Below are 57,671 nucleotides of genomic sequence, written 5' to 3' on the forward strand. Positions count from 1 at the left end.
CCAGTGCAACGTCCAAAGAAAGAGAACCTGTAGAGATAGTCTCAACATCCATTGAGCGGTTCTCGCCCAGTTTCATGATAGAGCCTTTACCGAACTGTTTTTCAATTTGTCCTAAAACGGCATTCAGTGCTTTCTCTTTGTTCGCATCAATCTTCATTCCGATATCCTCTTCGCGCATAATCTAAGTCACGGCAACAATGCCGATATAAACTGGTGACGACTCCGGTATTTGAGCCAAGGAAAACTTTATCCTGCTCAAAAAGGCGTCTCAATATGAAAGCTAGTATACTGTACAATCATACAGTATCAAGTACTGATCATGATTATTTTCTTCTCTACATGTTCACTCAATTTAAAGCACTTGTTACAGAAGAAAAATTCAATCTGACTATTTATTTTTTAAAGACGCAACTGACTCGAAAAATTGCTAATATTGGCATCATATTTTTAAGGCAGCTCCGATGGAGCATCTTGCCTGTTCAATACCTCATAGAAAAAACGAGCTGTAGATGAATCCAATCGACACCCAAAGTTTAGAAAAACACACCCCTATGATGCGTCAGTACCTGACGCTCAAGGCCGAAAACCCTGACATGCTACTTTTTTATCGTATGGGTGACTTCTACGAGCTTTTCTACGACGATGCCAAGAGGGCATCCGAACTTTTAGGTATTTCACTCACCGCTCGCGGTAAGAGTGGAGGTGATCCTATTCCCATGGCAGGGCTTCCCTATCATGCCGTGGAAGGTTATCTCGCCAAACTGGTGCAACTTAGGGTCTCTGTTGCTATCTGTGAGCAGATCGGCGATCCAGCCACCTCCAAGGGACCTGTTGAGCGAAAAGTTGTTCGTCTCGTCACACCGGGAACTTTGACCGATGAGGCCTTATTGCAGGAGAGACAAGATAACCTGCTTGCCGCGGTATACCATGGGAAGGTAGGCTTTGGTTATGCCACCTTAGATCTCAGCTCCGGCCGCTTCGTTGTCAGTGAACTTGACACTAAAGATGCATTAGAAGCTGAGCTACAACGCACTAATCCAGCAGAGCTTCTCTATAGCGAAGATTTCAGTGAGATGTCTCTTATCAAAGGATTCAATGGCAAGCGCAGGCGTCCTGAATGGGAGTTTGATTTTGACACTTCACGTAAGTTGCTCTTAGATCAGTTTAAGACTAAAGATCTTCGTGGCTTCGGTCTCGAAAACGTTCGTTTGTCACTCCAAGCTGCCGGCTGTCTGATGCAGTACGTCAAAGATACTCAAAGGACCGCTCTGCCCCACATCAACTCTATCGTGCTATTTAATCAAGATGACAGCATCGTCCTCGATGCAGCCACAAGAAGAAACTTAGAGCTGACAATCAACCTACAAGGTGGGCGAGAAAATACCTTATCGGCAATCTTGGATAATACGACAACCCCCATGGGCAGTCGTATGTTACAGCGATGGATCCACGAGCCATTGAGAGATCGACAACAGGTTGAATCTCGCCTAGGAGCTCTCGATGAGTTACTCAATAGTGGACTATTTGATACGTTAACACCTCACCTAAAAGGCCTGGGGGATATTGAACGAATCACTGCTAGGCTGGCACTTAGGAGCGCAAGACCAAGGGATTTTTCACGTCTGAAGCAGGCACTATCCATATTACCAGACATCCAAGCGTTACTTGCTGATTGCCAATCACCCCATCTTATCCGCTTAGCAAAAGTCATCGGTGAATTCCCCGATGAACTTGCGCTACTCGACAGGGCTATAGTAGACAATCCGCCTATGCTGATCCGCGATGGTGGAGTCCTGAAAGATGGCTACAACGAAGAGCTAGATCAATGGCGAGCCTTGAGCAAAGGGGCAACAGATTACCTCACTGAATTAGAAACTCGTGAGAAACAAGCTACTGGTATATCGACACTGAAAGTCGGCTATAACCGCGTACATGGCTATTACATCGAAGTAAGCCGTAGAGAGTCCGATCTTGTTCCTCTGAGTTACCAGCGCAGACAAACCCTTAAGAATACTGAACGATATATCATCGCAGAACTTAAGGAGCACGAAGAAAAAGTACTTTCAAGTCAAGGCAAGGCTCTGGCACTGGAAAAACAGCTCTGGGAGCAGTTATTCGATCTTATCTTGCCGAGACTCCATGAGTTACAATTATTCGCTCAGGGAGCGGCAGAGCTAGATGTCATCAGTAATTTTGCCGAGCGCGCCGAGACACTAAATTATCAATGCCCAACACTCACCGATGCTGCTGGTATCCATATTGAGTCCGGTAGACATCCCGTGGTCGAACAGGTCAGTCAAAGCCCTTTTATTGCGAATCCCGTGACCCTGAATTCAACGCGTAAAATGCTGATTGTGACAGGTCCGAATATGGGGGGTAAATCGACCTATATGAGACAAGTAGCTTTAATTACACTGATGGCACATATTGGCTCTTACGTCCCCGCTCAAAGCGCTGTAATAGGCCCGATAGATAGAATATTTACCCGTATCGGTGCATCTGATGATTTAGCATCTGGCCGCTCGACCTTTATGGTTGAGATGACAGAAACTGCCAATATTCTCCATAATGCCACCACTCAAAGCTTAGTTTTAATGGATGAAATTGGTCGCGGAACATCAACCTATGATGGCCTTTCATTAGCGTGGTCAGCAGCTGAGTATTTGGCAGAAAAAATTCAGGCTATGACACTATTTGCCACTCATTACTTTGAGTTAACCCAGCTACCGGAACTTATCGCCAATGTCGAGAATGTACACTTAGATGCTATCGAGCACGGTGACAACATTGTCTTCATGCATGCAGTGCAAGAAGGGGCTGCAAGCAAAAGTTATGGCCTACAAGTCGCCGCTCTAGCTGGGGTTCCCGCTAAAGTGATTGCAGCAGCCAAACATAAGTTACATCACTTAGAGAGCCGAGATAGCAGTCAAACAAGCAAGTTGCCGACTCAGCAAAGCATGGCTTTTCCTGATCCAACAGTGTCGCAAGTAGAAGATGCTTTGATGAGTATTAATCCAGATGAACTTAGCCCTAAACAGGCCTTAGAGATACTGTATAGGCTGAAGCAGCTAGCTTAGACAATGCCATGGCGTTCAGGGAAGGAGGTTTGCCAGGATTGTGCAGTACAGAGTGACATAGCTCTTTACAACAGAGGCCAGACACAAGGTCTATTTCTTGTCATCCCTGACAAATAGACATAAGTGTTCCAGACACAAAAAGCGCACTAAAAAGTGCGCTTTTTTTGTAGTAATACTGAAATGTGATACCTATACCAGTCGGTATAAGAAAGTGGTATTTAATACTGCTAACTAAGACTAAACTCAGAAAAAATCTATCACGAATACATCAAATCTTTAAAGAATGCTTCCTACTTCAAAGCCATAACCCTAAAAATGGGGCTCCCAAAAAAGAAAATAATCTTAAATATGTGGGCGCCTATTTATCACTAAATATGAATATACTTATAGTTAAGCTTTAAAAATTGCTTCAACTGATAGTCCTTGGGCGCCGAGTAGATCTTTAAGACGCTTCAGAGCTTCTACTTGAATTTGACGAACACGTTCACGAGTTAAACCTATCTCTCTACCTACATTTTCAAGTGTCGATGGTTCGTATCCCAACAATCCAAAACGGCGCGCTAACACCTCTCTTTGTTTTGTATTGAGTTCATCTAACCATTTGACTACTGACTTTGACATATCTTCATCTTGGACCTTGTAATCAGGACCGACATTGTCATCATCAGCAAGCACATCGAGTAATGCTTTATCGTTATCTCCACCGAGTGGAGTATCAACTGAGGTAATTCTTTCGTTAAGCTTCAGCATACGGCTGACATCGGAGCTGGGTAGATCGAGTTTGTCAGCAATCTCTTCTGCCGTAGGCTCATGATCTAACTTATGTGCAAGCTCTCTTGCAGTCCGAAGGTAAACGTTAAGTTCTTTAACAACATGGATAGGTAAACGAATCGTTCTTGTCTGATTCATGATGGCGCGTTCTATGGTCTGTCTAATCCACCAAGTCGCATAAGTTGAGAAACGAAAACCTCGTTCAGGATCAAACTTTTCTACGGCTCGGATCAGGCCTAAGTTACCCTCTTCTATGAGGTCTAATAAGGCTAAGCCACGATTGTTATAACGACGGGCAATCTTAACAACAAGTCTTAGATTACTTTCAATCATGCGGTTACGTGATTTACCACAGCCTTTTAGCGCTTTACGTGAAAAATACACCTCTTCTTCCGCACTCAATAGAGGGGAAAAACCAATCTCGCCTAAATACAACTGAGTTGCATCCAGGTTTTTCTGTAAATCATCCTGAACTTGCTGCTCAAGTTCGGTTTCTTGTAATTTATTTCCTTTTAGAGTTTCAGCTTCAGATTCATTCTTTGATAAATCCACTAACGGCTCCGCAACAGCGGTACTTTTTCTACGACCCATAAAATGATCTCCCAAAATTTCAAATTTAAATTACTGCACTTTACTATCCTCCAAATGCCAAAACGGCTCCTAAACCATTATTGTTTAGGTAAATATTTAAGTGGGTCAACAGACTTCCCGTGGTAACGGATCTCAAAATGTAACATGACCCTATCGGTACCCGTATTACCCATTTTTGCTAGTGTTTGTCCAACTGAGACAAACTGTTTTTCTTTGACTAAGATTTTATCTGCATGGGCATAAGCACTTAAGAAATCATCGCTATGCTTAACAATAACCAAATTTCCATAGCCCCTTAGAGCACTACCAGCGTATACAACTCGCCCATCAGCTGCGGACTTAATTATGCTACCCCGATTACCAGCAATCTTAATACCTTTGCTTCCTTTCTCTTTAGCAGAGAAACGTCCGATCAATTTTCCTTTCACTGGCCAGAACCAACGGCTTACCTTAGTCGGTAATTGTTCCTTTAAGCTGTGGACAGGCTTGTTAATAACTTGTTGACCAGTGGTTACAGAATACGCAGACTCTTTAGCTTGATCAAGTGGTTTATTTTTAGACGCTACAGAGGAAGATCTAACCACTGATTTATGCTCAACCTTTTGTTTATTCGAAGCTTTACCCTTTGTAGATACAACTTTAGAAGGAGTCTTTGTTGCGGTTATAGCCGTTCGGCTATTTGTAACACTAGGTGTCAAACTTAGGTTTAATCGCTGCCCTGGATAGATGGTGTAGGGTTCTTTGAGCTTGTTTTTCTTAGCTAAATTCACAAAATCATTGTTAGATGCCCAAGCGATTGAATAAAGTGTATCCCCTTTCTTAACGCGATAAGAATCAGTTTTTAATGCCCCTTTATTATAAGCAGCCATCACGGGAGTCGTGACATTGACCACAGGAGCAGGCCGGTTAGATTGGAAACTACATCCAATAAAACAAACACATACGAGTAATAGAAGTAAATGTTTGCACTTCATCCCATTAACCAAGAAAAACTCCTAAAAATGACCAAGAATAAAATATGACTAAAAATCATAATAATTCAGATAATGATTTTAAAGCCCAAGTAATGGCTTAATTTAAGCGAGTTCACCATTAATAAGAGGGACAAAACGAACCATCTCTACTACTTCTGAACTATAAGTGTCTCCTTGGCGTACTACTTTTAGTAGCTGCTGTGACTCCTCTCCAACAGGAATAACCAACACACCCTTGTCAGCTAATTGAGTCACTAATGCTTCTGGCACACTACTGGCTGCAGCTGTAACCATAATGGCGTCAAATGGCCCTTTATTTGGCCACCCTTTCCAACCATCACCATATTTGAAGGATATATTATGCAGATCTAATCGCTTTAGTCTTTGTCGAGCTTGTATTTGTAAACTTTTTATACGTTCAACTGTACACAGCTCGGGGACAAGTTGTGCCAGTATTGCAGCTTGATAACCTGAACCAGTACCAATCTCTAACACTTTTGATGGCTTATGAGCCAGGAGTAGTTCAGTCATTCTAGCGACAATATAGGGCTGAGATATTGTTTGTCCTTGGCCTATTGGTAAAGCAGTATTCTCGTAGGCTTTATGACCTAATGCAGCATCAAGAAATGACTCTCTAGGCGTGCTAGCAACGGCTTGAAGCACCGCTTCACTCTTTATCCCTGACTCATGTAGACTTCTGGCTAAATTTAACGCTAGTGTCGTCGCTACGCCATTCATATGTTATCAATCCATTCTTGCAGTGGTTTAATTCGTTCAAATGCAGTCAAATCTACGGTTAACGGTGTCACTGAAATATAACCATTGGTGACTGCATGAAAGTCAGTTCCAGCTGATGCATCTTGCTCATCGCCAGGAGGACCTAACCAATAAATATCTCTACCAGCAGGATCGTGTGCCTTAATCATCCCAGCAGCTCTGTGTCTGGCACCTAAGCGTGTGACTTTAATGCCTTGAATCTTATCAATGGGTAAATCTGGAACATTGATATTCAAGATCTGATCTTGTGCTATCGGCTTTTTAAGCAGCCCCGCAATGATCTTGCAAGCAAAATGCGCTGCGGTATCATAATGCTGCAGTTTAGAGCCCACTAATGAAACGGCCACGGCAGGCAGACCAAGAAAACGCCCTTCCATTGCTGCTGCAACCGTACCTGAATACAGGGTGTCATCGCCTAAATTGGCGCCAGCATTAATACCCGCAACAACCATATCAGGCTCATCGGGATAGAGTTCACGTATCGCAAGATGAACACTGTCTGTTGGTGTGCCACTTACAGCAACAAAACCATTACTTAACGTATTAATTCGTAAAGGGTTAGTCAAGGTTAAAGAGTTACTCGCGCCAGAGCAGTTACGATCTGGCCCCACAGTCATAACCTGGTAAGACTCAGATAGCGCATCCGATAACACCTTAATTCCTTCCGCGGTTACACCATCATCATTACTTACAAGGATCTTAATCATTACTAACCTACTCTTTGACTTATACTCTAATTGATTGACACAAACTTATGATCTTTGGGCTAAAACTAGTTTTGCTCTTGTTCACGCCTCTCTTGCTGCCGCTGGCGAAACTCGCGGTCTTTAACATCCTCATAATCGAACAATTCACGCAGCACAGATGTTGCAAAGCTTCCTGAGGGTAGCGCAAACTTTAACACGATGACATCTTCGCCTTCTTGTTGATAAGTAAGATGCTGTGGTTCAAGCAGCAAAGGACGACGTTCTTGATCAAGCCCTGCATGTTCTAGCCCATCACGATCAAGTTCAAACTCTGAAAGTGCTAAATTCTCAAAATCGGCAGCTTCACCTTGAGGTAATATGCTGCCTCTGCCCCACATAGGTGCAGAGAGTTGAATATCTTTTTCATCCAGACGCTTAAGCAGCTCTGCATCCCATTTTTCAGCGACAAAATAGCTGCGACTTCCAGCTAATAAAACACTGTCACCGTCCAACTTTGCTAGCCCATGTTTTGCTAATCTAGCAGAAGTGACGTAATTAAATAGATAAGAGCGGACAGCAGATAGGTACATACTGCGTTTCTTTCTATCTTTCACCTTACGACCAGTAAACATCTGTCTGCCAAAGATTAAATTCTTACCATCATGACCAAATCTTTGCTCACCAAAGTAGTTAGGTACTCCAGTCTCCTTGATGAGAGCTAACCGAGCCAATACATCATCCATATCGGTAAGATTTCGTAACGTGAGCGTAAATCGGTTACCCGCTAAGGCACCAATTCTTAGTTTTTTACCGTGACGATGACTAGATAATACCGTTAGCTCTTCATTGTTTAAACTGGACCATTCTGGCGTTTCTTTTCCCGGAATACGTACACCAAACCACTGCTCGGTAATGGCATTTTTATCTTTTTGGCCAGCATAAGTCACCTCTTTAGGATGAACATGAGCAAAACCAGACAATATCTTAGCGACATCAGCGGTGTTCAGCCCCTCTTTGCGGATATGCAGCAGATGATGCTCCCCCTCTCCAGTGGGGCCGAAGGGTAATATCTCCTGAACAATAAAGTCACTATTGTTTGTACGAAGATCAGCCTTTGAAGCTGGCTTACCGTGTAAATAATGAAGTTCTATCATGGTCTGTCTTAATCTCTTTAGATCTAGCAAATTAGGTGTAAACGATACTGTTACTTATAAAGCTTGTTTGGCTACAAGCACTACAGCTTCGACGGCAATGCCCTCTTTTCGGCCTGTAAAGCCAAGCTTTTCGGTCGTTGTGGCTTTAACATTGATATCATCAATGCTGGTATTTAAATCTTGACTGAGCACGGTACGAATCGCTTGTATATGAGGCGCCATTTTAGGCGCTTGAGCAATAATGGTGACATCGAGATTACCCAGTTCGAACCCTTTAGCCTGGATCAATGCATAACAATGGCGAAGCAATTGACGGCTATCTGCTCCTTTAAATGCTTCATCGGTATCGGGAAAATGCTTACCAATGTCCCCAAGAGCCAGTGAGCCTAAAATAGCATCAGAGATTGCATGCAAGACAACATCCCCATCAGAGTGCGCTATCAAACCACACTCATAAGGAACTTGCACACCACCGAGTAGCAGTGGCTTATCGCCACCAAACTTATGCACATCAAAACCATGGCCAATACGTATATTCATTTTTGTTCCAAAGAAGTCATTTATGTCATAGCCTAATTCACTAATATTGGGCTAGAGCTCTTGCAGGAAATATCTCACAGACTATATATTAACTTGGCTAGCCTTTCGTCCGTTGACTTAAAAATAACGCCGCAAGTTGCAAGTCATCAGGGTGAGTGATCTTAATATTATCCGCTCGTCCAGTCACAAGGCCAGGTGAAAAGCCTGCCCATTCCATTGCTGAGGCTTCGTCGGTAATATTAGCCTTAGCAGCAAGCGCGTTTGCCAAGTTTTCTTTTAGTGCTTTTACAGGAAAAAACTGCGGCGTTAAAGCGTGCCATAACAATTCTCGACACACTGTTTCTGTGATCACTCCCTGAGAGTCACTTCGTTTCATGGTATCTCGTACGGGGGCTGCCAGTATAGCGCCTTGAGGAAACAATTGTCTTGAATCTATGAGTTTATCGATATCATTATGGGTTAAACATGGACGAGCGGCATCGTGCACCATGACCCAATATTCATCATCTAAATGCTCGAGACAAGACTGAACAGAGTCAGCACGTTCTTTACCGCCTATAACGGATTTAAGCTTAGGATGACTAGATTGCGGCAAAGAGGTAAATAGGTCGTCTTGTGGATGAAGCGCAACGATAACACGCTCAATTTTGGGGTGAGATAACAGCAGTTTTAACGTCAAAGATAGAATAGTATCTTCACCCAACTTCAAATACTGTTTAGGAATGTCTGCGCCCATCCGGCTACCAATACCTGCAGCGGGAACGATAGCAACAATCTGATCTTGGGGAGTGTTCATTTATTACGCTTCTACTCATGGCGTTGAGCAGCCTTTAATTTGCAGGTTTTAGACGTTCACCAACGACACGAAAAAATGTTTCATCTTTTTTTATCATACCTAGCTCGTTACGGGCACGCTCTTCAAGCGCCTCTGTACCACTACTAAGATCGATAATCTCTTCTCGCAACACTTGATTTCGTGCAACCAATTTGGCATTACCCTCTTGCTGAAGTGCTATTTGCTCACGAAGCAGCACGGATCCAGGAAGACTGTTAACACCAAACCATAACTGGTATTGAAGTAGGCCTAATAAGGCAATCAACACAAATAGAAAACGTTTCATGGTGATATCTATTATTGTTCGACATGACTGCGATGATAATACAACAAAAAAGGCCACCCAGTGGTGACCTTTTCATTCTAACGGCATAATTAACCTTGCTTGCTTAAAGTTTAGAGATTCAATCTCTCACTCAAAGCAAAGCTAAAGTTATACCAGACCTTTAATTTCGCTACGACCACGGTAAGGCGCTTTCTCGCCTAGCTGCTCTTCGATACGAAGAAGCTGGTTGTACTTAGCTATACGATCTGAACGACTCAGAGAGCCTGTTTTAATCTGACCAGCACAAGTCGCAACAGCGAGATCGGCGATAGTCGAATCTTCAGTCTCACCACTACGGTGTGAGATAACCACGGTGTAACCGGCTTCTTTTGCCATACGGATAGCCGCAAGCGTCTCTGTAAGCGTACCGATCTGGTTAAACTTGATCAGAATAGAGTTACCGATGTTGTTATCGATACCGCGCTTAAGGATCTTAGTGTTTGTCACAAACAAATCATCGCCAACTAACTGGATCTTATCACCTAAAATCTGAGTCTGATAAGCCCAACCATCCCAATCTGACTCGTCTAAGCCATCTTCGATTGATGCGATAGGGTATTGTTCAGTCAGCTCTTTAAGGAAGTCAGAGAAACCATTAGCACTGAACACTTTGCCTTCACCAGCAAGATCATATTTGCCATCTTTGTAGAACTCTGAAGCCGCACAATCTAGTGCAAGCGTCACATCTTCACCTAGCTTGTAGCCAGCTTTCTCGACAGCAACCTTGATCACAGCCAGAGCATCAGCATTTGAAGCCAAATCTGGTGCGAAACCACCTTCATCACCTACAGCTGTATTGAGGCCCTTATCCTGAAGTACTTTCTTCAAGTTATGGAAGATCTCAGCGCCCATACGTAGCGCTTCACGGAAGTTCTTAGCGCCAACAGGCTGAACCATGAATTCCTGAATGTCGACGTTGTTATCAGCATGCTCACCGCCATTGATGATATTCATCATAGGTACAGGCATAGTGTATTGGCCCGAAGTACCATTTAAGTCAGCGATATGTGCATATAAAGGTACACCTTTAAATGCTGCAGCGGCTTTGGCCGCGGCTAAAGATACAGCTAAAATAGCGTTTGCGCCTAGCTTATCCTTGTTCTCAGTACCATCAACATCGATCATGATCTGATCAAGTTCACTTTGAGCCGTCGCGTCTTTACCCAGTAAAGCATCACGAATTGGACCATTGATGTTAGCAACAGCTTTCAATACGCCTTTACCCATGTAGCGGCTTTTGTCACCATCACGAAGCTCTAACGCTTCACGGCTACCCGTAGAAGCACCTGATGGCGCTGCAGCCATGCCATGAAATCCACCTTCTAAGTGAACTTCTGCTTCTACAGTTGGGTTGCCACGAGAATCCATGATTTCGCGACCAATGACGTTAATAATTTTAGCCATAATTTCCTCGGTTTAAGTTTAAAAATTAAAAATAAAGTAAAACTGAAATAGGTTCATCTAAATTTACATTAACCAAAAACAAAAAAGCCGCCCCCAAGATGTGGAAGCGGCTTTTGTATCTGGTTTAGCCCAAATCGCGTTTCTGATACACGGCGGCTGCAGCGACAAAACCTACAAATAATGGCTGTCCATCACGAGGTGTCGAAGTAAATTCAGGGTGGAATTGACCGGCAACAAACCATGGATGATTTGGTAGCTCGATCATTTCAACAAGCTGGCGGTCTGATGATAGACCACTAAACATTAGGCCAGCTTTTTCTAAACGTTCTTTATAATTGTTGTTCACTTCAAAGCGGTGGCGATGACGCTCGACACAAGAGTTACCCTTGTATGCTTCTGCCGCTTTACTGCCTTCTTCAAGATGACAAAGCTGAGCCCCAAGGCGCATAGTGCCACCAAGATCTGACGTTTCATGACGTTGTTCAACTCCGCCATCTTCGTTAAGCCACTCAGTGATCAAACCAACAACAGGATGTGGAGATTCTTTATTAAATTCTGTTGAATGTGCGCCTTCAAGACCGGCAACATTACGAGCAAACTCAATCAAAGCGACTTGCATACCTAGGCAAATGCCGAAATATGGTATGTTGTTTTCACGAGCATATTTAGCCGCAAGGATTTTACCTTCAACACCACGCTCGCCAAATCCGCCAGGAACTAAAATTCCATCAAGGCCATGAAGCTCTTCTTCACCTTTAGCTTCAACTGTTTGCGAATCAATGTACTTAATATTAACCGATACGCGGTTAAACAGACCCGCATGCTTCAATGCTTCGTTGACTGATTTATAGGCGTCAGGCAGTTCAATGTACTTACCCACCATACCGATAGTCACTTCACCAATAGGGTTAGCTTCTTGGTAGATCACTTGTTCCCACTCATGCAGATCGGCTTCTTTACACTCGATGCCGAAACGCTTGACCACAATCGCATCTAAGCTTTGAGCCTTAAGTAGCGCCGGGATCTTGTAGATGCTATCGACATCTTTGAGTGAGATAACTGCACGTTCTTCAACATTACAGAAGAGTGATATTTTCGCTCTTTCATTAGCTGGAAGCACACGATCGCCACGACAGATAAGAATATCCGGAGCGATACCGATAGAGCGTAGCTCTTTCACTGAATGCTGTGTAGGCTTAGTCTTGACTTCACCTGCAGCGCCTAAGAAAGGCACTAGAGTAAGGTGCATAAACAGGGTACGATCACGACCTAGTTCTACGCCTAACTGACGAATAGATTCTAAAAATGGTAATGATTCGATATCACCAACCGTGCCGCCAATCTCGACGATAGCGACATCATGACCTTCACCACCTGCAAGCACTCTGTCTTTGATGGCATTAGTGATGTGAGGAATGACCTGAATGGTCGCGCCTAAATAGTCACCACGACGCTCTTTACGAAGGACTTCTTCATAGATACGGCCTGTGGTGAAGTTATTACGACGGTTCATCTTGGTACGAATGAAGCGCTCATAATGACCTAAATCAAGATCAGTCTCTGCTCCGTCCTCGGTAACAAAAACTTCTCCGTGCTGAGTCGGGCTCATGGTGCCAGGATCCACGTTAATATATGGATCTAGCTTCATAATGGTTACGTTTAGGCCTCTAGCCTCTAAAATTGCCGCTAACGATGCTGCCGCAATGCCTTTACCTAGTGATGAAACCACGCCACCAGTTACGAAGATATACCTTGTTGTCATTATGAACCTGAGAAAATGAGTTGGATAATATGTGCTTGTAAGAAAGCACTAGGACGGGGCGCAATTATAGCAAACCCCTAAGCCTTCGACAAACAAGTTAAGCGATAATTTTTATCTATTTGAGCTCTCTTGACTCTTGACTTGATTCCAGTAACTATCCAGTTCGGTTAAAGTGTGCTCTTCCATAGCCTTATCACTCTGATTTGCTAGTGTTTCTACACTTCGAAATCTTCGCTCAAACTTTTTATTTGCCTGACGTAATGCTTGTTCAGGTTCAACACCAAGATGACGAGCAAGATTCGTTACAGCGAATAGTAGGTCGCCCATCTCATCCAATATTCGTTCTGAGTCCGGTTTATCCTGTTTGACTTCATATAATACTTCATCTATTTCTTCATGGATTTTAGCTACAACAGGATCAAGCTCGGCCCAATCAAAACCCACTCTCGCCACACGCTTTTGAATTTTAACTGACCGGCTCAGAGCTGGCAAAGCTAAGGGAATATTATCTAATACCGAATAAAGCGACTTCGCATTACGCTCCTTAGCTTTAATGGTTTCCCAACTTTCTTTGACTTGCTCTGCACTGGCCTCTTTAAGTGCACCAAACACATGAGGATGCCTTGAGGTTAGCTTATTGCAGATTTTCTCAACCACATCGGCAAAATCAAACAGACCTTGCTCCTTTCCAAGCTGGCAATAAAACACCACTTGAAATAACAGGTCTCCCAGCTCATCAGGCAGTTCCTCGAGCGCCATTCGCTCTATGGTATCGGCAACTTCATAGGCTTCTTCTAAGGTAAATGGAACAAGTGTACTGAATGACTGTTCCAGATCCCAAGGGCAACCAGATTGTGGGTCCCTGAGCTTAGTCATAACATCTAGTAGAGGCTCTATTTCATTCGTTTTCATCATAATACCAATCTCATTAAAACAAAAAGGCAGCCTACGCCGCCTTTCTTTATATGTGGTTTAACTTAGCTTGAACTTACAATCTTCTTGCTTCACTGACACCGTCTACCTGATTAATCTTAGTCAGCACTTTAGACAGGCCATCTAAATTGTATAACTCAAGTTCAAGTTCTATTGCTGCTGTTTGTGTTTTCACATCAGATGATGAACTCATCGCCATCACGTGAGTTTTCTCTGCGGCGAGAACAGAAGTGAGATCCCTTAGCAACCCCGAACGATCACTGGCGATGATACGGAGTCGGATCTTATAGCCACCAGAATAATTCTGCCCCCAAACCACATCGACAGTGCGCTCTGGATGAGCCCGCATTAACTCTTTGACTTGATCACAATCTGCTCGATGAACTGAGATCCCACGGCCCTTAGTGATAAAACCAAATATCTCATCGCCGGGTACTGGCTGGCAACAACGAGCTATATGGCTCATCAAATTACCTACACCACTGACCTCTACCTGCCCTTTACCTTTGCGCCCGACCTTACTCTGACCCTTTTTAACTAGGTCTTCGACCGCTTCTTCATCGGAGAACTCATGTTTACGCATTTGGCTCTGAACATGGTTAACCACTTGGTTGAGCCTGACATCCCCGCCACCAATTCCGGCAAGTAGGTCATCCATGCTCACCATGTTAAACCGTTCGACCGCAGTTTGTGCATCTTTGAGCTTAAGGCCTGCTCGAGACAGCTCAGTTTCTAGCATCTCTCTTCCGGCAACGATGTTCTTATCTCTATCTTGTTGCTTAAACCAATGTTGGATCTTAGAACGCGCACGAGAGGAACGAATATAGCCTAAATGTGGATTGAGCCAGTCTCGTTTAGGGTTAGGATGTTTAGAAGTAATAATCTCTATGCGCTGGCCTGTTTCAACTTGATAAGTAAAAGGCACAATACGACCATCGACTTTAGCACCGATACATTTATGTCCGACATGGGAATGAATGTAATAGGCAAAATCCAGCACTGTAGATCCTAATGGCAGGTCAACCACTTCACCGTTAGGCGTGAAGACATAGACTCTGTCTTCAAAGACTTGACTGCGCACCTCTTCGACCAAGTTGCCACTTTCAGCGACATCTTCCTGCCACTGCAAGATCTTACGCAGCCAGTTAATTTTATCTTCATAACCGCTCTGCTTACTACCGCCACTGGAACCCTCTTTATATTTCCAGTGGGCAGCCACTCCGAGCTCTGCATCTTCATGCATCTGTTCGGTGCGAATTTGAATTTCAACCGTTTTGCCTTCAGGACCCACAACTATAGTATGGATTGACTGGTAACCATTGGGTTTGGGATTAGCCACATAATCATCAAATTCACGGGGAATATGATGCCAAAGTGTATGCACCACACCCAAGGCACCATAACAGTCTTGTAATCTATCAGTCACGATACGAACGGCGCGAACATCGAAAAGCTCATCGAACTTAAGGTCCTTGCCTTTCATCTTCTTCCAGATGCTATAGATATGCTTAGGCCGACCATAGACTTTGGCTCTGATTTGGTCTTTATCTAAACGTTCTTGCAACTGCTTAACAAAATTATCAATAAAGGTTTCACGGTCTAACCGCTTACCATCTAACTGTTTGGCAATATCTTTGTAGGTTTCTGGATGAAGGTATCGGAATGAAATATCTTCCAGTTCCCATTTTAGTTGACCTATACCTAGCCTGTTAGCTAACGGAGCATAGATATCTGCGATTTCTCTGGCAAGCAGCACCCGAGTCTCTTCATCAGCGTTTTTAACTTCTCTGAGCAAACAAATACGCTCGGCAAGCTTGATCACGACAGCGCGTACATCTTCGACCATCGCGAGCAACATACGGCGTATATTATCAATCTGCGGCTCTGCGGCGCGGGATTGCTCATTAATTTTTAAAGCGCCAATAGCATTCATGGTTTCTACGCTACGAACTAGCGTAGCTAATCCGCTGCCGAACGTTTCCTCTAAAGACTCTTTAGTAAAAACGCCGGCCTCGTAGGCCACAAAGATAACTGACGCCTGCAGCGTTTCGATATCCATATTCAAAGGCGCAAGAATTTCGATTAACTCTCTGGCTCTTTGAGAAAGGATGGGATCAGTTTTGGAGTGCAGGGACATTAAATCTTCAACTTGACGGATCAGCTCAAGTAAGCTTTGAGCTTCGTCAGTATCGCTAATATAACGATTAACCCACTCCTCCAGCTGAAAATCCGGATCACTAAAATGTGCTTCTCGAACTGATACCATCTCAATAACATCCTTTATTGTTAAATCTTAGAGTACGCTTGGGACGTTAATCCCTTGGCTGAATGACCTATCTTCAGCATTCCTATTGTATTGTCAATTAACAAACGCTGACTCGATAGTTAATTAGCTACATTTTCTACAATTATTTCAATTCAAACAAGGCCATTGCTTCGATATGATGAGTTTGAGGAAACATATCAATCAAGCCTAGCCTAGCTAATTTATAACCATGCTTTAATAAGGGCTCACTATCTCGGGCTAAACTCGCCGGGTTACACGACACATAAACAATAGATTTAGGCTTCATTTTCTTAAGCCACTGCAGACTTTCATAAGCACCCGCTCTGGCAGGATCCAACAGTATTTTATCTACTTTACCTAACCAAGGTTCTTTAGACAGGTCAGCACTTAAATCGGTATGATAAAATGAGACATTATCCAAGTGATTCAATTCAGCATTGAGTCTGGCCTGCTGTACCATCTCAGGCACCCCTTCAACGCCGATCACCTCACCACCTTTTCTTGCCAGCGGTAGACTAAAATTACCAACACCACAGAATAGGTCCAGCACTCGCTCATCGGGTTCGACAGCCAGCCAATCAACAGCTTGATTAACCATAGCCTGATTAATATCACCATTAACTTGAATGAAGTTACCTGGAGTAAAGTTGAGTTTCACTTCGTCGTTAAGCAGATAATGTGGCAAGGCCTCTGCACCTATGGTTAGTGCTTTAGGCTCTTTATCGATTAGCGTTAATTCTGATTCATTACCTTGTACGATTAATTTAATCTGCTGACTCGCAGTAAATGCTTGTAGCTTTTCAATATCATTCGCAGACATAGGCTTAGTCGTTCTAATGATGCAGTAATTGCCATTATCAACTTGGATCAATTCAACATGGCCCAAGGCTTTTTTGCTTTCAAGCTGATTAAGTAGTGCAGATAAAGGAGAGATCAAATCAGATAAGGACGCCGCGAGTACTGGGCAGTGCTTAATGGCTACCACTTGCTTGCTCGATAGAGCCCTAAAACCCAATGTGGTTTGTTTAGTCCCTTTATCATAGTAAGTCGCTAGCCGAGCACGTCGGCGATAATCCCACTCATCACCAATCAGTGCAGGCGCAAGACTATCTGCTTTAACTTGGCTAAGCTTAGCCATCAAATCGACCAACGCAGCTTCTTTATGCTCACGCTGCTTGTCGCTGGTCAGATGCTGAAGATCACAGCCACCACACTGACCATAATGAGCACATTTAGGCGTCACACGCTGAGGTGATGTCTGCTCGACTTCAAGTAACTTGGCACGAGCATAACGCTTTTTCTGTTCTATCAGCTGCACCTTCACCTTTTCACCAGGCAGTGCTCCCGGGATAAATACAACTTTCCCCTCATGCTGTGATATGCCAGCCCCTAAGTGATCGAGCTGAGTAACCTCTAAGCTTATTTTAGCTGATATTTTCTTAGAACTATTTGGTTTTGCTTTAAAAAACTGTGCCATTGTGGCCTCTAAATCAATAATATTACTGGCCAAGACCGCCCACTTTTGGCAGTCTAGTGCAACGTTTGTCAAAAACTGGTAGATTATCTAACTCAATGAATAATGCCGATAACATGACCAAATACAGTCTCCGCTCATGGGTACTTGTACTTGCGTTAGCACCTACTATTCTCGTTGGTGTTCTACTGGGCAGCTATTTTACCATAAATCGTTTCTACGAACTCGAACAAACTCTCATAGAACAAGGCAGCAATATTATTGAGCCTTTAGCCATTGCGACGGCAATTGGCCTCGAGAGGGATGACTTCGAAAGCACCAAAAAACTGATCACTGCCACTCAACTAAACAAGGCATCACTGGTACAGTTTATTGCCATTTTTGATACGAACAATCGTGTAGTCGTCACCTCTCATCACTATAAAAATCATGAAATGATGCGTTATGACCAGCCATTTACCAGCTTACTCAATACTCAACTTGAACAAGTCGGCGACAGTATCATTCTACGTACTCCCATTTTTTCATCGGATAATGAACTGCACCTAAGTCCAATTGACGACACCGAGTCTGAACGTTTAGTTGCGACTAAACTTGGATATATTGCAGTATTAATTAATAAAGAAAATGCTCTGCTTGAACAGCACCGAGCCGCTGTCGCCGCATTTATTATCGTGTTAATTGGGGTCCAGCTAAATCTGCTATTTACCTTTAGATTGGTTAAAAATGTCACCCAACCCATTACAGATATGGTACGAGTCGTGGCAAAAATTCGCGAAGGGAAACTCGACACCCGTGTCGACGGCAGCCTGATTGGCGAGCTTGACCTGCTTAAACGTGGTATCAATGCGATGGCGGGGTCTTTATCTGAATACCATGAAGAGATGCAGCAAAACATCGATCAAGCCACCTCTGATTTACGTGAAACATTAGAACAAATCGAAATCCAAAACGTCGAACTCGATCTTGCTAAAAAACGTGCACTTGAAGCGAGTCGAATCAAATCTGAATTTCTGGCAAATATGTCTCATGAACTGAGAACACCACTCAATGGTGTCATAGGATTTGCTAAACAGCTTTTAAAAACGCCGCTGCATTCGAGCCAGCAAGATTACATCAACACCATAGAAAAAAGTGCAACTAACCTACTCGGTATCATCAACGACATTCTGGATTTTTCTAAACTGGAAGCCGGTAAGATGATATTGGAAAATATGCCATTCGCTCTACGGGAAACCTTAGACGATACCATCACCTTACTCTCTAACAGTGCACGAGAAAAAGATATTGAACTCGTCATCGATGTGGATCAATCCATACCCGAAGACTTATCCGGCGATGCCATGCGTTTTAGTCAAATCATCACTAACCTGGTTGGTAATGCCATTAAGTTCACCGATATTGGCAGTGTGCATCTCAAACTACAGCTTACCGAATCCAGCAATGATAAAATTAATTTACGCTGCGAAGTGATAGATACCGGCATAGGCATAGACGAGGATCAGCAAGAGATGCTTTTTCAAGCTTTTGGTCAGGCCGATTCATCGATCTCGAGGCGCTTTGGCGGAACAGGCCTAGGTCTGATTATTACTAAGCGGTTAATCAATAGAATGGGAGGACAGATTGGTTGTAACTCAAAACCAAACATCGGCTCAACATTTTGGTTCACTTTGCCGCTAAATAACAGTCAATATCCTATAGGACAAATACAAGCTATTGATAAATTAGAAAATAAAAGTGTGTTACTCCTTGAACCTAGAGAGTTATCTAACAATACATTAGAGCGTCAAGTCAGACATTGGGGCATGCAGCTCACCAACATAAGATCAACGGAACAACTTGAAAGTTGTTTGAATCAAGATGATGATTTTTTTGACTACGCCTTAATCAGCAATAAGGGGCTAGGTAAAGATAAAGATATTTCCTCTCAGTTAGAGCAAATAAAAGCGAGATGTCACTACTTAATCTTTATTTGTGGGGATATGGAGCAGGAGCTACACAGTATTTTACCGTTTGTCGATAAAGTCATGTCGGCACCTATCGGCGAAAAAGTGCTCGCCCAGACACTGATAGATCCGCAGCCGAATTCCGAAAATTATCTGTTACTTGATGAATATGTTGCCGCAGAAGCTATTTCCAGAGAAGCATTAAGCGTGCTCGCTGTCGATGATAATCCTGCTAACCTAAAACTTATTGACACCTTACTTAAAGAACTTGTCAGCCATGTGTCCGTTGTTAATAGTGGTCAGGGGGCGATTAAACTGGCTCAAGAGCTAAGTTTCGATCTGATATTTATGGATATTCAGATGCCAGGCACCGATGGGATTAGTGCCACCAAACAGATACGTCAAAATTCACTCAATCGAAATACGCCCATTATTGCTGTAACGGCCCATGCGATTGCAGAAGAAAGAGAGCGCATTGAGCAAAGCGGGATGGATGGCTATTTACCTAAGCCTATCGATGAAGCTTCATTAAAAAATGTGATTAGCCGCTGGAAGACAAGACCTCGATTTACCCATTTCGATCAGTTCACCCTCAATTGGGATTTATGCTTAACTCAAGCCAATAATAAGCGTGACTTAGCACTCGACATGCTGAAAATGTTGCTAAACTCCCTTCCAGAGACCATTGAGTCGATTCAAGGCGCATTAGACCGATTTGATGAAAAACAGATGCTCGCCAGTGTTCATAAATTACATGGCGCATCTTGTTATTGCGGCGTGCCTACAACTCAAAAATTGTGTCAACAAATTGAATTATCGCTTAAGCAAGGCAGTGGTATCTCTGAAGTAGAACCTGAAATACTAGAGTTACTTGATGAGCTAACTAAGGTAGAATCTGCAGCAAATCAAGTGATATCACAGTTATCAATGGATATATTAGATGACAAATAAACCCGGCTTCTTTAAGCGCGTAAAAGCATTAGACTTTCAACAGAAGAAAGTATTCGCCATCGCCCTATGTCAGCGCATGCTGCCTAACTATCAACTTTTTTCAGAAGTTTGTGAATTTGGTGATCCTCAAGTGTTAGACACGGCCCTGAGTCTACTATGGCAATCTGTCTACGATAACAAACTCAAACTCAATATTGATATCTATCTGGAAAGACTAGAGTCAAATACGCCTGATCCTGCCAATTTTGATGTTTACGGCGTCTATCCTGCTATGGATGCTTCAACTGCATTAATTGCATTATTGAGTGCAATTCAAAGCAAGGTTGAGGAAGATATCGTCAATATAAGTAAACTGTCCTCCAGTACAGTAGCTAACTATATAGAAGCAATTTCAGATGTCGAACTTGACGACGAGGCTTTCGATGACTACATCTTCAACCATGAAGTAATGACTGAAGAAAAGGAATTGCAAAACACTTTACTGCAACTGATTGAAGATAATCCTAAATTAAATGCAGATTTCATCAAATCTTTGCGCAAAGAGATAATTCAAGCAGGCGTATCGAACATAGGTATCGGACTGCCTGAGGGCTAACGCTATCAATGAGAAAATTGATTTACCAAGGATATATTCTATATACCAGTTCCATTGAATAAGTGATCATTCAGCGGGAATTAAAAACGCTGTTGGCAAGTAAGGGGATTGAAGCTAATAGTTATTCTATATCGAGAGCCACTTACGCAGCAAAAAGTGTTTTTAAACCCGCACTACGTGAGCTCCTCAGGACTTTTACTCCTGCGTTGCATTATCTTAAAAGGGAATAACCATTTCTACAACAACGCGCCTTGAATTTAAAGCCCTGAGAAAGCTCTGAATAGATCATACATTTAATGGAATTGGTATAGATCAGAGGGCCTAACAGACTCTTGGAAGCTCACTATTGGTGAGCAGACTAGAGTGGGCTCTCTGTTTGAATTAAGACGACAAATCAATTTTTTTCAAGAACTAGGTGTCCTGCCTCCAATTAAAGGATACCTAGTCAAAAATGCCACACGCTCAAATGCCAACTCAGTAAAGCCCCCTCTCGCCAAAGCCAAACGCCTGCAAGCCACAACAATGAAAATGAAGAAAACCAATAAAACAGTGACAAAAAAACGCGTTTCATCAAAAAAATAGTGAACTGACTTATCTATTTACACGCTTACCTTATAGCCATTCGTAATCATTCAAAACTATGTTACTTTTGATTCACAGTCATGGAAATAAAGGTGTTCACTTAAATCGAGTACTTTGCTGTGACCATTGTCTGAGAACTTTTCTTTAATCACAGTACCAATTTCATTAGGAAGGCTATTGATGTCAGCTATCTTAACCCCATTATTTGCCGTACTTGGGATCATGCTGTTAGGGTCATTCACTCAAAAAGTAAGAATTTTATCCTCAGATACAGAGCAAGTCTTAAACCAATATGTTTATTACATTGCCTTCCCCGCTATTATGCTTATAGTCTTGGCTGAAACACCTATAGAAGGGATCATGCAATGGGGCTTTATTGCAGGCTATAGCTTAGCGATGGTTTTCACCTATTTACTGGTTGTGCTAGTTTCTTTTTGCACGAATAAAGGACGAACAGATATAGCCGCTCTGCGGGCGTTGAACACAACATTTGGGAATTGTGCATTTATCGGTATGCCATTACTGACGATTTTGTTCCCTGATAATCCAAATGCATTAACCGCTGCAGCAATCGCAACACTTTTATCTGTGATAGTTTTTGCTTTCGTACTGGTCACCATAGAGCTTTATCACGGCAAGAAACAAGCTTCTCCGTTAATGATTGTGTCCCAATCATTGATACAGAATCCAATCGTTATTGGCAGTTGCATAGGCGTTGCTCTGTCAGCCCTTAATATCGAAGTCAATGAATCTATATCTATCATGCTTCGCCAAATTGGTATGACATCGAGTCCATGTGCGCTGTTTGCTATTGGAATGGTGCTTGTTAAAGCAAGCGGTACTCAAGATGAGCAGCCTCTTGGGGTGAATAAAGCAAAAAAACAAGACTCCAACACACCATCACGGCTTAACCATATTACTGAGCTATCTTGGATAAATCTGTGTAAACTCATTATTCAGCCATTATTTGCTTACCTTTTCTTATCTGCATTTGGAGTCGGTGAAGAAAACCTTATTATCGGAGTGATTTTAGCTGCCTTACCCACAGCCGCAAGTGTGTTCTTACTCGCCCAACGATATAAAATTAAATCGGCCATCAGTGCTCACGCTATAATGTTAGGCACGATACTAAGTATTTTAACCTTACCTGCGATTGATTATTTACTCCGGCTTTGATCACTTTTTGACGTAAAATAATGCTTACTAGTGACTTCAACATTTTATTGAACATAAATAACACAAAGCTTTACTGTATATAAAATCAGTATATACTGTTTAAAAACACAGTACATTGGAGGGTGTCATTATGCTTTGCCAACTAAGCATCAATAATTTCGCGATCGTTCGTTTTCTAGAGTTAGATTTTAAGCCTGGCATGACGAGTATCACAGGTGAAACCGGTGCTGGTAAATCAATTGCTATTGACGCTCTGGGTCTTTGTTTGGGCAATAGAGCCGATGCCAGTACTGTGAGACCCGGCGCCACTAAAGCCGAAGTCAGCGCTAGATTTTCATTAAATGATATTCCAATCGCTAAACGCTGGCTTGAAGATAACGATCTTGATCTAGAAAGTGAATGTATACTGAGACGTACAATAGGCAGTGACGGCCGCTCTAGAGCATACATCAATGGCAATCCGGTTCCCTTGAGTCAAGCTAAAAACCTTGGACAGCTTCTTATTGGTATTCATGGACAACATGCTCATCACGCCATGCTTAAAAGCGAACATCAACTTACTCTTCTAGACAGTTATGCCAACCATAAGATGATTCTTGACTCAGTAGCCACTGGGTATCAACGTTGTAAATTGATAGAAAAAGAACTTAAAGCTCTACAATTGTCGCAACATGAGCGTATTGCACGTAAACAATTACTCCAGTACCAAGTCGAAGAGCTAGATGAGTTTAGCCTCACTCCCGGAGAATTTGAAGAAATAGAAGCTGAGCACAAGAAACTCGCCAATGGCACAGCCTTAGTTGAAGCCTGCAAAAATGAGCTGTTTATTTTGCAAGATAACGATGAAGGCAGCGTTGAGTCATTAATCAATGCAGGGATAACTCAAGCACAAGAGCTTGAAAGCTATGATCCACAACTCAAAAATGTAGTGAGTATGCTCAACGAAGCACTCATTCAAGTTCAAGAAAGTAGTAGCGAGCTAGAAAGTTACCTGACGGGTCTAGAGCTTGACCCTCAGCACTTTGCCTACCTTGAACAGCGATTGACTAAAACCATGCAACTGGCACGTAAACACCATGTCAACGCATCCGAGTTGGCGACTCACCACCATAAATTGAAGCAAGAGCTCCTATCCCTAGACTCCGATGAAGAAGCACTCGACGACCTTAGGCAGCAAGTTGAAGCCAGTAGAGAAAGTTACCTGGTTCATGCCAAGAAGCTCAGTCAAAGCCGGATCCGCTATGCTAAAGAGTTAGATAGGCAAGTAACTCAATCGATTCACGAACTGAGCATGCCAAAAGGCAAGTTTACAATTTCAGTGGATTTTAACCCAGAGCTCAGCTCTCCTAATGGTTGTGATTGCATCGAGTTTCTAGTCACCACTAACCCAGGCCAGCCATTGCAGCCACTCTCTAAAGTTGCCTCCGGTGGTGAACTCTCGCGTATTGGTTTAGGCATACAGGTGATAACAGCCAAAAAAGTGTCGACGCCAACCCTGATCTTCGATGAAGTTGATGTAGGTATATCAGGACCAACTGCAGCAGTCGTCGGCCGCATGCTGAGAAAGCTCGGAGAGTCCACTCAAGTGTTATGCGTCACTCACTTACCGCAAGTGGCAGGCAACGGGCATCAACACATGTTCGTCAATAAAAAGACTAAATCAGGCAAGACGGAGACCTCAATGATGTCACTAAATAAAGATCAAAGAGTTGAAGAGCTTGCTCGTCTACTTGGCGGTGACAAAATAACCAATAACACTCTGGCCAACGCAAAGGAACTATTAAGAATTTAGTATTCCTCGAACAGCTAAATTGGATATAGATTAACCCTTGGTCTATATTTTCCTTAATGTCATTAAGCAAATGACATTAAGCAAGTTAACGATACCGATTAGCATGGAACAGTAATAAGGCAAGGGATATGAATTATCTGGATACATGGAAGTACGTGATTAACACATGGCTCAAGCTTAAACCTTCACTCCTGCAGCTATTTATCTGCTCCTTATTTATACTCCCCGTCCCCAGCCATGCTGAAGGAACCTATTTCGGCTATGCGACTGTCACTACAGACCATAGAGCCTATGGTGTTTCCCTCACTCAGACTGATCCCGCTGTACAAGTGTTAGCAGGGTATGATGTTGGTAATGGCTTTTACTTAGGCACTTTTATTTCAACATTTAATTTTATCGACGATGATAGCCCTTACGAGGCAGGAGAGAACTTAGAAACCGATGTTTATTTGGGTTATCGCCATATCTTCAATAAAGATATCTACTTGTCAGTCACCTTGTATCAGTATCTCATTCAAGGTACAAATAAAGGCATAGAATTGGACTTTACCGAGCTCATGTTCGACCTCCACAGCCCTTATGGTAAGTTGACTTTCAGCCATACATTAAATGATATTTTAGGTGACTTAAGTGTCGACAACGCTTATCGAATTGAATATAACAAGTCACAAGCCCTATGGGAGTCAGGACTTAGTCTTGATATGCAGCTAGGTTGGTGGGATACCAAAGACGCATTGGGTGATGATTATATATATTACAATTTAGGCCTAAGTTATCCCCTAGGCCCAGTAACCGCCTGCGTGACCTACAATGGTACGGACAACGCAGGCCAAGACCTGTTTGGTCATATCGCCGATCCTACCTTTTTCGCAAAAGCCACCTGGGCTTTCTAAGCAAAATAGTAAGCTAATAGCTGAAGACAGATAAGCGAGAATATTCCAGCAAGCACGTCGTCTATCATGATGCCGAAACCACCTTTGACTTTGGCATCTAACCAACGGATCGGCCAAGGTTTAATGATATCGAAGAAACGAAATAGTGCAAAACCGACTAGCAGCCACATCCAACCTACTGGAGCGGCAATCATAGTAATGAATAACCCTGCAAATTCATCCCATACGATCGCGCCATGATCATGGACGCCCATGTCTTTCGCGGCCTTATCACAGATGTAGAAACCAGCAAATACACTTAATAAAGTGAGTGCGATATACCAAGGAAGACTCAATGGTGCCATCAGTAAATAGAGAGGGATAGCTGCAAGTGTACCGAATGTTCCAGGCGCTTTAGCCGCTAAGCCAGAGCCAAAACCAAGTGCTAGAAAATGGATAGGGTTCTTTAGCGAAAGAGAGTTTAATGCTTTATCTTTAGAAAAAATATTCATCAGGAGAAGTGCTCAAAACCTATGTTAGTTAAATTAAATCGCTCTCCATTGCGTATTAACCTCAATTCATTACCGGACGTCACTTGCCCAATCTGAGTAAACGCAACACCCGTATGGGCCATTGCCGTTTCTAAAGCCCCTTTTTGCGCTTCTGAAACAGTAAACAACAACTCATAATCTTCACCACCAGATAAAGCATAGCTAAAGGCTTCAGTTTCAGACAATGAATCAGTTAAGGCTGGTGAGCGTGGTAAAAGATCGACATCTATCACAGCACCTACACCAGACTGTTTAAGCACATGCTTAATATCTGATGCTAAACCATCCGAGAGATCGATAGCACTCGATGCTAGATGTCGCAATGCCTGCCCAGCTAGCACTCGCGGACTTGGGTAGTAATGACGATTAATTAAATACTCGTTATATTCAGTATCCACTTGTCTCTTACCACGAATAACATCCAAACCAAGGGCTGAATCCCCCAATGTGCCCGTCACATAGAGCCAGTCACCATTTTTAGCACCTGCACGGGTTAATGCCGTCCCAGTAGGAACTTGCCCATTTATGGTAATGCTAATTGAACGCGGCCCGCGCGTGGTGTCTCCACCAATAAGCGACACACCATAGTACTCTGCAGCGTCAAACAAACCGGTACTGAATGCTTTTAACCAGTCTTCGTCGACATCAGGCAAGGTTAACGCTAATGTCATCCATGCAGGTTCGGCCCCCATAGATGCAAGATCAGACAGGTTCACCGCTAATGATTTATAGCCTAAGGCTTGTGGTGGTATATCTGGATAGAAATGGACATTCTCAACGAGCGTGTCACAAGAGATGGCTATAGACTTATTTGCAGCCGGTTGAACCAAGGCACAGTCATCACCGATACCCAACTCAACATCACGACGTGATTGAGCTCGGCTATTGAAGAAATGTTCGATTAATTGAAATTCTTTCACTAAATGGTTTACCCGGATCTAAATTAAGATAAATACACTGGGTGTGCTCAATGATGAATCGCATTTTCAAAGCAAAAAAAATGGCATCCTAAGATGCCGTTTTCTGTATTACTTACGACCGACAATCTTGTCGAGAATACCATTGACAAACTTATGGCCATCTTCTGCGCCATAAGTCTTAGCAAGCTCAATGGCTTCATTGATAGCCACTTTATAGGGCACATCTTTTCGGAAAGTCAGCTCATAAGTAGCAAGTCTTAACACCGCTTTCTCAATAGGAGACACTTCGTCAAATGGACGCTCTATATGTGGAATAATCAGCTCATCAAGTTGAGCTGATTTAGTTGCTGTACCTGTGAGTAACTCACGAAAGTACGCAACATCGATACCATCGATTTTTTGCTCTGTAAGAAATTCATGCTCCACATCGGCAACATTATTTCCGCTTAACTGCCAAGAGTATATGGCTTGAACGGCTAAACGGCGGGCCTTGCGGCGCTCTGAAGGTTTCATCTTTGTTCCTAATCTTGCAAATGCTGTTCTAGTTCTTGCAGGACGTTAACTGTTTCAAGCAGACCAAGTGCAGCTTCGCCGCCCTTATTACCTGCTTTAGTCCCAGAGCGTTCAATAGCTTGCTCTATGGTATCTGTCGTTAACACACCAAATGCAACAGGAATATCAAACTCAAGGGCAATTTGAGAAAGTCCTTTATTACATTCACCTGCAACAAAATCAAAGTGTGGTGTTCCACCACGAATCACTGCACCCAATGCAATAATCCCGTCAAACTTACCACTAGCAGCAACACGACGTGCTGCTATTGGAAGCTCAACCGCTCCAGGTACACGTACAACTGTGATGTTATCATCAGCGACTTGACCGAAACGTTTAAGTGTATCAACCGCACCGTTTAGCAAGCTTTCAACAACAAAACTGTTGAAGCGTGAAACTACGATAGCAATCTTGGCGTTTTTCGACTCGATATTACCTTGAACTATGTTCATTTATCTTACCTAAATTAGCTGATTTTACCGGCACGGGCTCGGAAGAGGCGGTATGATATCACAGCCCCTAACGTTGATCCCCATGCAAATAACAAGAATTTGTTTGTTTTAAATAATGATTTATCTATTCGGCTATATAATCAGTGACTTCCAATCCAAAACCGGAAAGTGAATGATAACGCTTTGGCGAACTAAGTAAACGCATCTTAGTCACTCCGACATCGGCTAAGATCTGTGAACCTACGCCCACCTGACGAGATGTACCTTGCCACTTTGCCGTTGTTGGTGCTTGACCACTATCTTCTAACTCAAATGCTTTCACTTTTGCAAGAATATCACTGCTATGCTCTTGGTTACCGAGTAAGACTAAGACACCGCCTTCATCGGCAATTCGCTGCATCGCCTTTTCTAATGGCCAACTGCGCTTCTGATCACGTTCTGAATGTAACAAATCATTGAATGTATTTTGCAGATGTACCCGTACCAGCACATCTTCTTTCACTTCACCATTAATCAATACAAAATGAAGCTGATTATCGATAGTATCCCTAAAGGTCAACATATCGAAGGTACCAAAACGCGTGGGTAGTTTACATTGTGCTTCACGAACAACATTGGTCTCTTTGGTATTGCGATACTCGATAAGATCGGCAATAGTACCCATCTTAAGACCATGTTTCTCTGCGAAAATTTCAAGATCTGGACGACGAGCCATGGTGCCATCATCATTGAGGATCTCAACAATCACAGATGATGCTTCAAAACCTGCAAGTCTGGCTAAATCACAACCCGCTTCAGTATGACCTGCACGTATTAACACCCCACCTTCCTGAGCCATCAGAGGAAATATATGGCCAGGTTGTACGATATCACTTGGCTTGGCACCTTTAGCGACCGCAGCTTTAACTGTTACAGCTCTATCTTGCGCAGAGATCCCGGTTGTAACACCTTCAGCCGCCTCAATAGAAACCGTAAAGTTAGTTGAAAACTGAGCGTTATTGTTAGTCACCATCAAAGGTAGGCTCAGCTGCTCACAGCGCTGCTTTGTCAATGTCTGACAGATCAGGCCGCGACCAAAAGTCGCCATAAAGTTAACGGCTTCTGGCGTGACCATGTCTGCTGCCATGATCAAATCACCTTCATTTTCACGATCTTCATCGTCCATCAAGATAACCATTTTACCGAGACGAATATCTTCGATGATCTCTTCTATACTGTGTAACGACATTGTAAGGCCTTAAATTTTATTGTTTCGAGTATCTGACTCTGGTGAAATATCTCCTGAGTCGATAATTGATTAATTATTTATTGATTTAATCTTCTATTTACAAATATTGCCAGTCACTAACGTAAAAAACCTGAGCGAGCTAACAGATCCATGGTCACATTAGACTCTGGCTGTGACGGTTCTTTATTTGAATAGGTCATTAAGCGTTCTAGATGACGCGCAATAAGATCCACTTCAATATTCACTTTGTCACCGGCTTTGAGGCTCTCTAATGTCGTTTCACCCGCAGTATGCGGCACAATGGTTAAGCGGAAGCGATTATCTTGTACATCATTCACAGTCAAGCTAACACCATCTATGGTAATTGAGCCTTTATGAGCAATATATTTAGCGAGTTCTACTGGTGCAGTTAACCAAAACTCGATAGCTTTGCCACGAAACTGCCTGTCAACAACACTTGCGACACCATCAACATGGCCACTAACCATGTGACCACCAAGACGTGTTGTCGGTGTTACTGCCTTTTCAAGATTCACTTTAGTCCCCACTTGATAGTGAGCAAAACCAGTTAACCCGACAGTTTCGGCTGAAATATCTGCCACATAACCATCACAAAGACATTCTACAACCGTTAAGCAAACACCATTTGTTGCAATACTGTCACCAAGACGAACATCTGACAGGTCTAATTTGTGACTGGCAACAGTGAGACGAATATCATCACCGAGTCGCTGGATTTTTCTCAGGGTACCGACAGATTCTATGATCCCAGTAAACATGGATTATGACCTTATTTTTAACGTCAAGCGGGTGTCATCACCCAACTTACGTTCATCAATTAATTCAATAGACGGAATCGCCGCCATAGTCGAATAATCAGGCAAGCTGATCAAATTCCGCCCTGCAGAACCTAATATCTTCATTGCCTGATAGAGTATCATTTCATCGGCGTACTTTTCTGTGATCACGCTTCCAGCCAGCGTAGCTCCTGCTTCAATAAGTACAGCATTACAGCTCTGGCCTAAATACGCAAAAAGTTCTGCTAGCGCCACTCTTCCGTTAGCGTCTGAATCTAAGCGGATATGTGAAACATACTCAGGCCATAGATCTTGCTCAGCAAGTGAGTAATCAAGACAAGATACTAATAAGATTGGGCTCTCAATAGAAAAAAGTTTGGCTGTAGACGTCAATCTAGCCTTACTGTCCAGAATAACCCGCAGTGGTTGATGCAATTCATCACAGCCTAACTCATCGGCTAGATAACCCAGTTCGTCATGGCGAACATTGAGTGAGGGATCGTCGATTAACACCGTTTCAACCCCTGTCACTAAGGCACAATGTCGCGCACGTAGACGTTGTACATCTCGGCGAGATTCAGGACCTGTGATCCATTTTGACACACCATTACTCAGGGCTGTTTTACCATCTAAGCTTGCGGCCATTTTAACCGTCACCCAAGGCAGTGAGCTTTGCATGCGCTTCATAAAGCCTGGGTTAATCTGACTCGCTTCCTCTTTGAGTAAGCCAACGTCCACTTGTATGCCCGCTTCGCGGAGCATTTTTATTCCGCGACCAGAAACCTGTGGATTGGGATCTTCTACCGCAACGACAACCCGAGTTATGCCATGCTTAATTAATGCTTCCGCACAAGGAGGCGTGCGGCCATAGTGACTACAGGGCTCAAGAGTCACATAGGCTGTTGTATTGCTAAGTTTGTCAGTACCACCAACATGCTCAACCGCCATGGCTAATGCATGTACCTCGGCGTGTGGACCACCGGCTTTAATGTGAAAGCCTTCGCCGATGATTTTATCATCACGAGTAACAACACAACCAACGCAAGGGTTAGGACGAGTGGTATATAAACCTTTACGTGCAAGCTTAATTGCACGGCTCATACATTCAGTATCTTTTATCGACCACATAGCTTGACTGACCAAATATGATTAAAACTAATTTCAATAAAAATGCCTAGCTTAATTACTTTTGCAATTTAGCTATCGCATCACCAAATTCAGACACATCTTCGAATGCACGGTACACAGAGGCGAAACGGATATAGGCCACTTTATCTAAATTAATGAGATGATCCATCATTAGATTACCGATCATCTCCGACTTGATTTCTCGTTCACCCGTGCCTCTAAGGGTAGACTTAATTTTAGTCAGGGCCTGCTCAATTTGATCCATGGAAACCGGGCGTTTCTCTACCGCTCTGAGCATGCCACCTCTAAGCTTTTCTTCATCAAATGGCTGACGACTACCGTCTTGCTTAACCACTCTTGGCATGACCAGTTCAGCCCCTTCGAAGGTGGTAAACCGTTCATGACACTCGGCGCATTCTCGACGACGCCTAACCTGATGGCCATCTGCCACCAAACGTGAATCGATCACTTTAGTATCTGTTGCGCTGCAAAATGGGCAATGCATCGAGCCTCCAAGGAGTAAAAAGAAGGGAAATAAGATTAGCGAGTATACATTAGTATATATACTCTATTCGCTAATCAGAAATAAAAATGGCCGCTAAGTAGCGGCCATTGAAGTTTACCTGAATTAACCTTAAAGGTTAACCATAAGCTTATCCGTAAACTGGAAACTTAGCACATAGCTCAAGCACTTGTTTCTTAACGCGCTCGATAGTGCCTTTGTTACTGATATCGTCCAGTACATCACACATCCAGTTTGTCAGTTCTACAGACTGTTCCTCTTTGAAACCACGACGTGTGATAGCAGGAGAGCCGATACGTAGGCCTGAAGTCACAAATGGTGAGCGTGGGTCGTTAGGTACTGAGTTTTTGTTCACTGTGATGTTAGCAAGACCAAGGGCTGCATCAGCATCTTTACCCGTCATATCTTTGCTAATTAGATCAAGCAAAAATAGATGGTTATCGGTACCACCAGAAACAACATCGTAGCCGCGCTCGATGAATGTTTTAGCCATAACCTTAGCATTAACAACAACTTGCTCTTGGTATGTTTTGAATTCCGGCTCTAGAGCTTCTTTAAATGCAACCGCTTTAGCAGCGATAACGTGCATTAAAGGACCACCTTGACCGCCAGGAAATACTGCAGAATTCAGCTTTTTGTAGATAGCTTCGTCATCGATAGCAGACAAAATAAGACCACCACGAGGGCCCGCTAATGTCTTATGAGTGGTTGTCGTAACAACGTGCGCATGTGGAAGTGGGTTCGGGTAGATACCCGCTGCCACAAGACCGGCAACGTGTGCCATATCAACAAACAGATATGCGCCAACTTTATCAGCGATTTCACGGAACTTGCCCCAATCGATGATGCCAGAATATGCACTGAAACCTGCAATGACCATCTTTGGCTTATGCTCAACAGCAAGACGTTCAACTTCAGCGTAATCAATCTTACCTGTTGTCTCGTCGATACCGTATTGAACAGCGTTATATAGCTTACCTGAGAAGCTGACATGTGAACCGTGAGTCAGGTGTCCACCATGTGCCAAGCTCATACCAAGTACAGTATCGCCGCCTTGAAGTAGCGCCATGAACACCGCAGCGTTTGCTTGTGAACCAGAGTGTGGCTGCACGTTCGCATATGTCGCACCAAATAATTCTTTAGCACGAGAAATCGCAAGTTCTTCTGCGATATCTACATGCTCACAGCCACCGTAGTAACGCTTACCAGGGTAACCTTCAGCATACTTATTCGTTAGCTGAGAACCTTGAGCTTCAAGTACACGTGGACTAGTGTAGTTTTCTGAAGCAATAAGTTCGATATGCTCTTCTTGGCGGCGAGTTTCATCTTCAATCGCTTGAAACAGTTGTGGATCGAAGTCCGCAATATTCATATCTTTTTTCAGCATTAGTGACTCCAGCTGTTATTTCTTATAGGTAGGGTTGCGCGGTATTCTACTCTGCTATTGATCACAATCCCAGCATTTACAGCATGAAATTACTTGCTTTTTACCATGAGGATTATTCATACATTAGCGAAGAAACCCACTTGATTGTCTAAGTTTGCGTGTTTTTATCGGGTTGGTTGACGACAACTCAATATATGACGCTTTGCAGATGGCTAAAAAATCACGATAAGACAAGGAAGTTTCTTGATAAATCAGTCTCTAGTCCCAGTCATTATCAGGTGATACTTCACAAGTAAATTCAGACTATTGAATCCTAATACACAAACATAGCATCAGGGCTTAAATGAGTTAGACCTAACTTGCTAATAACCGATTTAAGTTCGCTTAGCTTTCGCGTAGAATTACGCCATTGTTTAGTCACTCAGTGAATTTTCCATGGCTCAATTCGTATACAGCATGCTTAGAGTCGGCAAGATTGTCCCGCCGAAAAAGCAAATTCTTAAAGATATCTCCCTCAGTTTCTTCCCTGGTGCAAAAATTGGTGTTTTAGGCCTAAATGGCTCGGGTAAATCGACCCTACTGCGCATCATGGCCGGCATCGACACCGAGATTGAGGGTGAAGCACGTCCGATGCAAGATCTGAAAATTGGTTACCTGCCACAGGAACCAAAACTTGATGAATCTCAAACGGTACGTGAAGCGGTAGAAGAAGCCGTATCTGAAGCAAAAAATGCATTAACTCGTCTAGATGAAGTTTATGCCCTGTACGCTGAGCCAGATGCTGACTTTGATGCCTTGGCAAAAGAACAAGGCCAACTGGAAGCCATTATCGCTTCACAAGATGCCCATAATCTGGATAACATCTTAGAGAGGGCAGCAAATGCGCTACGCCTTCCTGACTGGGATACTAAAATTGAAGTGCTATCCGGTGGTGAACGCCGCCGTGTGGCTATCTGTCGTCTTCTGTTAGAAAAGCCTGACATGCTACTGCTTGATGAGCCAACCAACCACTTGGATGCAGAATCTGTAGCCTGGCTTGAGCGGTTCTTACAGGATTATGCAGGCACCGTTGTGGCCATCACCCACGATCGATACTTCCTCGATAACGCCGCGGGTTGGATTTTAGAACTTGACCGTGGTGAAGGCATCCCATGGGAGGGTAACTACTCCTCTTGGCTTGAGCAAAAAGATGCTCGTCTCACCCAAGAGTCAGCGACCCAAAGCGCACGTCAAAAAACCATTCAAAAAGAGCTTGAGTGGGTGCGCCAAGGTGCTAAGGGACGCCAGTCTAAAGGCAAAGCGCGAATGGCACGTTTCGAGGAGCTTAATACCAACGATTACCAAAAACGTAACGAGACCAATGAGCTGTTCATTCCACCTGGACCACGTTTAGGCGACAAGGTCATCGAAGTGAAAAACCTGACCAAGTCCTATGGCGACCGAGTACTCATAGATAACCTGAGTTTCTCTGTGCCCAAAGGGGCCATAGTCGGCATTATCGGTGCCAACGGTGCCGGTAAATCGACCCTATTTAAAATGATCTCTGGCGAAGAGCAACCAGATAGCGGCACAGTCGAAATTGGTGAGAGTGTGCAACTGGCGTCGGTAGACCAGTTCCGTGACTCCATGGATGATAAAAAAACCGTATGGCAAGAGATCTCCGGCGGCCAAGATATCATGCGCATCAACAACACAGAGATCCCGAGTCGCGCCTATGTAGGCCGTTTCAACTTCCGCGGCGGCGATCAGCAAAAGATCATCGGTACCCTATCTGGTGGTGAACGTAACCGAGTTCATTTGGCGAAGCTTATCCAGTCTGGCGGCAACGTCTTGCTACTCGATGAGCCCACCAACGATCTCGATGTAGAGACCCTTCGTGCACTGGAGGAGGCTATCCTCGAGTTCCCAGGTTGTGCCATGGTCATCTCTCACGACCGCTGGTTCCTCGATCGCGTCGCCACCCATATCTTAGATTATCGCGACGAAGGTCAGGTGAACTTCTACGAAGGTAACTACACCGAATACTCGACTTGGCTGAAAGAAACCATGGGGACTGACGTGGTTGAGCCCCATCGTCTTAAGTATAAGCGTATGAGCTAATAGCTGTAAGCGCTAAGTAAAGAGTCCTAAAGCCCGCTAATTGATTTGGTCAATTTAGCGGGCTTTTTAGTATATAGCACACCCACTTAGAGCTGTACTGGATGAAGCATATACACCACTTTATCACGCTATAAACTGTTCAATTACAAAGCAGTTATCTCGTTTTTATCTCTATTCTATATCTCTTCTCACTTCATCCATAGATGCAATGTTAAAGATGATGCTACCATGTTGCCGAGCAGTAAAAATGAGAAGGGATACGATGTTAATCAAGAATCCACCGCGACTAAAAGTGAGCTTCAATTGAAAAAAACCTTAAACATAATAGCCCTGACTCTACTGCTTGGCTGTCATACACTCTCTGTATCAGCAAGTGAGCCTCTATCTGAATCACTAAATGAAATAAAACGAGATATCATCTTCGATGGTCCTTACCTGTTCAATCAAGCTGAAAATGAAACGACACAACAAGCATATTGGGTATGTGCCAACGAGTTATTAGCCACCCCCGTTCATGACAGCCAACTGAGTCGACCAAACCACTGTGGTAAGTTACCTGAGCCCACACTCAACCCAAAAGCTAAAGAGATTGCTGCTAACACTTATACTGGTGTCAGCAAAATCGTCGCTCTCAGTGATGTCCATGGCCAATTTGATGTGTTAATCACCCTGCTTAAAAACCAGAATATTATCGATGAGCACAATAATTGGGCCTTCGATAACGGTCATATGGTCATGACAGGTGATATGTTCGATCGTGGCCATCAGGTCAACGAAGTGCTCTGGTTTATGTACAAGCTAGATAAACAAGCCCAAGATGCCGGCGGCAAGCTTCACCTGTTAATGGGCAACCATGAACAGATGGTGATGCGTGGTGACTTACGTTATGTCAATGAGCGCTATAAAACTGCCGAGAAATTACTAGAACGCAGCTACGATGAGCTTTATGACGATAGCAGCGAGATTGGTCAATGGCTGCGCAGCAAGCACACCATAGTTAAAATCAACACAAGTCTGTTTCTCCATGGCGGGATCAGTGCTGAATGGGTCGACAGAGAGCTGACTCTCGATAAAGCCAATCAAGTTTACCGCGCTAATATTGATAAGAGTAAGCCTGAGCTGAAGAGTGATGAGCTGCTCAACTTTCTGTTTTTGGGCAACGGTCCGACTTGGTTCAGAGGCTATTTCGAAGATGATTATAACGAGAGTGAAATCGACAGGGTTTTAGCTTATTTCGATGTCAAACATATCGTTGTCGGCCACACCTCACAAACTCAGGTTTTAGGCCTGTTTAACAACAAGGTCTTAGCGGTCGACTCCAGCATCAAGAATGGCAAATCCGGCGAGCTGTTGTTAATTATCCCAAATGAAGGCAAAAACACATTAACCCGTGGCCTATACGATGGGAGCCGCGTGGCTCTATAGTCAATTTAATCCAATGAGATTGTAAAATGCAGGCTCATACTCTCCAGCCCAGAGTTAAAGATGAAGTAATATTGAAGCCTGCATTTTCTTAGTCATCTTAGCCACCACCAGCTGAAATGAATTATCTATCATGCGCTCAATCTCACCTGATGGGATTGAGCCATCGAGAATAATAGTATTCCACAGCGCCTTGTTCATGTGATAACCAGGGATCACCGAAGGAAAAATATCCCGTAAAATAGCGGCTTCATCAGGGTCACACTTGAGGTTCATCCACCAATGCTTATTACCCTCCTCATCCCCTTTTCCCATCTTACCTATCGCCAAGGTTGCGAACATTTTGTTCTTCACCTTGAACACATAGACATCGGCGCCAAAAGGAAAGTCTACTAACGTATGAGGTTTAGTTAATAAGTACTGTTTAGCCGTTTCAAATTCCATCTAAAACTCTCCCTAATTTATTGAAGCTGTTTAACTCGCATTGCAGCAACCGAAACCCACAATAGGTATTCAATGCACACTATTTTCAATGAATTTGTTTCACTATATTCATGCTTCGGTTGGCAATATGCTAGCTAACTCCAAGAGCAATATAGAGTAAAACATATTGAAAAAGATACTCATGACCCAACTACAACTTTCAGATACCGAAAAAATGATTGAGTTCGCCATAGCACAAGCTCACACACTCAATGTAACCGTGAACATAGCGATTGTTGATACAGCAGGTCACCTCATCGCCTTTCAACGGATGGATGGGGCACTAGTCGGTGCAATCGATATTGCTATCAAGAAAGCATACACAGCAGCGTTATTTCAAAAACCAACCCATGAGTTAGGCGAGCGCTCCCTTCCTGGTCAGCCACTGTTTGGCATAGAATCGTCAAATGGAGGATTAATCACTTTCGCAGGTGGGTTACCCATCACCTTTAGTGAGAATGAAAATGTGGAGAAAGTCTGTATAGGGGCTATTGGGGTTTCAGGCAGCACGATTGAGAATGATCTGTCTATCGCCAAGGCGGCACTTCGACTTTGAATAAGTGACTAGCAAGTCATTCCATGATTGAATGACTTGCTTCGTCTATAGGCATTACTTAACTAAAATTGACTTCTGAGCCTCTAAAGCCTCATTAAGCTGCGCCTCAACAAATCCAGGCGAATGTGTTGCGCCTGATATCAGTCTATACATGGCTGGAATAACCAGAAGTGTCACAAACGTGGCAAATGCCATACCAAAGAAAACCACGGTCCCCACGGCAATACGACTCTCAGAACCAGCTCCCGTTGACATGATTAACGGCACAGCGCCAATCAAGGTGGTAAAGGCTGTCATCAAGATAGGACGTAAACGACGCGCTGATGCATCGATAATCGCCTGCTCTATCTCCAGCCCCTTGTCCCTAAGCTGATTGGCAAACTCGACAATCAAGATGCCATTCTTGGTCACCATACCGATAAGCATTATCATGCCAATTTGGCTATAGATATTCAGCCCTTGCCCCGTCAGGAACAAACCAAGGAAACCGCCAAATACCCCCATAGGCACAGTAAACATCACCACCATAGGATTGATAAAGCTTTCAAACTGAGCGGCTAAAACCAAATATGCCACTAACAGCGCTAAGCCAAATACGATGAGCACACTACTCTGGTTCTCTTTAAAATCTTTCGACTCACCGGTATAGCTAACAGAAATATCGCTCGGCAAGATCTCAATCGCTTTAGCATCGAGAAAATCTAACGCCTCACCTAAGGTATAACCCGCACCTAAATTGGCTTTTAGTGTTATCGACTTCTGTTTATTGTTATGACTCAGCTTATGAGCTGAAGCCACCTCTTCAATATGGGTGATAGAATCTAAGGTGATCAATTCACCTTTAGCTGAGCGCATATAAATTTGACTCAAATCCGCCATGCTATTGAAGCTATTCTCATCACCTCGCAAATAAACATCATACTCTTCACCGCGATCTACATAGGTGGTTTCACTGCGGCCACCCAGCATCACCTCAAGGGTTTCGGAGACCTCAGCAACACTGATCCCTAGCTCTGCTGCACGCTGCCTGTCGACACTTACAACAAGTTCTGGCGTGGTCTCAGCATAATCGAGATCGGCGCCTTCAAGTATTGGGCTATGAATCGATTCTTCCTGAAGGATCTCTGCCCATTTAAATAGCTCTTTATAGTCAGAGCCACCAATCACAAACTGTACCGGTTCACTCGACTGTCCTCTGAACCCCGGTAGCATAGGGCGCACCATTACATCAGGGATCCCCTGTAGCGCTTTGGCCACTATGCCTAGCGCTTGTTGAGCATTAACATCCCTATCTTCCCAATCTTCAAGCTGCATGATCACAAAGCCAGTCTGATCACCGGCTCGTCCACCAAATGCAGGGGCTTGAATACTGAAGGACTTGATCACACCTTGACCTAACAGCGGCATAAGCTTGTCTTCAACAATATCCATATTGGCTGTCATGCGGTTATAACTGGTGCCCTCAGCCCCCTTAACAAAGGCAAATATCACCCCTCTGTCTTCCTGTGGAGCAAGTTGTGATGGCACGTTTTGCATCAAGACGCCACTACCAACAATACATAAGATAATCACCACAGGTGCGGCAAATCTAAATTGAATCGCTTTAGCCACAGCCTTGCGATAAGCGCGTTCAAGTTTACTAAAACCACTCTCTATCCAGAGATTAAAACGATTCGGCTTAACGTTAGCCTTGAGAATTTTACTGCCAAGTACTGGTGTTAATGTCAAAGCGACAATCGATGAGAATATTACCGACATTGCTAACATAACCGAGAACTCGGTAAATAACCGGCCCACCATGCCCTCCATAAATGAGATAGGCAGAAAGACCATTACCAGTACGGCTGTTGTCGCTACAACTGCAAAGCCCACTTCTCGCGTGCCTTTATAGGCAGCCAATAAAGGTGGCTCTCCCTTCTCGATATGATGGAAGATATTCTCCACCACCACAATGGCATCATCCACCACTAGGCCGATGGAGAGGATCAGCGCCATCAAGGTGAGCAGGTTAATCGAGAAACCAAAAAAGTTAGCTGCGATAAAAGCCGAAATCAAAGATACAGGCACAGTGACTGCCGGGATCAGCGTCGCCCTCGCCTGACCAATAAAAATGTACAGCACCAACACGACTAAGCCGCCAGTGATAAACAAGGTGTTATAGACTTCGGTTATCGAGCGGTCGATGAAAACCGTCGAGTCATAATCCACCACCAGCTGCGTGCCTTCAGGTAAAAACTGCTGAATGCGTTCGACTTCGATATGCGCCGCCTTGGCGACTTCGAGAGGATTTGCATCGGATTGCGCAATAATTCCTAAACTTAGGTTTGGTACGCCGTCACTCTTAAAGGTCGAGTTCTCGTTCTCGGCGCCAACAAACACCGATGCCACATCTTTAAGATACACAGGTGTACCATCGCTGGCAGTGCGAACCACTAAGTAATCAAAATCTTCAGGATTGTTGTAAAGTCGGGCTGTACGCACTGTCATGACTGTGGTGTCATTTCTTACTTCACCACCTGGTGTCTCTACATTTTCGGTTTTTAAGCTGGCAATAATATCGGCAGTGGTCACATTGCGACCCGCCATCAGCTCAGGTTTGAGCTGCACATACATCACCTTATATAGGCCACCAGATATACTGACCGAACTTACTCCGGTGATCAGGCTAAATCTGTCTTCTAATACTCGCTGCGCATAGTCAGTTAACTGAGTTCTATCCATCACAGAGGAACTCAGGTTGATATAGACAGAGGGCTCACCCGAGCCATTATCTTTAGAGACAATAGGATCATTGGCTTCATCGGGAAGGCGCCGCTGCGCTCTTGCAACCGCATCACGCACATCGCTGACCCCTTCGGTAAGGTCCCAGTCGAGATCGAAGGTGATAGTGATACGTGACATGCCGTTTCGAGTCACTGAGCTTATCTCATCGATACCACTGATGCCTGTCAGCTCATCCTCTAGCGCTGTGGTTATCTGACTTTCCATGATGGTAGCCGAAGCCCCCTCGTAGGTAGTCATCACAGTCACCACTGGGTTTTCTACATCTGGCATCTCTCGTACTGCAAGCTTCGAGAAGGAAACCGCACCAAAGACACATAAAAGCAGACTTAAAACAATCGCAACAACCGGGCGTTTAACCGAGATATCTGAGATCAGCATTAAATTCTGTCTCCCTTAGCATCACTTGATACTTGCCCAGCAGTTCTTGCTCCACCTTTAATAGAAAGATCATCCACTCTTAAGCCATCACGCATATTCACTAAGCCTTGTACAACAATACGATCGCCGATTGCCAGGCCTGATGTGATCATCACTTCATCCTGAATCCGCGCCCCTAAGAACACTTCGGTTCGCTTGGCAAGCTTATCTTCACTGACCACATAGACAAACCGTTTAGTACCGGAGTACTCAATGGCTTGAACAGGGATAACGGGCTCAGAGACAGCAGGGAAACTCAAGGTTGCAGACATCAGCATACCTGGTTTCAACTTATGATCTGCGCTATGTTCTGAGTTATCAAAGCTAACTCGCACCTTAAGGTTCAGGGTCTCCTGATTAATTCTAGGGTCGATAGCCACGACATGGCCAGTAAAGGTATCCTCTGGCCAGGCTCTGTTTGTTGCTGTTACCAACATACCGACACTCAACATAGAGAGGTAGTTCTCAGGCACCTGCAGATCGACCCTCATAGAGGAAAGATCATCGAGGGTAAACAGCTCACTGCCAGCGGTAACCATAGTTCCACGACTAAAATCCAGTAAGCCTGCAGTGCCTGAAAATGGCGCCTTAATATAGTGATAATCAAGATCGGCTTGTACTAATTCAAGTCTAGCCTTAGCGATATCTACGCTGGCTTTCTGGGCATCTATTTCTGTTTGAGTGATCGCATTACGATCAATTAGCTTCAGATACTCTCGTAATTTACGCTTCTCATCATTTAGGTAGGCATTAGCCTCAGAGACACTCGCCTGCGCTTTAGCATCTTCAAGTTCAATTAACAATTGACCCGCTTTGATCTCTTGATTGGCCGTGACCTTTATGGCTTTAACTTTTCCAGTGACTTCAGGGGAGATATACACTGATTTATCAGATTCAAGCTTACCAATTAAGGAGATAGTTTGAGATAGCAGATGCTGATCGACAACACCAGTCACCACAGGCACTACACGAGGCGCACGATCTGATTTATCACCTGGCTTTTTCGCCTGAGTAAAACTACTGAATGAAGCAATAGCTATCACAGCAAGCAAAGGGATCAATAGCAGACTTTTTTTCATTGATGAATTTCTTATATTACCAGCATGGAGAATGGCTGTTATTTTAAAGAAAAATCATCCTTTGTAGGGTAAAGCAGTGTAAAGCAACGCAAATGATTAGGCTTTATCGAATAGTATCTTGTAACAGAGCATGACTAGAAACCCTTGCGTAACATCCTGAATACCAAGCCGCAACCATTGAGCGCGAACATCAACAAATCACAACCCGTTAGATACAAACTCTCTGACAGCGGCTTTAGTAAAGAAACAAGCAGATCCAGTTGAATCTTACACCCGCTTCTTGAATAATCTCCTCAGAGCTGAATCACAACAAAGAGGGAATATTGAAACTAATCTGGGTCGAGAAAACACAGCGTCATGCCGTTTTTGGCTTTTATAAACGCTTCATGCCTTATGCGCGCATCAGCCATAAAGAGCACATAGCTTTGTTGATAAACGACGATAGACACACTTCCTCCCCTGAATCTTCTATTGAACTAGAGCAAATAGTTGCAGGCATAAGGCTTAGACCCGTCGGTGAATTTAGCTTACTGATAGGTATGCTCGTATGCCCGGAGCAAAGAGGGAAAGGCCTAGGTCACCAACTGATGCGTGGCATTGCAGATAAACTGATATCGAATAAAACATATCTGTTTGCATTGCCTCACCTTGTTGAGTTTTATCGAAAGCACAATTTTAGCAATGACATTCAAGCACCAAATGACATTGCCCAGCTCTATGAAAAATACACCCGTCAAGGTAAAGAGTTAGTCGTGATGGGCTATCAAGGTAAAGAATCGATAGTTTAATCTTTCTCCTGCGGTTGCTCTTGTCTTGGTAAGCTGAACAACCAAGGCATCGACTTGAGCAGCCTATAACCCAACCAGATCATCATTTAGCTGGCGATCACTGCAACCAAGGTTGGCTACATCCAGGTAAAGGATCGGTAATTTAATCTTTCTCTTCGATTGACACTTGTCTTGGTAAGCTGAACAGCCAAGGCATCGACTTGAGCAGCCTATAACCCAACCAGATCATCATAGAGGTGGCAATGACTGCAACCAAAATTGAGCTCGCTCGGTAAAGAATAGCGAAGAATGCGTCTTGCTGTCCCGGCACCATATTATTCGTCAAAGGGATTGTCAGCGCCGAGATCGCAGAGAAGCCGATCCCCGCCCATACAGGGTCCTTAGCCAACCAGCGACAGAAGATCCCGGCTGCGATGGCATAAGACACGAGATAGAGAATAGGGTTATCGAACATATCATAGAGAATGAATTGAATGGCCATAGCAGCCATGCAGCCTGCCACTGTGCCTATGATGCGGATTTTTGCCGCCATCATGGAGCCAGCTAACGTCATAGGTGCCAATATGACTAAAATGCTCGCTTGAGCCGAAAGTGAATCATTCAAATTAGCCACCTGAAAAATGACAAACGCAGCCATCGCAACCAACCAGCCCAGAGCAGTTTGTTCCAATATGGCCTTAGGCTCTTTATCTTGCCCTTGCACACTCATTGCGACTTGTTCTCCTATCGGTTCAGGAAAACAATAAAAAGCCAGAGCACAGATTGGTAAGGCCATTAAGGCGGCAACCCAGATCCCTACAATGAAATTGTCTAAATCGAATGCTTGGTAGCTACCGAAATTAAGCAAAATCGAGCCTATAAGTAGACCCACATAACCGAATATATAGGTCGATTTATGATGCATGGCAAAGCACTTGAAAAGTAGCATAATACCCACTGCAATCAGCATGATAATTGGATAAGGTTGCAAGAACCCTATGATTAGGCTTACCTGAACACTCACCCAGAAGGTGCCCAATATCAACTGCACAAACAAGCCTGTATTCCAACGATTCAGACTCACCAAGACAAACACGGGGAGCAAGGCCATAAACATGGCATTCGACCACCCGAGGAGTGTACTTATAGTCACACCCAGCACACAGGCGAACCAGATCCTTAGCGGCTTCATTTTACCTCCTCAAGAAACTTTCTGATGGTGACATCCTAGTTAACTTGTTACTCATTTCTGCAGAATTAAATGCGCGTTCAATACACATAATGAAGCAGACTTACTGTGCGTATTAATAGCTCACCCAAAAAATTAAACACAATATTATCAGTTTGATAGATAATGACCGTTGCACGAGAACCGACAAATAAATTATCAGGGAGTTGAATGTCTGAGCTGAAGTTAACCCTGACTCTCTGGGCATCACGTACCCAGCGATTACTGGTCACTACCGATGATAATTGACCATTAGCCACCTGCTGTGCCGACGCCACACCAAAATCACGGCTAGACACCTCCAAGGACAACACATCACCCGGCAGGCCATCGAAGGCGACTTCGGCGCGCATGCCAGGATGCAACATTGAGGTCGCCTTCTCTCTGAAGTCGGCAGTGATCCATAGAGAGTCGGTAGGAATAAATGTCAAAAGAGGCTGATTAACACTGGCAAAGCTACCTTTATGTAATTGCAAATTTGTCACCACACCGTCACTCGGTGCTTTTATCTGTGTGTGAGAGAGGTCTAACTTAGCTTGTGCTAAATTTGTTTCGGCTGAATGTACTAAACTACTCTCCCCCTCACGATCACCAAGCTGAGTCTCAATTGCCCTAAGCTGGGCCTTCGCTGCAACAAGATTTGCCGAGCTTTCATCTCTAACAGTCCTAGTCAAATCAAGCTTAGACTCAGAAACAGAGCCTGAAGTCGACAACTTAGATATTCTTTGAAACTCCCTTTTAGCATTGTCAGACGCTGCATTACTGGTTGTTATGTTCGCTTTCGCCGCCGCGGCCTGAGCATACAGAGACGCTTCCCCCTCGATGGCCTGTTTTAAATTCAACTCGGCCATAGTGACCGCTAACCTAAACTTGCGATCATCTATGCTAAACAACAGGTCCCCAGACTTAACGAGCTGGTTATTGTTAAGGTTAACTTGGGTTATATAACCCGAGACTTCAGGGGCTAGCTGCACGACAAAGCCCTGCACCCGGCTCTCTGTCGTCATGGGTGCATAACGATCGGCCATAACCAGGTAGAGACAAGTCACCACGAATAGGGTAACTAACACTGTCATCCAGCGCCTGAATTTTTGCTCAGCTACTTGCATTTGATCTCCTTTCAATCTTAAGCAGAGCATTATATATCGCTATTTTTGCTACAAATAGTCTGTATCATAGGCCACGCACGTCCTATTAATAGGACGAGAAACCAAAAGTAAGGTCATGGATTAACAGATGCCAAGCTTCGACGATATCAATTTATTTGTGCAAACAGTACGTCACCAAGGGATCAGTGCAGCCGCTAAGGCCAATGGCTTACAGCGCTCTAAGGTCAGTAGGCGCTTACAAGAGTTGGAAAAGCAGCTCGGCTACCAACTACTTATCCGCACTACCCGCAACATCGAACTCACAGAGCGTGGGCGATGGTTGTATGAACAGGCTGATGCTCCCCTCAACAAATTAAATGAGGCGATAAATTTGATGAAAACAGAGCGAATGACCCCCCAGGGGAAAATGCGCTTGGCCATCCCTACCGCTCTCGGTATGACAGAAATATTCTCTAATGTTATCGAAGATTATGTGAATCGATATCCTGATGTCAGATTAGAAGTCGAGCACCAAAAACAGGCTATAGATTTAAGAAGAAGCGATACGGATCTACAAATTCTGCCGAGCTACATAGGCACATTACACGACGATTATGTTCAGCAGCACTTGCTCTATTTGAACTTTTGCATGGTCGCTTCGACAAGTTATCTCAGTCAATTTGGTACCCCTAAGCAAATTTCTGACCTAGCATCTCACCAGCTATTGGCGAGTCGCTATAGCAGGTCGCTGTTGCCAGCAGATGTCGAATATCACCTTTACAGCGATGATCTACAGCTTCTCATCAGGCTGGCAAAATCAGGAAAAGGCGTGGCCTTACTGCCCAGATTACTGGTGGACAAGTATCTTCAAGACGCTAGCTTGCTTGAAATATTAGCTCAGCAGAGTTTTACCAAACTGAAACTCACCTTGATCTATCCCTCTCAACCTTATTTGCCCGAAAAGACCCGTGCCATGGTACAAATCCTGCGGCAATCATTTGATAAGGGAAGCGCATAGAATAGAGCCGTTTACACGAAGATGGTCTCGTTTTTTATTTAATCGCTGTGGGTATAAGTAATCTGTTTTCAGGCTGACAAAAGCTCAATATCCAACTAGGGTTAGTAATGCCTATCAGTTTAAGTTATTTGATGGATATTATTTATACGGAGATACAAGATGACTCAAACTAAAACCCATTTTTTGCCTAGCTTCACTCTCCCCATTTTGGCAATAATAGTGATTGGGATCATCTCCTATCTAGTCACTGAATCGACAACATCAGCCCTGATATTAGCTTTTTTCAACGCCATTACGATCATAGCGATACATTGGAATGGTCAACGTCTGATAGCTAAGGATGTTGAGACGATAACCAAGGCATTATCAACGCAAGAAAAGACTATAGACCTCACTCAACGAATAGCCACTCCGTCATCCCCAAAATTGGCTCACCTGCAAGTCTCACTCAATCAACATTTAGACCTATGTGAACAAGCTGTTTATTCGGCAGCAGAGTCGGCTAGCCGTTTAATCCCTATGTCATCAGATCTATCCGAAACTTATTTTAATATGACTCAAAAAGCCAACTTACAGTCCAATGTGAGCCTGCAAGTTGAATCTTCTGTCGATCGCATGTATCAGACTTCCACTCAAGTAAATGAATTGATAGACACTATGATTGAGGCGTCAGCTAGGGGTGAAACTAGAGTTGTTCAAGGCCAACAAATAGTGGCTCAAACCGTTGAAGGCATACATTCATTATCTATTAAGATGGATGAAGCCTTTATTGAATTGCAGTCACTACAAAACAGTAGCCAGCAGATAGGGTCTATCTTAGAGGTGATCACTGCCATTGCAGAACAAACCAACCTATTAGCCCTCAATGCCGCAATTGAAGCCGCACGTGCAGGTGAACAAGGTCGAGGCTTTGCTGTTGTCGCCGATGAAGTTCGCTCTCTCGCACAGCGCACCAGGGTATCGACGAATGAAGTCAAAACCATGATAGAAGAGATCCAGGGCTCAACAGAGCAACTATCCGAACATATTCAAGGCAGTCATAAGCAAACAGAAAGCTCAGTAAAACAAGTTGAGCAAGTCAATGTCGAACTCAATGAAATTCAGACCGTAGTCGCCGAGACAAAAGCATCTATTGACCTTATCGCTCAGTCGGTTGAATGTCAGACCCAAGCGGCCGAAGAGGTGAGAACATCAATAACCGGGATGCAGGAATTGAATAATGACGCCCTAGAAACATCTAAAATGCATAATGTGTCATCTGACGATTTGAAGAATTTAGGCAAAATAGTGAAAGATAAACTCGATGTATTCGTGATTTCAAACAATCCTTGGCAAGACTACCGACGCTCAATTAAGCGTAAATCAAATAAAAAGCAGACTAAGACAAAGAATATTGAAACAGAAATAGAGCTATTTTAATTTATTACACGTTACTCGCGATCACTTTACAAGCTGAGCATGCCTCAAAAACAAGTCAAACTAGCAGGTCACTTGTGCTTAGTCAGTTAAATAGGTAAGAATACCCTCCCAGATAAGCCATAGCGAACCCAGTATGACTGAAATAAAAATAGCCATCTTTGTCGATGTACAAAATATCTATTACACTTGCCGCCAGGCCTATGGGCGTCAGTTTAACTATCGAAAACTGTGGCAACATATCAGCCATGAGGGTGAAATAGTATCGGCCACAGCTTATGCCATCCACAAAGGTGATGATGGGCAACTCAAGTTTCAAGATGCGCTCAAACACATAGGTTTCGATGTGAAGCTCAAACCCTTTATTCAACGCAGTGATGGTTCCGCCAAAGGCGATTGGGATGTGGGGATCGCTATCGATATTATGGAGGCCGCCAGTGAAGTCGACCGTATCATCTTACTTTCAGGCGATGGAGATTTTGATCTGCTTATGCTCAAGGTGTATCAAAAGTATGGGGTGGACACCCAGGTTTATGGTGTTCCTTCACTCACAGCTAAATCGCTTATCGACTCGAGCAGCCAATTTAATCAGATAGATGAAAGCTTACTGCTTTAAGTTGAAAAACAATTTAAAAGAAAGCAATGAATAAAATCAGATTAAAAACAATTGATTGCGACTAATAAAGATTAATGGGGAATGCGTTGAAGACAAAATATAAATTTAAATTTTATCTTTGGTGAACTTTATTCAAAATAGTGACTCTGACTATATGTAGCAAGTTGAGTGTAACTTGTTTTATGTTTTCATCATGGTTCATCACCTCCCTATTCGAGGATTCAATGAATTCTCAACTGAACGATGAGTGAGTTTGCTAGCGCTATACCGCTTATTGGTTCAGACATTTATTCTTTTAAAGAATTTTATGGCACCTCATTGAGGTGCCATTTTTTTTGCTCGTCTAAATGGTGAGTTATACCAATAGGTATCCAATTAATCTTTAAAATTTAGACTCTTATCTAATTGAACCACAATTGAAGGATGATAACCCAGTCGCGCTTTAGCATATATCTCTGCGATTTCAGCATCATAACCACCTATTTGTAACTCAGAATACAAAGGCCTGACAAACTTACCTCGGCCAATTCGAATAAGATAATCACTCAATGCGGGTAATACCGGATCATAATGATTACGAATAGCGACTCTAAACCAATCACAGGCGATTTCGGCATTAGTCGATTGAGTTAAATTAAAGCATCCATCTAGCTCCATTAGCTGCGTTTGAGTCAATACTTCTGGGAGCGAGTTTAAGAAGTATTGCCAATGATGCACCCGCCAACTATCTGTTTCCAGAGAGCTTGCCTCACAACCTGCAAGCCAGGCACTCAAGGCCGCATCGACTTTATCTAAACTATCTGAGGTAGGAGCAATGAACCACTGCGGCATACCACAGCCATAAACCCACTCGAGTAACTCAGCCTCACTAATACAATCGGCATGATCAACTAATAATGTCTTTTTGGCGTATTCGATAAACGTTTCTGTCGTTATCGCTTCAAAAGCAAAATGTTGAACATAGGTATAGAGAAATTTATCAAATAAATCACGCCCTAACCTGCGCTCCAAATCATGGACAAACATCGATGCTTTATCATAGGTGAATCGATTAAAGGCATCATTGGGATCCTGTGTTTGCACATTCGCAGGCAAGTTTTGCTCACTAAAATTAGCGGTTCCTAGCTCCTCCTTTAAGCGGCCATATTCCAATACGACTTCTAACTCGGCTTGCTCTTTACCAAATACCGCTTCGACGATACGGTTGGTAAAATAGGTAGTAAACCCTTCATTGAGCCAGAGATCACGCCAAGTCGCGTTGCTGACAAGGTTACCAGTCCAGGAATGCGCCAACTCATGCGCCACCGTAGACACCAGGCTCTTATCACCAGCAATAAGCGTAGGAGTAATAAAGGCTAAGCGAGGGTTCTCCATGCCACCAAAAGGAAAGCTAGGTGGCAGGACTATCATGTCATAGCGACCCCAAGGGTAAGGTCCAAGTAAAGATTCGGCAATCTCCACCATCTTTTCGGTATCTTCAAACTCTTTGACTGCTGCATCCAACACTTCTGGCTCAGCATAGACGCCTGTACGTTCACCAATCCGACCAAAAGCGAGATCACCAACAGCGATAGCTAATAGGTGGGTCGGCATGGCTTTTTCCATTGAAAAAGTAAACTCGCCATTAAGATCCGCCGTAGCATCATTCATTGCGCTCATCACGGCACGCATACCTACAGGTACCTTTACCTTAGCATCGAACGTGATACGAGCCTTAGGGCTATCTTGCAATGGGATCCAGCTTCGGGCATTCACCGGCTGAGATTGACTAAAGAGAAATGGCACGGATTTACCACTGGTTTGCTCTGGCGTTAGCCATTGCAACCCTTGGGCATGAGGTGAGGTTTTATAGCTGAGTTTGACATACTGACTCTGACTATTTAGTGAAATATTGAGCCTTTCACCTAATATGGAGTCTTGCTTATCGATGCTAAATGCTAACGAATCTCCGTTATCATCAAATATATCCACAATAATAAGATCGCGCAGATCTAACCACAGCTGCCTACATTGAGTCTCGATAAACTCCAATTCAAGCTTAGCAACGCCGGATAGCTCTTTTCGGTCGAAATCGACATTGAGATCTAAGACTAAATGCTTGACCCTAACTTCATCAACATTAGCAAATGAATGGTAGTCATGATTATTATCCCATTGGTTTGACACTGATTTATCCTTAAAAAATAAAATGTAGAATACATATAAATCTATAACGGTTTATACATTTTAAAGCCAACATAAATTGATTTGATTGTTGAAAAATGACAAAACAGCCAAACACCAAAATAACCGATATTGCTTGTTTAGCTTAACCACAGGTAGCCAACTTGTCATCGCAATTGACTTCAATTTCCGAAGATGAAACACTTAAGGAATATTGTATACAATAATACATTTTAAGGATATACGCTGTGAATACGTTAAAACTGTTGTCATTAACCGGATTACTAACCCTAAGCGCTTGTCATTCATCAGTCCCTGAAGATGAAAATAGCTTAGCAGCTGTATTATCTCAAAACCATGCCTGTAGTGACACCATAGTCATCCGCTCTCAAGCACTATCAACCGAGCAGATAACTCAAGCCTGTGAACTCATGAATAAACAAGAAGCTAAGTTTCACGCGTTATTCGGCACCGAAGGAAAGCCGGTTGCCAATGACAATAATATGAGTATGCGTGCCAACGTCTATCACTCGCGTGAAGATTACGCTAAGCATGTCACGGCTCACTTTGATGTGCCCAGCGATAACGGTGGCATGTTCCTCGAAGGCTTACCCGATCAAGCAGGCAATCAGGCTGAGTTTGTCGCCTATGAGAAAAAAGGCCAGATCTGGAACCTTGCTCATGAATATGTCCACTATCTAGATGGCCATTTTAATTTGTACGGAGATTTTTGTGCATCACTCCATGACTCCCATAGTGCACCTGAATACTGCCCGAAACCAGCCCCTCTACTCCCCTATTTAATTTGGTGGAGTGAAGGTTTAGGTGAATATGTCTCTCAAGGCGATGACAACCAAACCGCAATCGACTTAGCTAAAAAAGCACTATCGGAAAACACTGACTATCCACTGAGTGAACTGTTCAATACTGGCTACGAAAAAAATGGTGGTACCGATAGAGTCTACCGTTGGGGTTACTTGTCTGTTCGCTTTATGATGGAAAATCACAAAGACAAAATTGATAACATGCTTACCTTTACCCGTAAGGGTGACTATCCAAGATATCAGGCTTTAGTTAAGCAATGGGGCACAAGCATGGATGATGAGTTTAAAGCTTGGCTGACTTTACTGACCAAGTAGTAGTGAAGAGTTTACTGAGAATATTTTTATTTATTTTCAATAAAAGATGAACTTTTTACAAAAATGGGACTCTGACACTATGAACCGAATATTTAGCTTCTGTTTATTCCTAATGTTTAATGAACATTTAGCGTTAGACGGAAGCTGTTTTCACTGTTCATCATCACTCCCTTTTAGATAGTTTCTAGCGCGACTATCCACCCTATTCCAAATTGGAACTTGTAGCGACCTGATTAGGTCGCTTTTTTTGTCTAAATTTTGAAAGAAACGATAAAGAGCTAAGAAGCTAATCCTAGGAACTAGGCCCTAGGAACTTATTAAAACCAAGATCAAAAAAGGCCTCAAATGAGGCCTTTTGGGAAAGTAAGATTGTCGACTTAAAGACGAATGCCGGCTTTCGCTAAATCTTTAGCAGTCACAGTGCGAGGTAATGGTACATAGCCATCTTTCTCAACGATATGTTGACCTTGCTTAGACAGTGCAAACTTCAGAAACTCACGGTCCATTGGAGAAAGGTCTTTGTTCGGATGCTTGTTCACGTATACATACAAGTAACGTGATAGCGGGTAAGTACCACTTGCCGCATTAGCTGCATTGGCTTCTATGTACTTAGTGCCCTTCTTCGAAATAGCGACCGCTTTAACACCTGCAGTCTTATAACCGATACCCGAGTAACCTATGGCATTGAGTGACTGTGACACAGACTGAACCACAGATGCAGAACCTGGCTGCTCGTTCACATTAGCCTTGAAATCACCTTTGCACAGTGCTTTCTTCTTGAAGTAACCATAAGTACCAGATACCGAGTTACGTCCATAAAGCTGTATATCACGGGCAGACCAACCGCCTTCGAGACCTAAGTCACCCCAGCGCTTAACATCCCTGCCACCACACCTGTGCGTCGCTGAGAAAATGTCATCAATCTGCTCGATGCTTAAACCTTTAATTGGGTTATCTTTGTGAACAAATACCGCTAAGGCATCGATAGCTACACGAATCGCAGTTGGCTGATAGCCATAATGTTTCTCGAATGCTTCAACTTCATTAGGCTTCATCTTACGGCTCATTGGACCGAACTGAGAAGTCCCTTCAGTAAGCGCAGGGGGTGCAGTAGAAGAACCCGCTGCTTGAATTTGGATGTTCACGTTAGGATACATCTCTTTAAACTCTTCAGCCCAAAGCGTCATCATGTTTGCCAGAGTATCTGAACCTACAGATGATAGGTTACCCGATACGCCGCTTGTTTTTTCATAAACAGGTAGTGACGGATCGATTGCAGCGATTGATGCTGCAGAGAATACACTAGCGGCTGTTAAACTAACCGCGCCGACAAGCTGTTTCAGTTTCATTCTTTGCTCCAGTGTTAAGCGTACTTGCTCAATTAAGTTGCAGCCAGTATCTGTTCCTATGATGACAAGTCTATTACTCTCACATGACACTTAGATGACAATCGTCATCATTGATGACTTTTTAAGCAATTTAGGTTAGCCATGTCTATTTTTATGACAAAAAAAACAGATCAAAGACCTGTTTTCATGAGTTTGTTTCGATTGAAACTTATGGGGTTACATCGGCAGCTGAGATTGGTGTGTACCTTCAATAAGGTTAGTTGGAATAACGAAGCTAAATGTACTGCCCGTACCGAGCTCACTCTCAATCATAAGCTCACTCTGATGGTTACTCAGAGCATGTTTAGTGATAGCTAAGCCTAAGCCAGTACCGCCTCTTTGCCGGGTTCTGGCACTATCCACCCGATAGAAGCGCTCTGTAAGCCTGCCAATATGCTGGGGCGCTATACCGTCACCGCTATCAGTCACGCTAAATAATCCACCAGCTGCGACGCGCTTCCAGCTAACGGCAATAGATCCGCCAAGCTCAGTGTAGCGAATAGCATTCGAAATTAAGTTAGAACACGCACTCCTTAATTCGATTTCATTACCATAGAGGTGATAATCAGCTTCACAGTCAAAGCTTAAGCTGTACTCACCTTGAGATAATGCATTAGCTTCTTCCTTTAATACCTCGAACATATGGTTCATGTTGATTGTATTGTCTAGATTCAGCTCAGCCGAATCTTCAATTCGAGACAAAACCAGAAGCTGCTCAACCATAGAGCGCATGCGATTTGTTTGCTGTTGCATCTGCTCCATGGCTCTGATGTTGGGTGAGCCTGGTTCTGCCATGCCTTGCATCATTTCCAAATATCCTTGAAGCACAGTCAGCGGTGTTTTTAGCTCATGGGATACATTAGCGACAAAGTCTTTGCGCATCCCCTCTAACTGCCTAACCCGAGTAATGTCTCTGGCAATAAGTAGGAACTGGCCTGTGCCGTAACCCATGATGCGGATCTCGAGAATACGACCTTCTGACATCGGAGAAGCTAGCTCTAAGGGCTCTTGATAATCGGCTTTTTTAAGATAATTTGAAAAATCAGGATGACGTAATAGATTATCAATTCGCTGACCACTATCAAGCGGCCAAACTAGCCCAAGTAATAATTGAGCTAGTTTATTGCACCAAACTATATTGTGCTCAGAATCTAATACTACAGCGGCATCGGGAAGCGCTTCCGCACCTTGTCTGAAACGACTAAGAAGAAAAGCGAGTTGCGATACTCGTTTGCGGTTTTTCCCCTGAAGACGGTAAATACCATTGAAAACACCTTCCCAACTTCCTCTACCATTAGGTGGCGTTAAGCGTCGGTCACGCCATAACCAGAAATTCAGCCTTGATAGTTGGCGGTAATGCCAGAAAAGCAAAACGACAGTTCCAACAAGGAGTACCCAAATAACTTCACCTAGGAGTAAACCCAGAATAAAACATAACACTAAGTAGGTTATTAGCCGTGACAGCAGTCGATAACCTGAATATGAATCAAACATAGAAATTACATCGAAACCATAGGTAAGAGACGGGCACAAGATAACGTAAATTGTATCTTGTGCCTAAAGCTTTTCATCTGGATCACAGTCTGGTAGAAAATCGGTAGCCTGCCCCACGTACAGTTTGTATCAAACGATCATGTTCAGAAGGCTCAATAGCCTTACGTAAGCGTCTGATATGCACATCGACAGTTCTGTCTTCGACATACACGTTGGTCCCCCAGACATTATCGAGTAATTGCTCACGGCTATAGACGCGTTCAGGGTGTGTCATAAAGAAATGCAACAACCTAAACTCGGTAGGTCCCATATCCAATACCTGCTCACCGACTGTGACTCTATGGCTGATGGGGTCTAACATCAACCCTTGCACATCAATCGGTTCTTCAAGACTAGTAGGTGAACTACGACGTATTACCGCCTTAATTCTAGCCACCAGCTCTTTCGGAGAAAAAGGCTTAGTCATATAATCATCCGCACCGACTTCTAGGCCGCGAACCTTATCTTCCTCTTCGCCCCGGGCTGTCAGCATGATGATAGGGATCTTGCGAGTAAACTCATCTTGGCGTAGGCGCTTAGCCAGTTGAATACCACTGCCACCGGGAAACATCCAATCCAATAAAATAAGATCCGGGTACGGCTCCGATATCATCTCTAGTGCAGAGTCAAAATCTTCAGCCGTTGTAGTGGTAAATCCATGTTGTTCTAAAACAAATGTCAGCATCTCTCTGATAGCCAACTCATCTTCAACAATTAATATTTTAGCAGTCATATGCGATCTTCTGTCAGTGAATATTCACGCGTCTATTATTGGTCAGTTTTATTACAAAATTATGATCGAACAAGGATATATTGTCATAAAGTGCAGATTATTGTCATAAAACTTATGTATACCCGCAAAAACTAAGCATAAAAAAAGGAAGCCTAAGCCTCCTCCTTTCCACTTTGTTCTGTTTTAGAAACAATTAAAACTTATGTTCTAGACCTAGGCCGATAAAATTATCATCTTCATCTTTGCTTTCATATGAACGGCTAGAGTAAAAGGCAAATAACTTAGTTGGCTTACCTAGCTTGTAATCTCCACCGATAGACCATGAGTCACCTTTCTCTTCCATATCTTGGTACTGGGCTTTAAGCACGACTGCGTCGATAGTGTAAGCAGCACTGACTAAGTAACCTGTATAGCTGTCACCATCGAACGGGTTGACTTCACCTTCATCATCAAAGGCATATACCTTCTCTTCTTGCTGATACATGGCACCAAGTTTAAATCCGGCAATTTTACCTTGAACGGTTGCACGGGCAACTTGATAACCTTTAACATCTGAGTCATAGGCGATAGACGCATAGATAGGTGATTTCTTAAGACCTGAATCACCGTACATAGCCGCTAAGCTATAGCCATCTTGCTCTAATTGATCACTGTCACCGCTTGCTGCATACGTCACACCAAGTTTAAACCCGCTCATTGATGGCGTGATATATGTTGCTGTTTGCGCTAGACGATTTTCGCCTTTAAATAGATTTTTAAGGTCAGCAGAAAGGTCATTGAACTGATCAACTTTACCTTGAGATTGCTTAAGCATAGTATCGTTACGACCTACAGAAACTGCGCCGAAGTTGCCTCTTAAGCCAACAAACTGATTACGGGCCTTGAAGTTTTCCTTGCTTTCATCACCAGTATCTACTTCATACTCAATAGTATAAAACGCTTCTAACGAGCTGCTTAGCTCAAATGCACCCTTTACACCGAAACGTGATGCATTGCTTTGAATCGTTGTTTCTGACTCACCCTGAACATCATTAGATTGTGCGGTAACATTCAATTTACCGTAGACAGTGAGAGGATCTGCCGCATGAGCAGAAGCTAAAGTGGCAGTAGCAAGCGCAGAAGCTAATAGGGTTTTACAAAAAACGTTCATCATTTAATCCTTTCGACGTATCTGTTCGTCTGGGTTATTGGTTTGGACGCCGAGAGTTTGCAACCTTTGTGTTGCAGTTTTATTTCATTAAAAGTTGTTTTTCTTTACAACGCGAAATATCACAGAGATATCGACAGACAAAGCCTCATACAGCAAGGGATAGAGCGAACCGAATGGTTTGATGACAGTTTTGTGAATTATAGAAAATCAAGCAGTGAGGTAGCACTTTTTCAGGTTTACCCGAGCCTGACAATGTCTTACACTGCGGCTTCATTTTTTGATTGAGCACTTATTATGTGGTTTAAAAACCTGACTGTTTATCGTTTCAATAAACCTTTCTCTGTCGACACAGAGGCTCTTGAAAAGTCACTGGAAGATTTCACATTCTCTCCATGCTCAAGCCAAGATATCAGTAAGTTTGGTTTCTCTAACGCGTTAGGTAAGCAAGGACAAACCTTAGTTCACAGTGCGAATGACAGACATTTAATCTGTGCAACTAAAGAGGAAAAAATTCTTCCTTCACAAGTAATAAAAGAAGCACTCGAAGAAAAAGTCGCTCAAATTGAGGCCGAAGAAGATCGTAAACTGGCCAAGAAAGAGAAAGACTCACTAAAAGAAGAAATCACCATTACCTTACTGCCTCGTGCTTTCTCACGACGTAGCCAGATCCGTGCTTTGATTATCCCAGAAATTGAGATGATCTTGGTAGACAGCTCAAGTGCAGCTAAATCTGAAGAGTTTTTGGCCCTACTACGTAAGGCTATGGGTTCATTACCCATTATTCCACTCAGCTTTAAGACTCCTATCGAAACTCAGTTAACCGATTGGGTTATGACAAACTCGACGCCTGCACCTTTCGAAATGCAAGATGAAGCTGAGTTTAAATCAGATTCAGATGAAGGTGGTATCGTCCGATTCAAGCAACAAGATCTGACCGAAGCCGAAGTTCTGGCTCATATTGAAGTCGGTAAGCAAGTGCATAAGTTGGCATTGCACTTCAGCCAATCTATCGCTTTCTTATTGCAATCAGACGCAGGCATTAAGCGCCTTAAATTCTCAGAAGAATTCAGAGCTGGTAATGATGAAGTCGGCACCGAAGATCCAATGGCGCGTTTAGATGCAGATTTTGCCTTGATGGGTAGCGAGCTTATCGCCTTGATGAACTCCCTCGTTGAAGTATTAGGTGGATTGGAAGAGAGTATCTAATTTCTCTTTAAAACGTCCATAAAAAAGCACCTAACAACAAGAGTTGTTAGGTGCTTTTTATTGCAATATAAGCCCATAATTCAGAGCCTATATTGAAAGTATCAGCTATGGTCTTTCAATTTGCCTTTCTTATCGAATGGCCAATCAATTCCTAACCAAGCTTTGAAGAAGGCTTTCTGGCTACGGCTAGGCTTTTTAACACTCAGCAGCTTTAGCTTTCCACTCTGTTTTTCACCCAGCTTTAATGTCACCTCTTTAAGACGATCATCACTAAATAAGCTCACCACAATTTCAGTACCCGGTGTAAAGTCTTTGATTCTGGCTTCGTAACCCTTTGCTGTTA

Annotated in this window: 49 protein-coding genes (2 of these 49 running past the window's edge); 15 read left to right on the forward strand and 34 right to left on the reverse strand. The window is 43.4% G+C overall.

Annotated elements, in window-relative coordinates:
• On the reverse strand, window positions 1–157 hold the 5' portion of the coding sequence (recA, locus tag FM038_RS17980; RefSeq protein WP_142874679.1) for a recombinase RecA. Its footprint begins 902 nt before the window's first position; 157 of the gene's 1,059 nt are visible here — the first part of the coding sequence; its start codon is at window positions 155–157; its stop codon lies off the left edge, out of view.
• A 352-nt stretch (window positions 158–509) separates the two neighbouring features.
• Here recA and mutS point away from each other — a divergent pair, with 352 nt between their 5' ends.
• Window positions 510–3,077, forward strand: a complete 2,568-nt coding sequence (mutS, locus tag FM038_RS17985; protein ID WP_142874680.1) for a DNA mismatch repair protein MutS — start codon at window positions 510–512, stop codon at window positions 3,075–3,077.
• Between the two features lie 390 nt (window positions 3,078–3,467).
• On the opposite strand, the gene rpoS is transcribed toward mutS, so the two are convergent.
• The 13 genes from rpoS to rlmD form a co-directional block, all read right to left on the reverse strand.
• Window positions 3,468–4,439, reverse strand: a complete 972-nt coding sequence (gene rpoS / locus FM038_RS17990) for an RNA polymerase sigma factor RpoS (RefSeq protein ID WP_142874681.1) — start codon at window positions 4,437–4,439, stop codon at window positions 3,468–3,470.
• Between the two features lie 77 nt (window positions 4,440–4,516).
• Entirely contained in the window at window positions 4,517–5,413 is an 897-nt protein-coding gene (locus tag FM038_RS17995; protein WP_142874832.1) for a peptidoglycan DD-metalloendopeptidase family protein, read from the reverse strand.
• Between the two features lie 102 nt (window positions 5,414–5,515).
• The gene (locus tag FM038_RS18000) at window positions 5,516–6,151 is read right to left on the reverse strand and encodes a protein-L-isoaspartate(D-aspartate) O-methyltransferase (protein WP_142874682.1); all 636 of its coding nucleotides are present in this window, start codon (window positions 6,149–6,151) and stop codon (window positions 5,516–5,518) included.
• Entirely contained in the window at window positions 6,148–6,897 is a 750-nt protein-coding gene (gene surE, locus FM038_RS18005) for a 5'/3'-nucleotidase SurE (RefSeq protein WP_142874683.1), read from the reverse strand. Before surE ends, FM038_RS18000 begins: the two co-directional genes overlap by 4 nt.
• Before the next feature lie 65 nt (window positions 6,898–6,962).
• Window positions 6,963–8,030, reverse strand: a complete 1,068-nt coding sequence (truD, locus tag FM038_RS18010; protein ID WP_142874684.1) for a tRNA pseudouridine(13) synthase TruD — start codon at window positions 8,028–8,030, stop codon at window positions 6,963–6,965.
• 54 nt (window positions 8,031–8,084) lie between these two features.
• A complete protein-coding gene (gene ispF / locus FM038_RS18015) occupies window positions 8,085–8,570 on the reverse strand; it encodes a 2-C-methyl-D-erythritol 2,4-cyclodiphosphate synthase (protein WP_142874685.1) in 486 nt (161 codons plus the stop codon).
• 97 nt (window positions 8,571–8,667) lie between these two features.
• Window positions 8,668–9,366, reverse strand: coding sequence for a 2-C-methyl-D-erythritol 4-phosphate cytidylyltransferase (gene ispD / locus FM038_RS18020; protein ID WP_142874686.1), 699 nt, complete (start codon window positions 9,364–9,366; stop codon window positions 8,668–8,670).
• Window positions 9,367–9,400: 34 nt separating this feature from the next.
• Window positions 9,401–9,691 (reverse strand): cell division protein FtsB, encoded by a 291-nt coding sequence (gene ftsB, locus FM038_RS18025; RefSeq protein ID WP_142874687.1) that lies wholly within the window; start codon window positions 9,689–9,691, stop codon window positions 9,401–9,403.
• Between the two features lie 147 nt (window positions 9,692–9,838).
• Complete coding sequence (gene eno, locus FM038_RS18030) at window positions 9,839–11,134, reverse strand: phosphopyruvate hydratase (RefSeq protein WP_142874688.1); 1,296 nt, start codon at window positions 11,132–11,134, stop codon at window positions 9,839–9,841.
• Window positions 11,135–11,258: 124 nt separating this feature from the next.
• On the reverse strand, window positions 11,259–12,896 hold the full coding sequence (locus FM038_RS18035) for a CTP synthase (RefSeq protein ID WP_142874689.1): 1,638 nt from the start codon (window positions 12,894–12,896) through the stop codon (window positions 11,259–11,261).
• 111 nt (window positions 12,897–13,007) lie between these two features.
• Window positions 13,008–13,808 carry a nucleoside triphosphate pyrophosphohydrolase gene (gene mazG, locus FM038_RS18040; protein WP_142874833.1) on the reverse strand — a complete coding sequence of 267 codons (801 nt, stop codon included), beginning with the start codon at window positions 13,806–13,808 and terminating at the stop codon, window positions 13,008–13,010.
• A 76-nt stretch (window positions 13,809–13,884) separates the two neighbouring features.
• Window positions 13,885–16,095 (reverse strand): GTP diphosphokinase, encoded by a 2,211-nt coding sequence (gene relA, locus FM038_RS18045; RefSeq protein ID WP_142874690.1) that lies wholly within the window; start codon window positions 16,093–16,095, stop codon window positions 13,885–13,887.
• Between the two features lie 142 nt (window positions 16,096–16,237).
• Window positions 16,238–17,593, reverse strand: a complete 1,356-nt coding sequence (rlmD, locus tag FM038_RS18050) for a 23S rRNA (uracil(1939)-C(5))-methyltransferase RlmD (RefSeq protein ID WP_142874691.1) — start codon at window positions 17,591–17,593, stop codon at window positions 16,238–16,240.
• 56 nt (window positions 17,594–17,649) lie between these two features.
• Between rlmD and barA the strand changes: the two genes are divergently transcribed.
• From barA to FM038_RS18075, 5 genes are all read left to right on the forward strand, one after another.
• Window positions 17,650–20,487, forward strand: a complete 2,838-nt coding sequence (gene barA / locus FM038_RS18055) for a two-component sensor histidine kinase BarA (protein WP_443216833.1) — start codon at window positions 17,650–17,652, stop codon at window positions 20,485–20,487.
• The gene (locus tag FM038_RS18060; RefSeq protein ID WP_142874692.1) at window positions 20,477–21,082 is read left to right on the forward strand and encodes a YjaG family protein; all 606 of its coding nucleotides are present in this window, start codon (window positions 20,477–20,479) and stop codon (window positions 21,080–21,082) included. The genes barA and FM038_RS18060 overlap by 11 nt, the downstream gene beginning before the upstream one ends.
• A 762-nt stretch (window positions 21,083–21,844) precedes the next feature.
• Window positions 21,845–22,840 carry an AEC family transporter gene (locus FM038_RS18065; protein ID WP_142874693.1) on the forward strand — a complete coding sequence of 332 codons (996 nt, stop codon included), beginning with the start codon at window positions 21,845–21,847 and terminating at the stop codon, window positions 22,838–22,840.
• 130 nt (window positions 22,841–22,970) lie between these two features.
• A complete protein-coding gene (gene recN, locus FM038_RS18070) occupies window positions 22,971–24,632 on the forward strand; it encodes a DNA repair protein RecN (RefSeq protein WP_142874694.1) in 1,662 nt (553 codons plus the stop codon).
• Window positions 24,633–24,760: 128 nt separating this feature from the next.
• On the forward strand, window positions 24,761–25,525 hold the full coding sequence (locus tag FM038_RS18075; RefSeq protein WP_142874695.1) for a TorF family putative porin: 765 nt from the start codon (window positions 24,761–24,763) through the stop codon (window positions 25,523–25,525).
• Here the strand turns inward: FM038_RS18075 and FM038_RS18080 are convergent.
• From FM038_RS18080 to glyA, 9 genes are all read right to left on the reverse strand, one after another.
• On the reverse strand, window positions 25,522–26,016 hold the full coding sequence (locus FM038_RS18080) for a phosphatidylglycerophosphatase A family protein (protein ID WP_142874696.1): 495 nt from the start codon (window positions 26,014–26,016) through the stop codon (window positions 25,522–25,524). The genes FM038_RS18075 and FM038_RS18080 overlap by 4 nt on opposite strands.
• Entirely contained in the window at window positions 26,016–26,975 is a 960-nt protein-coding gene (gene thiL / locus FM038_RS18085) for a thiamine-phosphate kinase (protein WP_142874697.1), read from the reverse strand. The genes FM038_RS18080 and thiL overlap by 1 nt, the downstream gene beginning before the upstream one ends.
• A gap of 108 nt (window positions 26,976–27,083) precedes the next feature.
• Window positions 27,084–27,488 (reverse strand): transcription antitermination factor NusB, encoded by a 405-nt coding sequence (gene nusB / locus FM038_RS18090; RefSeq protein ID WP_142874698.1) that lies wholly within the window; start codon window positions 27,486–27,488, stop codon window positions 27,084–27,086.
• Window positions 27,489–27,496: 8 nt separating this feature from the next.
• Window positions 27,497–27,979, reverse strand: coding sequence for a 6,7-dimethyl-8-ribityllumazine synthase (gene ribH, locus FM038_RS18095; protein WP_142874699.1), 483 nt, complete (start codon window positions 27,977–27,979; stop codon window positions 27,497–27,499).
• A 124-nt stretch (window positions 27,980–28,103) separates the two neighbouring features.
• Window positions 28,104–29,207 (reverse strand): bifunctional 3,4-dihydroxy-2-butanone-4-phosphate synthase/GTP cyclohydrolase II, encoded by a 1,104-nt coding sequence (gene ribBA, locus FM038_RS18100; protein ID WP_142874700.1) that lies wholly within the window; start codon window positions 29,205–29,207, stop codon window positions 28,104–28,106.
• A 116-nt stretch (window positions 29,208–29,323) separates the two neighbouring features.
• Window positions 29,324–29,986 (reverse strand): riboflavin synthase, encoded by a 663-nt coding sequence (locus tag FM038_RS18105; RefSeq protein ID WP_142874701.1) that lies wholly within the window; start codon window positions 29,984–29,986, stop codon window positions 29,324–29,326.
• Window positions 29,987–29,989: 3 nt separating this feature from the next.
• Window positions 29,990–31,132 carry a bifunctional diaminohydroxyphosphoribosylaminopyrimidine deaminase/5-amino-6-(5-phosphoribosylamino)uracil reductase RibD gene (gene ribD, locus FM038_RS18110; RefSeq protein WP_142874702.1) on the reverse strand — a complete coding sequence of 381 codons (1,143 nt, stop codon included), beginning with the start codon at window positions 31,130–31,132 and terminating at the stop codon, window positions 29,990–29,992.
• A 55-nt stretch (window positions 31,133–31,187) separates the two neighbouring features.
• Window positions 31,188–31,637 (reverse strand): transcriptional regulator NrdR, encoded by a 450-nt coding sequence (gene nrdR, locus FM038_RS18115; protein ID WP_142874703.1) that lies wholly within the window; start codon window positions 31,635–31,637, stop codon window positions 31,188–31,190.
• A gap of 148 nt (window positions 31,638–31,785) precedes the next feature.
• Complete coding sequence (glyA, locus tag FM038_RS18120; RefSeq protein ID WP_142874704.1) at window positions 31,786–33,042, reverse strand: serine hydroxymethyltransferase; 1,257 nt, start codon at window positions 33,040–33,042, stop codon at window positions 31,786–31,788.
• Between the two features lie 435 nt (window positions 33,043–33,477).
• On the opposite strand from glyA, the gene ettA reads away from it, so the two are divergent.
• Both ettA and FM038_RS18130 read left to right on the forward strand, forming a co-directional pair.
• A complete protein-coding gene (gene ettA, locus FM038_RS18125) occupies window positions 33,478–35,142 on the forward strand; it encodes an energy-dependent translational throttle protein EttA (protein WP_142874705.1) in 1,665 nt (554 codons plus the stop codon).
• A gap of 228 nt (window positions 35,143–35,370) precedes the next feature.
• The gene (locus FM038_RS18130; protein ID WP_223292895.1) at window positions 35,371–36,567 is read left to right on the forward strand and encodes a metallophosphoesterase; all 1,197 of its coding nucleotides are present in this window, start codon (window positions 35,371–35,373) and stop codon (window positions 36,565–36,567) included.
• Window positions 36,568–36,621: 54 nt separating this feature from the next.
• Here FM038_RS18130 and FM038_RS18135 read toward each other — a convergent pair whose 3' ends face one another.
• Entirely contained in the window at window positions 36,622–37,008 is a 387-nt protein-coding gene (locus FM038_RS18135; RefSeq protein WP_142874706.1) for an MmcQ/YjbR family DNA-binding protein, read from the reverse strand.
• Between the two features lie 181 nt (window positions 37,009–37,189).
• Between FM038_RS18135 and FM038_RS18140 the strand changes: the two genes are divergently transcribed.
• On the forward strand, window positions 37,190–37,603 hold the full coding sequence (locus tag FM038_RS18140) for a GlcG/HbpS family heme-binding protein (RefSeq protein WP_142874707.1): 414 nt from the start codon (window positions 37,190–37,192) through the stop codon (window positions 37,601–37,603).
• A 54-nt stretch (window positions 37,604–37,657) separates the two neighbouring features.
• Here FM038_RS18140 and FM038_RS18145 read toward each other — a convergent pair whose 3' ends face one another.
• Both FM038_RS18145 and FM038_RS18150 read right to left on the reverse strand, forming a co-directional pair.
• The gene (locus tag FM038_RS18145) at window positions 37,658–40,765 is read right to left on the reverse strand and encodes a multidrug efflux RND transporter permease subunit (protein WP_142874708.1); all 3,108 of its coding nucleotides are present in this window, start codon (window positions 40,763–40,765) and stop codon (window positions 37,658–37,660) included.
• A complete protein-coding gene (locus FM038_RS18150) occupies window positions 40,765–41,883 on the reverse strand; it encodes an efflux RND transporter periplasmic adaptor subunit (RefSeq protein WP_142874709.1) in 1,119 nt (372 codons plus the stop codon). Before FM038_RS18150 ends, FM038_RS18145 begins: the two co-directional genes overlap by 1 nt.
• Before the next feature lie 323 nt (window positions 41,884–42,206).
• Between FM038_RS18150 and FM038_RS18155 the strand changes: the two genes are divergently transcribed.
• Complete coding sequence (locus tag FM038_RS18155; RefSeq protein WP_223292896.1) at window positions 42,207–42,671, forward strand: GNAT family N-acetyltransferase; 465 nt, start codon at window positions 42,207–42,209, stop codon at window positions 42,669–42,671.
• Window positions 42,672–42,813: 142 nt separating this feature from the next.
• Here FM038_RS18155 and FM038_RS18160 read toward each other — a convergent pair whose 3' ends face one another.
• Both FM038_RS18160 and FM038_RS18165 read right to left on the reverse strand, forming a co-directional pair.
• Entirely contained in the window at window positions 42,814–43,842 is a 1,029-nt protein-coding gene (locus tag FM038_RS18160; RefSeq protein ID WP_142874710.1) for a DUF2955 domain-containing protein, read from the reverse strand.
• Between the two features lie 77 nt (window positions 43,843–43,919).
• On the reverse strand, window positions 43,920–44,987 hold the full coding sequence (locus FM038_RS18165) for an HlyD family secretion protein (protein ID WP_142874711.1): 1,068 nt from the start codon (window positions 44,985–44,987) through the stop codon (window positions 43,920–43,922).
• Window positions 44,988–45,114: 127 nt separating this feature from the next.
• On the opposite strand from FM038_RS18165, the gene FM038_RS18170 reads away from it, so the two are divergent.
• From FM038_RS18170 to FM038_RS18180, 3 genes are all read left to right on the forward strand, one after another.
• Window positions 45,115–45,984 (forward strand): LysR family transcriptional regulator, encoded by an 870-nt coding sequence (locus tag FM038_RS18170; RefSeq protein WP_142874712.1) that lies wholly within the window; start codon window positions 45,115–45,117, stop codon window positions 45,982–45,984.
• A 159-nt stretch (window positions 45,985–46,143) separates the two neighbouring features.
• Window positions 46,144–47,403, forward strand: coding sequence for a methyl-accepting chemotaxis protein (locus tag FM038_RS18175; RefSeq protein WP_195873113.1), 1,260 nt, complete (start codon window positions 46,144–46,146; stop codon window positions 47,401–47,403).
• A 133-nt stretch (window positions 47,404–47,536) separates the two neighbouring features.
• On the forward strand, window positions 47,537–48,016 hold the full coding sequence (locus FM038_RS18180) for a LabA-like NYN domain-containing protein (RefSeq protein ID WP_142874713.1): 480 nt from the start codon (window positions 47,537–47,539) through the stop codon (window positions 48,014–48,016).
• A gap of 375 nt (window positions 48,017–48,391) precedes the next feature.
• On the opposite strand, the gene FM038_RS18185 is transcribed toward FM038_RS18180, so the two are convergent.
• Complete coding sequence (locus FM038_RS18185) at window positions 48,392–50,182, reverse strand: M1 family metallopeptidase (RefSeq protein WP_142874714.1); 1,791 nt, start codon at window positions 50,180–50,182, stop codon at window positions 48,392–48,394.
• Window positions 50,183–50,427: 245 nt separating this feature from the next.
• Between FM038_RS18185 and FM038_RS18190 the strand changes: the two genes are divergently transcribed.
• Complete coding sequence (locus tag FM038_RS18190) at window positions 50,428–51,318, forward strand: collagenase (RefSeq protein ID WP_142874715.1); 891 nt, start codon at window positions 50,428–50,430, stop codon at window positions 51,316–51,318.
• A 377-nt stretch (window positions 51,319–51,695) separates the two neighbouring features.
• Here FM038_RS18190 and FM038_RS18195 read toward each other — a convergent pair whose 3' ends face one another.
• From FM038_RS18195 to FM038_RS18210, 4 genes are all read right to left on the reverse strand, one after another.
• Window positions 51,696–52,667, reverse strand: a complete 972-nt coding sequence (locus FM038_RS18195) for a PstS family phosphate ABC transporter substrate-binding protein (protein WP_142874716.1) — start codon at window positions 52,665–52,667, stop codon at window positions 51,696–51,698.
• A gap of 216 nt (window positions 52,668–52,883) precedes the next feature.
• Window positions 52,884–54,200 (reverse strand): phosphate regulon sensor histidine kinase PhoR, encoded by a 1,317-nt coding sequence (gene phoR / locus FM038_RS18200; RefSeq protein ID WP_142874717.1) that lies wholly within the window; start codon window positions 54,198–54,200, stop codon window positions 52,884–52,886.
• Window positions 54,201–54,282: 82 nt separating this feature from the next.
• Window positions 54,283–54,972: a phosphate regulon transcriptional regulator PhoB gene (gene phoB, locus FM038_RS18205; RefSeq protein WP_142874718.1), complete on the reverse strand. Its 690-nt coding sequence runs from the start codon at window positions 54,970–54,972 to the stop codon at window positions 54,283–54,285.
• Window positions 54,973–55,165: 193 nt separating this feature from the next.
• Window positions 55,166–56,125, reverse strand: coding sequence for a porin (locus FM038_RS18210; protein ID WP_142874719.1), 960 nt, complete (start codon window positions 56,123–56,125; stop codon window positions 55,166–55,168).
• Between the two features lie 291 nt (window positions 56,126–56,416).
• On the opposite strand from FM038_RS18210, the gene rdgC reads away from it, so the two are divergent.
• Window positions 56,417–57,328, forward strand: a complete 912-nt coding sequence (rdgC, locus tag FM038_RS18215; RefSeq protein WP_142874720.1) for a recombination-associated protein RdgC — start codon at window positions 56,417–56,419, stop codon at window positions 57,326–57,328.
• A gap of 101 nt (window positions 57,329–57,429) precedes the next feature.
• Here the strand turns inward: rdgC and FM038_RS18220 are convergent, their stop codons facing one another.
• A protein-coding gene (locus tag FM038_RS18220; protein ID WP_142874721.1) for a M61 family metallopeptidase crosses the window boundary here: on the reverse strand, window positions 57,430–57,671 show its final stretch. The gene runs 1,564 nt beyond the window's last position; 242 of the gene's 1,806 nt are visible here — the last part of the coding sequence; its start codon lies beyond the right edge, outside the window — the gene reads right to left on this strand; its stop codon occupies window positions 57,430–57,432.

Source organism: Shewanella eurypsychrophilus (assembly GCF_007004545.3).
Classification (GTDB): Bacteria; Pseudomonadota; Gammaproteobacteria; order Enterobacterales; family Shewanellaceae; genus Shewanella; species Shewanella eurypsychrophilus.

Bases quoted from the DNA above. Each gene is read 5' to 3' on its own strand.
- FM038_RS18170 (WP_142874712.1), top strand. From the start codon at position 45,115: ATGCCAAGCTTCGACGATATCAATTTATTTGTGCAAACAGTACGTCAC.
- FM038_RS18105 (WP_142874701.1), bottom strand. From the start codon at position 29,986: ATGTTTACTGGGATCATAGAATCTGTCGGTACCCTGAGAAAAATCCAG.
- nrdR (WP_142874703.1), bottom strand. From the start codon at position 31,637: ATGCATTGCCCATTTTGCAGCGCAACAGATACTAAAGTGATCGATTCA.
- FM038_RS18075 (WP_142874695.1), top strand. From the start codon at position 24,761: ATGAATTATCTGGATACATGGAAGTACGTGATTAACACATGGCTCAAG.
- FM038_RS18160 (WP_142874710.1), bottom strand. From the start codon at position 43,842: ATGAAGCCGCTAAGGATCTGGTTCGCCTGTGTGCTGGGTGTGACTATA.
- FM038_RS18060 (WP_142874692.1), top strand. From the start codon at position 20,477: ATGACAAATAAACCCGGCTTCTTTAAGCGCGTAAAAGCATTAGACTTT.
- truD (WP_142874684.1), bottom strand. From the start codon at position 8,030: ATGATAGAACTTCATTATTTACACGGTAAGCCAGCTTCAAAGGCTGAT.
- FM038_RS18145 (WP_142874708.1), bottom strand. From the start codon at position 40,765: ATGCTGATCTCAGATATCTCGGTTAAACGCCCGGTTGTTGCGATTGTT.
- phoR (WP_142874717.1), bottom strand. From the start codon at position 54,200: ATGTTTGATTCATATTCAGGTTATCGACTGCTGTCACGGCTAATAACC.
- ispF (WP_142874685.1), bottom strand. From the start codon at position 8,570: ATGAATATACGTATTGGCCATGGTTTTGATGTGCATAAGTTTGGTGGC.
- FM038_RS18080 (WP_142874696.1), bottom strand. From the start codon at position 26,016: ATGAATATTTTTTCTAAAGATAAAGCATTAAACTCTCTTTCGCTAAAG.
- rpoS (WP_142874681.1), bottom strand. From the start codon at position 4,439: ATGGGTCGTAGAAAAAGTACCGCTGTTGCGGAGCCGTTAGTGGATTTA.
- rlmD (WP_142874691.1), bottom strand. From the start codon at position 17,593: ATGGCACAGTTTTTTAAAGCAAAACCAAATAGTTCTAAGAAAATATCA.
- FM038_RS18165 (WP_142874711.1), bottom strand. From the start codon at position 44,987: ATGCAAGTAGCTGAGCAAAAATTCAGGCGCTGGATGACAGTGTTAGTT.
- nusB (WP_142874698.1), bottom strand. From the start codon at position 27,488: ATGAAACCTTCAGAGCGCCGCAAGGCCCGCCGTTTAGCCGTTCAAGCC.
- phoB (WP_142874718.1), bottom strand. From the start codon at position 54,972: ATGACTGCTAAAATATTAATTGTTGAAGATGAGTTGGCTATCAGAGAG.
- relA (WP_142874690.1), bottom strand. From the start codon at position 16,095: ATGGTATCAGTTCGAGAAGCACATTTTAGTGATCCGGATTTTCAGCTG.
- FM038_RS18175 (WP_195873113.1), top strand. From the start codon at position 46,144: ATGACTCAAACTAAAACCCATTTTTTGCCTAGCTTCACTCTCCCCATT.
- FM038_RS18150 (WP_142874709.1), bottom strand. From the start codon at position 41,883: ATGAAAAAAAGTCTGCTATTGATCCCTTTGCTTGCTGTGATAGCTATT.
- FM038_RS17995 (WP_142874832.1), bottom strand. From the start codon at position 5,413: ATGAAGTGCAAACATTTACTTCTATTACTCGTATGTGTTTGTTTTATT.
- FM038_RS18195 (WP_142874716.1), bottom strand. From the start codon at position 52,667: ATGAAACTGAAACAGCTTGTCGGCGCGGTTAGTTTAACAGCCGCTAGT.
- FM038_RS18035 (WP_142874689.1), bottom strand. From the start codon at position 12,896: ATGACAACAAGGTATATCTTCGTAACTGGTGGCGTGGTTTCATCACTA.
- glyA (WP_142874704.1), bottom strand. From the start codon at position 33,042: ATGCTGAAAAAAGATATGAATATTGCGGACTTCGATCCACAACTGTTT.
- eno (WP_142874688.1), bottom strand. From the start codon at position 11,134: ATGGCTAAAATTATTAACGTCATTGGTCGCGAAATCATGGATTCTCGT.
- ribBA (WP_142874700.1), bottom strand. From the start codon at position 29,207: ATGTCGTTACACAGTATAGAAGAGATCATCGAAGATATTCGTCTCGGT.
- FM038_RS18140 (WP_142874707.1), top strand. From the start codon at position 37,190: ATGACCCAACTACAACTTTCAGATACCGAAAAAATGATTGAGTTCGCC.
- FM038_RS18180 (WP_142874713.1), top strand. From the start codon at position 47,537: ATGACTGAAATAAAAATAGCCATCTTTGTCGATGTACAAAATATCTAT.
- mazG (WP_142874833.1), bottom strand. From the start codon at position 13,808: ATGAAAACGAATGAAATAGAGCCTCTACTAGATGTTATGACTAAGCTC.
- ispD (WP_142874686.1), bottom strand. From the start codon at position 9,366: ATGAACACTCCCCAAGATCAGATTGTTGCTATCGTTCCCGCTGCAGGT.
- mutS (WP_142874680.1), top strand. From the start codon at position 510: ATGAATCCAATCGACACCCAAAGTTTAGAAAAACACACCCCTATGATG.
- surE (WP_142874683.1), bottom strand. From the start codon at position 6,897: ATGATTAAGATCCTTGTAAGTAATGATGATGGTGTAACCGCGGAAGGA.
- FM038_RS18135 (WP_142874706.1), bottom strand. From the start codon at position 37,008: ATGGAATTTGAAACGGCTAAACAGTACTTATTAACTAAACCTCATACG.
- FM038_RS18065 (WP_142874693.1), top strand. From the start codon at position 21,845: ATGTCAGCTATCTTAACCCCATTATTTGCCGTACTTGGGATCATGCTG.
- ftsB (WP_142874687.1), bottom strand. From the start codon at position 9,691: ATGAAACGTTTTCTATTTGTGTTGATTGCCTTATTAGGCCTACTTCAA.
- ribD (WP_142874702.1), bottom strand. From the start codon at position 31,132: ATGTGGTCGATAAAAGATACTGAATGTATGAGCCGTGCAATTAAGCTT.
- rdgC (WP_142874720.1), top strand. From the start codon at position 56,417: ATGTGGTTTAAAAACCTGACTGTTTATCGTTTCAATAAACCTTTCTCT.
- ribH (WP_142874699.1), bottom strand. From the start codon at position 27,979: ATGAACATAGTTCAAGGTAATATCGAGTCGAAAAACGCCAAGATTGCT.
- FM038_RS18000 (WP_142874682.1), bottom strand. From the start codon at position 6,151: ATGAATGGCGTAGCGACGACACTAGCGTTAAATTTAGCCAGAAGTCTA.
- FM038_RS18210 (WP_142874719.1), bottom strand. From the start codon at position 56,125: ATGATGAACGTTTTTTGTAAAACCCTATTAGCTTCTGCGCTTGCTACT.
- recN (WP_142874694.1), top strand. From the start codon at position 22,971: ATGCTTTGCCAACTAAGCATCAATAATTTCGCGATCGTTCGTTTTCTA.
- ettA (WP_142874705.1), top strand. From the start codon at position 33,478: ATGGCTCAATTCGTATACAGCATGCTTAGAGTCGGCAAGATTGTCCCG.
- FM038_RS18130 (WP_223292895.1), top strand. From the start codon at position 35,371: ATGTTGCCGAGCAGTAAAAATGAGAAGGGATACGATGTTAATCAAGAA.